The sequence below is a fragment of the Paenibacillus sp. V4I7 genome (assembly GCF_030817275.1).
Taxonomy (GTDB): Bacteria; Bacillota; Bacilli; order Paenibacillales; family NBRC-103111; genus Paenibacillus_E.
This window is the reverse complement of the sequence record NZ_JAUSZD010000002.1, coordinates 3342064-3399734: the sequence shown is the minus strand read 5'-3', so window position 1 is coordinate 3399734 and position 57671 is coordinate 3342064. Positions and strand designations below refer to the sequence as shown.

Sequence of the window (57671 nt, the reverse complement as noted above, 5' to 3'; positions counted from 1 at the left end):
CTTCTACAGGTATTACGCTATCGGCACATATTTCGCTTGGAAGCTGGCCTATTTATACCTTTGGAACGGAAGAGCAGAAGATAAAGTTTTTACGTCCGATGGCTGAAGGGAAGAAGCTTGGGGCATTTGGTCTGACAGAGATCGGCTCAAGCTCCGATGTTGGACCTATAGGAACGACAGCCATGCGAGATGGTAATCACTATGTATTAAACGGCTCCAAAAAATTCATTACGAATGCAGGTGCTGCGGAAATTTATATCGTGTTCGCTTTGACAGACCCCTCTCAAGAGCACAAAGGCTGCAGCTCATTTATCGTAGAGAAAGATACCCCCGGATTTACGGTTGGCAAAAAGGAAAGAAAATTGGGCATTCGTTCATCGCCGACGACGGAGATCCGCTTTGACAATTGCCGCATACCCACGGAAAACCTACTTGGTAATGAAGGAGAAGGGTTTAAAATCGCTATGCGAACGCTGGATGGCGCTAGGATTGGAGTCGCGGCTCAAGCGGTAGGGATCGCGCAAGGAGCACTGGATGTATCGTTAGCCTATGCCAAAGAACGCAAGCAGTTTGGAAAGCCTATTGCTCAGCAGCAGGCGATTGGTTTTAAGCTTGCGAATATGGCAACCAAAATCGAAGCGGCAAGACTGTTGACGTATCAAGCCGCTTGGCGAGAAAGTCAGGGGTTATCGTACGGCAAAGAATCTGCTTATGCCAAGCTTTTTGCTGGAGACACGGCCATGGAGGTGACTGTAGAAGCTGTTCAAATCTTCGGGGGATATGGCTATACGAAAGCCTTTCCCGTTGAGCGTTATATGCGCGATGCCAAGATCACGCAAATAAATGGAGGGACGAACGAAATCCAGCGAGTGATTATTTCTCGAAGCCTTCTGGCAGATTGAGGAAGGGAGGTGCAGCCGTGTCAACTGTGGGTTCGGAAACCAACTATCGTGCGAAGCATAAGGTGAGATTCGTAACGGCTTCAGCTTTATTTGACGGCCACGATGTGTCCATTACGATCATGCGGCGAATTCTTCAAGCCAGTGGAGCGGAGGTCATCCATCTAGGGCATAACCGATCCGTTAAGGAGATTGTGCAAGCAGCTATTCAGGAGGACGTTCAGGGAATTGCCGTATCCTCCTATCAAGGCGGTCACGTCGAGTACTTTACTTATATGATTGATTTATTGCGGGAAAAAGGGGCACCCGAGATCAAAGTCTTCGGCGGCGGCGGGGGTGTGATCCTTCCTTCGGAAATCAAAATGCTTCATGACTTTGGCGTTACTCGCCTATTTTCGCCTGATGATGGAAGGGAGCTTGGCTTGCAAGGGATGATTAACTTCATGATGAAGGAGTGTGATTTTAGTACGGTTTCTGGCTATGCTCAAGGTTACGATGTAGGCGGAGTAGAGCAAATCAAAGATCATAGGTCGATAGCCCGCTTCATTACTGCTGCCGAACTAGCTTGTGAAAGCAAGGAATCAGTATCGGAGATAGAGACATTAAGTAACATGCAGTTGAGTGGGGCCATATGCCCGGTTGTTGGCATCACAGGCACAGGCGGAGCGGGTAAAAGCTCCCTGACCGATGAAATAGTCCAGCGTTTTCTGCGTCAGTTCCCGGACAAAACGATCGCCATCCTATCGGTCGATCCAACTAAGCAGCGAAGTGGTGGCGCTTTGCTCGGAGATCGCATCCGCATGAACGCTGTTCACAATGACCGCGTGTATATGCGGAGTATGGCAACACGGGGCTCGGGTAATGAGCTGTCCCTTGCAATCGCTCCTGCCATTGCCATCTTGAAGGCGGCCGGCTTTGATCTCGTTTTGGTGGAAACCAGCGGAATTGGTCAAGGTGATCATCAGATCACCGATGTAGCCGATGTATCGCTCTATGTGATGACAAGCGAATTCGGTGCGCCTTCGCAATTAGAGAAGATTGATATGCTTGATTACGCAGACCTAATCGCGATTAATAAATTCGACCGAAGAGGTTCTGCGGATGCACTTCGGGATGTGAAGAAGCAAGTTCAGAGAAATCACGGTTTATTTGATTTAGATTTTGAAACCATGCCTGTCTATGGAACGATGGCTAGTCAATTTAACGATGCTGGCGTGGATACATTATTCCATGCACTCATCGATACCTTGAATCAAAAATGTGCTTTGCAATGGCCTGTTCAGGGCTTTTCAACTGGTCATGCTGTTGCTAAGACGCATATCGTCATTCCAACTGACCGCACACGGTATTTAGGAGAAATCGCAAATACTGTACGGGCGTATCACGCGTTTGCAGATAGGGAAGCAGAGCTGGCCACTACCTGTTATCAAATTGAAGGGGCGATAATAGCACTAAAGCAAGAGCTTGGAGTAGACGAAAGTATTTCTGTGCTGCAATCACTTAAGATGAATGTCGAGAACCGCATGCAAAAAGAAACTCGCCATCTACTCGCCCAGTGGCCGGAGCTGCAAAGAAAATACACAGGCAAAACATTAACTACCCGAGTAAGGGATAAAGAATTCGTGACAGAGCTAACAACGTCAAGCTTGTCAGGCCTGGATATCCCGAAGGTGAGCTTGCCTAAATACCGTGATGAAGGAGATCTCATTCGCTGGATGTACCGTGAGAATGTTCCGGGGGAATTTCCCTTTACAGCAGGTGTTTTTCCTTTCAAACGAACAGCGGAGGATCCTAAACGCCAGTTTGCGGGCGAAGGAACACCGGAACGCACCAATCTACGATTTCATTATTTATCTCAGAACGATCCAGCCAAACGTCTTAGCACTGCTTTTGACTCCGTTACCTTGTATGGCGAGGATCCTGATGAACGGCAGGACATTTACGGCAAGATCGGTGAGAGCGGGGTCAGTGTCTGTTCTCTAGACGACATGAAAAAGCTGTATGCCGGGTTCGATCTATGCGATCCGTTGACTTCGGTTTCAATGACGATTAACGGTCCTGCTCCAATACTTCTCGCGATGTACATGAACACGGCGATCGACTTCCAGATCGAACGCTTCTTCCGAGAGCAGGGTAGACGGCCAACGGACGTGGAGGCGAAGCAGATCCGCGGGCAGACGCTGAAATCGGTGAGGGGGACAGTACAGGCTGACATTTTGAAGGAGGATCAGGGGCAGAATACATGCATTTTTTCCACAGAGTTCGCACTGCGGATGATGGGCGATATTCAGCAATATTTTATCGATCATGAAGTCCGTAATTATTACTCGGTTTCTATTTCGGGCTATCATATTGCGGAGGCAGGGGCGAATCCGATCTCACAGCTCGCTTTTACACTAGCAAACGGATTTACATATGTTGAGTATTATTTGGCTAGAGGCATGTCGATTGATGACTTTGCACCCAATCTGTCCTTCTTTTTCAGCAATGGACTTGATCCCGAATATACCGTGATTGGACGGGTGGCCCGCCGAATATGGGCTGCCGTTATGAAGAACAAATACAACGCTAATGAACGCAGCCAAAAGCTGAAATATCATATCCAAACGTCGGGGCGTTCTCTGCACGCGCAGGAGATTGATTTTAATGATATCCGAACCACGCTGCAAGCACTGATGGCCCTTCTTGATAACTGTAACTCGCTGCATACGAATTCTTATGACGAGGCTATTACAACACCAACGGAGGAATCCGTACGTCGAGCGATGGCGATTCAATTAATCATTACAAAAGAACTTGGTTTTGTTAAAAACGAAAACATGCTGCAGGGTTCGTTTATCATCGAGGAATTGACCGATTTGGTTGAGGAGGCTGTGTTGCAGGAATTAGAACGAATCAGCGAAAGGGGCGGTGTACTCGGAGCTATGGAGTCTCAGTATCAAAGGGGTAAAATCCAAAATGAATCGATGCTGTATGAAATGAAAAAACATCATGGCGAGCTACCCATTATTGGGGTAAATACGTTCCTTCATCCTAATCCTTCCAAAGATGAAGATATGAATATCCCGTTAGCTCGCGCAACGTCGAAAGAAAAAGAGCAGCAAATTACGAATCTCAGGGAGTTTCTATCGAGGCACCTAGCAGAATCACCCAAGGCTTTGGCAAAGCTGCAGCAAATTGCGCTTGAAGGTGGCAACATTTTCGCCGAATTGATGGAAACGGTCAAGGTTGCAAGCTTGGGTCAAATTACTCACGCGCTTTATCAGGTAGGCGGGCAATATCGCAGAAATATGTAGCAGCAGGAGAGAGGAGGAATTCCAATGTCTTCTCAGCAGGTTACTAAGCATCAACAGCTCGGTTTAACCGATGAACAGGTGCTGAAGATGTATACCTTCATGCTCAAAGCGAGAAAGTTTGACGAGCGAGCAACACTTCTTCAACGGTCAGGTAAAACAGCCTTTCATATCTCTAGTGTTGGTCAAGAGGCGACCCAAGTAGCAGCGGCGTTCGCATTAAATAAGCAGCATGACTATTTTCTGCCTTATTACAGGGATTATGCCTTTGTCTTAACGGTGGGCATGACGGTACGAGAACTCATGCTGGCAGCCTTATTCAAAGCTGAGGACGTTAACGGAGGCAGGCAAATGCCTGGGCATTTTGGCTATAAAAAGCATCATATCGTTTCAGGATCAAGTCCGGTTGCCACGCAGACCCTACACGCTGTCGGCATCGCACTGACGGCTATGATGAGGAAGGAAGATCATGTCGCTTTCGTCAGCTTTGGTGAAGGGGCGAGTAACCAAGGGGATGTGCACGAAGCGTTCAATTTTGCCGGTGTATTTAAGCTGCCTGTTATCTTCTTATGCGAAAATAACCAGTATGCCATTTCCATTCCTGCACACAGACAAGTAGCCGGGCGCGTTGTTGATCGTGCCTCAGGCTATGGCTTCCCAGGTCAGCGTGTTGACGGCAATGACACTCTGGAGGTGTATCGCGCGGTCAAAGAAGCGAGGGAGCGTGCCATTCGCGGGTATGGACCGACATTGATTGAAGCGATGCTTTATCGGATCCCGCCGCATTCCACTGCGGATGACGATATGCTGTACCGAACGAAAGAAGAGGTGGAATACCATAAGGAGCAGGACGGCTTGCAGCGGTTTCGTCGTTATTTGATCGAATGCGGCGTTATGTCAGAAGAGATCGAACAAGTGCTGAATGAGAGTGTTACAAAAGAAGTGAATGAAGCAACGAAATATGCAGAAAAAGCCCCTTATCCGGCCCCTGAGGATGTATTAAGACATGTTTATGCGGAAGATGGGGGTGATGCTTAGATGCCAATCTTAACGTACTTGGAGGCCATTCGCCGTGCGATGATAGAAGAGATGGAACGCGATGAGCATGTTTTTGTGCTCGGAGAGGATATTGGGAAGGGCGGCGTTTTGAATGCGACGAAAGGCATGCGCGATCGGTTCGGTGAATTGAGAGTTCTTGACACGCCTCTCTCTGAATCTGCCATTGTGGGTGTCGCGATTGGAGCTGCTATGGTCGGTATGAGGCCGATAGCTGAGATTCAATTTGCTGATTTTATTTTCCCAGCGGCTAATCAAATCATAAGTGAGGCAGCGAAAATTCGGTATCGATCGAACAACGACTGGCATTGTCCGATCGTTATTCGCGCACCTTACGGCGCGACAGGCGGAGGCGGATTATATCACTCACAGTGTCCGGAATCCGTCTTTTTTGGCACGCCAGGACTCAAGATTGTTGCGCCGTCTACCGCATATGATGCCAAAGGTTTGCTGAAAGCAGCAGTGCGGGACGAGGATCCTGTCCTTTTTTTCGAACATAAGAAATGCTATCTTTCGATATCAGATGAAGTACCTGAAGAAGATTACACCGTCCCAATTGGCAAGGCAGCCATAAGGCGCGAGGGTACGGATATCACTGTGATTGCCTACGGTTTGTCGGTACATTATGCGATAAAAGCTGCGTTTGAGCTGGAGCAAGAAGGAATTAGTACTGAGGTATTGGATTTGCGGACGCTTCATCCACTCGATAAACCTGCCATTTATGAGGCGGCAGCCAAAACCGGTAAAATATTGATCGTACACGAAGATAATAAAACAGGTGGCATTGGTGCTGAAATATCAGCTCTAATAGCGGAACATCTGTTGTACGAGTTGGATGCACCTATTATGAGATGCTGCCCTCCCGATATTCCCCCTGTTGGCATGGCGCCAACCTTAGAGAAGTTTTACCTGCCGAATGTCGACATCGTCAAAGAAGCCATGCGCCAATTAGCGGAAATCTGAAGGAGGCTGGGTATGCAGAGTAACTCTGAGAATCCCCATGCTTGGATGATGATCGAAGTGGATGTCAGTAACCTCGTCGTCTTGCGGCAAGAGTTGAAAGACACCTTTATGCGTAGAGAGGGCCTCCCGCTTTCGCTTAGCCCGTTCGTATTGAAACCGATCGTGAATGCCTTGAAGGAGTTCCCCATGCTGAATTCAAGCTGGCAATCGGGCAGCATTCTTTTCAAAAAAGATATCAACCTATCCATAGTTGTTGCTAATGCCGACGATACCCTCGTAACACCTGTGATTTATCATGCGGATCGTAAATCCATAGCAGGAATCGCGATTGAGATGGTTGAGTTGGTCATGAGGGCGCGAAGTGGTTCCTTGCTGCCTTCCGATTTCGTTGAGGGTTCATTTACATTTAGTAACACCGGCTCGGTAGGATCCTTGCTTTCCTGTCCAATCATTCATAATCCGCAGGCGGCCATACTGACTTTTGAGTCCATCGTACGTAAGCCCGTAGTCATTCAGGAAATGATTGCGATCCGATCGATAGCCAACCTTTGCCTTTCCTATGATCACCGGATTGTAGACGGGTTGATTTGCAGCCGGTTCATGCAGCGGGTTAAGTATTATTTGGAACAATATGATCAAGAAACGATCATTTATTGAGAACGATGGGGGGGGCGGATCCATGAGGGAAAGTGTAATTGCGGGCGGTGCCCGAACGCCGTTCGCTAAGTTTGGCGGTGCCTTAAAAGATGTTCCCGCTGTCGTTCTCGGAGGAATAGTGATAAAAGAGGCGATCCTCCGATCTTCGATTGATCCGGCAACAATTAACGAAGTGCTTATGGGGATGGTGCTGCAGGGAGGTTCGGGACAAATTCCCTCTCGTCAGGCTGCCCGATGGGCTGGTCTGGACTGGAGCGTGACGACGGAGACCATTAACAAAGTGTGTGCTTCCGGGCTGAGAAGTGTGACAATGGCCGATCAAATCATACGTTCAGGAGATGCAGATATTATTGTAGCCGGCGGGATGGAAAGCATGAGCAACGCACCGTTTGCCCTGCCAAGCGCCCGGTGGGGATCAAGAATGGGGGATCAAAGCCTCGTGGATCTCATGATTCATGATGGTTTATGGTGTTCATTTCACAACGTGCATATGATCGATCATGGCAGCACGGTTGCCGCAGAGTTTGGAATTAGCCGCAAAGATCAGGATGACTGGGCTCTTCGCAGTCATATTCGTGCCGTAGAAGCGATGAATAAGGGATATTTTGCGGAGGAAATTGTCGCTGTAGCTATCGAGAGTAAACAAGGGAAGAAAGAGATTGATCAAGACGAAGGACCTCGAACAGATACAAGCCTGGATAAGCTTGCCGGGTTGCCTGCTTTAATGAAGGATGGCACCATAACGGCGGGTAACGCCCCCGGCGTTAATGACGGCGCTGCCGCCATGGTGGTTATGTCCAAAGAAAAGGCTGTTTCTCAGGGGATAAGGCCTCTGGCTAGAATTGTAGGTCACGCAGCCGTTGGGGAAAGAGCGCCATATATCGCGATCACACCGGCTCTGGCAATTCTGAAGCTGCTGCGTCAAAACAGGTTTGTCTTTGGAGCAAATCGACAGGTTTGAGGTGAATGAGGCCTTTGCGGCTGTCATGCTGATCAGTGGTAGATTACTTGGCTGGAATTCGGAGCTAGTCAACGTAAATGGCGGAGCGATTGCACTTGGTCATCCCATTGGCGCCAGTGGGGCGCGAATCATACTTACTTTGATCCATGAACTGCGGAGAATTGGCGGTGGCTATGGCATTGCCGCGATATGCAGCGGAGCAGCTCAAGGAGACGCCATTCTTTTGCATGTAGATCCATAAGTTTATGGTGGGGGTGGATAGATGAAAATACAGACTATCATGGTTGTAGGTGCGGGACAAATGGGGAGCGGAATCGTTCAAGTTGCTGCAGCTTCGGGCATGAAGGTGCTGTTGCATGATATTTCCATGGATTTTATTGACAAAGGATTAGCTTCGATAAACAAACAACTATCTAGAGGTATTGAGAAAGGAGGTCTTTCAGAAGCGAGGAAGGCTGAAATTCTAAGTCGAATACATCCTGCGGAGCAACTAGAACAAGCGGAACAGGTAGATTTTGTGATAGAAGCTATTTCAGAGAATATGGTGTTGAAAACTTCACTATTCCAAAGGCTGGATATCATTTGCCCACCGATGGCAATCTTGGCATCGAATACGTCATCGCTTCCCATTACCGAAATTGCCGCGGTGACGGGGCGTCCGTCCCATGTGATAGGCATGCATTTCATGAACCCAGTACCGGTTATGCCTTTAGTTGAAGTCATCCGTGGTTTGGAAACCTCGCAGGGAGTGTTCGAAGCTGTATACAAATTGAGTGAAAAGATGGGGAAGACCCCTGTGGAAGTGAAAGACTTCCCTGGATTTGTGTCGAATCGTATCTTGATGCCGATGATTAACGAAGCTGTTTTTACCGTTTATGAAGGAGTTGCATCTGTTGAATCGGTCGATACCGTGATGAAGCTCGGCATGAAGCATCCCATGGGACCGCTAGAGTTGGCTGATTTCATCGGGTTGGATACATGCCTATCCATCATGGAAATCCTTTATGAAGGCTTTAAGGATTCGAAATATCGTCCGTGTCCATTACTGCGGAAGTATGTGAAAGCGGGGCGTTTGGGGCGTAAATCTGGTCAGGGGTTTTATTCGTATCATGGTTTAAAATAAGGGTATCAATGGGCAGTCACTTCACACGGGCTGTCCATTTTGATTCGACCATAAGAATTTTTCAGAAACGGGGAGTTTGTGCAGGGATATTTTGGGATTTATTGAATTAAACCAAAGGAAGTTTTGAAAAAAATTAATCAACAACCGAAAGGAATAACCAATGACGATTATTGGAATTATTACAGCCATTATTTTTGCAATACTGATTTCTATTTATCTAGGGCCATTTGGGGGAATCGTTTTACTGGCTGTTACTTTTGGGCTTGTTCTAAGTACACATCAAAGAAACAAAAAAATGTATGAAGATATTCAGAGAATGAAAGAACGATTAGGCATCGTGGATCGTGACGATTTTCATATGACGAATGAGGAAATTGAAGAGGAACTTGAACTTGAAGTACGTAGTGAATCCGAACAAAGGGAACTTGAGAAGATTAATGCAGAAATTGAAGATGAACTTGAAGATTATTCGAACAAAGTAAATGAGAAAAATAAAGATATGGACGCTGATAAATGAGGAAAAATTGAGATGAGACTAAAGAAGTTCAAATATCGAGTTCAACGCGACTTAGATTATTATCTGAAAGAGCATCAGAATAAGACCAATCAAATACTGCACTATTTTGCTTTTTTATCGGCTTTTTTGGCTTGGTTATTTCTGTTTTATGATCTAAAAGCAACGCTGATTCTTGGCTTAATACATTACCTTTTATCGTGGATAGGACATTTCTATTTTGAGGGGAATAAGCCAGCATCGTTTCGGTACCCACTTATAGGTTTCTATTCTGGGTTTACATGGTTTTTTATAAAGACGATAGAGATTGTAACTGGAAAAGATATCTTGAACACATGGTTAAATGAGAAACGTGAGGATTGAGAATAATTGAAATAAAACTCGCTAAGTAAAGGGATAAAATATGAATGATGAAAAGTTTGAAGAAGATTGGGAAGTTTATCAGAGCATTTTGAGACTAACGAAAACGCTATTGAAGCAAGGAACGACACCAGCCGTGGCAAGAGAAATCGTACTGAAATCAACCGAATATAGAGTGTGGACTTCGACTTTGCGATGCTTTTCTATTTGTTGTGACGAAATCGAGTTTTATTTAGACCTGAAAGGTACGGTTGAATTTGAGCAATATGATGAAGACTTAAGATCCCTTGCCCTGGAAGAAATGCATGGTATGTTGGTCTTTTAGAGTTTTTTTCTTTATTTACTGGAAACGCGAGTGGATTGCTAAATATTGATGAACAGAAATTAAGAACACTTGAGCAAAGTACGATTAAAATTGAAGAGTTTATTACACTCTTTGAAAGTAAATATAGAATATCGGGTGATAGCTGAATGATGAACGATAGATTGTTAAGGAGCTTTTTTTTGTTTTGTAGTAATCGTCACAAATAAGGATGGAGTGTGTTGCATGTTATTTGAAATTAGAGAAGCAAAAATAGAAGAAGCAGACATTGTATTTCGTACAATGCAAAAGTCATTTATGGAATATAGTGGGAAACTGAATCCACCTTCAGGAGCACTTTCTGAGACGATTCAAAATGTTATAAACATCTTTAAAGAAGGTGGTGGAGCCGTAATAGCATGGAACGGAAGTATGGCTGTAGGCTCCGCCAGATATAGATACATGGATCATTATATGTATATTGGCAGAGTTTCGGTTCTACAAGAATATCGCGGAAGAGGAATATGTAAATCACTATTAAATATTATAGAAAACAAAGCATTGTCAAGTGGAATTCAAGAATTAAGAGTTGAAGTGCGGTTGTCAATTCCAGAAAACATAGGTATGTATAAAAGACTCAAATATGAAGTCATTGAACATAAGTTTTATCCGGAGCGGACAGATAGCTGGTATGTAATGAGTAAGAAACTATAAGTTAAGATGATAAAAATCTTGGACAAGTACAATTAGAAAGTAGTGAACATTAATGGCAGTTATAGCGTGTACAAAGAAATTATTTGATTTAAGCAAATTTCCAGTTTTACAAACACATATTTAACTAATTTAAGAAACTGTTCTAATCCAATCGAATAATCTGCGAATAGATCTCTGGAATCTTCACGCCTGGTGAGACTAAGATGATATCCGTGTGAATATGTTTCTTTTTGAATAACATTTGTAGTTTTTCCAGAGAAATTTGCTCGAAGTGGTACAGTTCCTGATTGTTCAAGTAAACATAAAGGTTGAAATGCTCTTGTAAATAAGTTAAAAATACATGCGCCTCTGTATCACTTTTGGCTAAATATTTACTGTCAAATTCAATAAATCCAAGCATATAAGGACAATTTTTAATAGATTGCAGCATCCCTTGGATAACCTTCTCTTCATGACCTTCAACATCGATTTTAAACAAGAGCTTTTCTTTTTCCAGCGGATACTGACTAAGCAAAGAGTCAAGTGTAATGCTTGGAATATCGTGTTGTTGGTAATGCTTCGATCCGTTGGGATTGCCAAGAGTTGCGGTTGAAAGTCCAGACCAGTATTTGTTAATGAAGAAAGATTGCTTCTCACTATCTTCATTAGAAGCCATAGCATAAACGGTGTTAATTTTTTTGCGGTTTGGATGTATTTTCTTAGAACGTTCAATATACGGCTGTAAATTAGGATTGGCTTCAATTCCTATCACTTTGCTGTTCTTAGGATAGGTTACAGAAAAGAGACATTCGCCATAGTTTACTCCTACGTCTACGATCAAAGTGGGTCGGAAAGAGGCAACCGCCGTTTTCCAAAACAGATTCAGCCTTGGTTGTGTCATTCCACCTGTCATATACAAAATTCTTCCGCGATTTTCAGTTGGATCGACATACAGAATACGAGATGAACCGGGAAGCACAATTCGGTCTGTGCGCCATCGTCTTATAATAGTGCGAGACAGCACATAGCGGGCAGTTGATTTCATAATTTCCCAATAACGTAAAGAAGACTCTTGTTTAATAACAGCTTCGTAAGATTGTTTATGGGGCATAATGTAGTTCCTTTCTTCTAATAGTTTTTGGATAAGAACGTGTAGTCTTTTATTTTAACAAAAAGTAATTACTTATGAGTTATGTGGATGTAAAGGGAATGTTTATTTATGTGAAATTATTTCAAAACAATTAATGAATTTAACGTGGTTCCTAATTTAGAGTGATAGCTAAGAAGAAGAGGAAAACAACAATGGATAATAGGATCAAAAAAATTAGAAATGAAGAGCGAAAATATCATGAAGCTTGTTATGATAACTACAAATTATTTGCAGAGGGATCATGGTTATCGAAACCAGTAAAAACAGTGATGGATACGCTAACTTATTTTAATTCCAATGATAATTTAACTGTATTAGATCTAGGTTGTGGAGTAGGTAGAAACAGTATTCCAATTGCTGAGTCAATGAAGGATCGCCAAGCGGGGAAAATCATTTGTGTTGATATAATTGAATCTGCACTTAAGAAATTAGAAGATTATAGTGAACAGAATGGAGCTCGTGCGTACATAGAACCAAAGCTATCAGACATTGGAGACTATATCATCGAAGAGAATCAATTTGATTATATCATTGCGGTTTCTGCCTTAGAACATGTGGAATCAGTACCCAAATTTATACAAGTCTTAGAGAGAATGGCACGAGGAACGAAAGAAAACGGGATTAATTGTGTTATTATGAGCACCAACATTCAAGAAATAGATATAGAAACAGGAGTAGAATTAGATCCATTTATGGAGCTTAATTTGACAACTGAGGATGCGAAACAATTATTATCAACGGCGTATGAAGAATGGGAAATAATTTTAACTACTGTAAAGCCTTTACAATTCAATATAGAGAGAAATGGGCGCAAAATTCTGCTTAAGAGTGACTGTTTAACGTATGTCGTTCAAAACCAATAAGAAGGAGAAGAGAGATGAATCCACCAAAACATATTGTTTCGGCAGCTGCAATTGTGATAAATGAGCAGAATGAAATATTACTTATTAAGGGACCAAGAAGAGGATGGGAAATGCCTGGAGGGCAAGTGGAGGAAGGAGAATCCTTACAAAGGGCAGCGATTAGAGAAACCAAAGAAGAATCAGGAATTGATATTGAAATAATCAGATTTTGTGGGATTTTTCAGAATGTAGAGAGCTCAATCGTAAATACATTATTTCTCGCGAAGCCAATTGGTGGAGAACTAACAATAACGAACGAAAGCTTAGAAACCAAATATTTTTCAATTGAGGAAGGGTTAAATTTAGTGACTTGGAAGAATTTTCGGCAGCGCATTGAATATTGTTTAAGATTGGATTCGCAGCCTTTTGACATAGAATTCTAGCAAAGGATTTAACGCCATAGACCAAGTTAGAACTTTATTTAAAAGATCAGTAAGCCGAGGGAGAATCCTTCGGTTTTTATTTTTTTTTAAATTCACTGAAACATTTATCACGTACGATACGTTAAGAGGTTGTAATAAGATAATCAACTAAAAGGAGAGAATTAACTATGAAAAAGATAGCGGCTTTAACTTTAACAACAGCTTTGGTTAGCAGTTTGACTTTTAGCAGTGCCTTCGCTTTTACGGATGTAGAGGAAGGACAAGCTGCAGCCATCGCTTCCCTACAAGAACGCGGGATCGTGAGCGGTATTGATAAGGATCATTTCGTTCCCAAAGGAAAGATTAGTTATGCACAAACCGTTCAAATGATTGTTAAAGGCATGAATTTGAACTTAGATACGATGCGCTTTATTAAACAACCATTAGCTTCGGACATCTTTACCAATATCCCTAATGATGCTTGGTATGCGGATGCCTTTATCAAAGCGCACTACAACGGTATGGATATTCCAAAGGATGTAAACCCGAACGCTACAATCACTCGTGAACAATTTGGAGAAATGCTTGTACGTGCTTTGGAAAAGAAGGGCGATTTCCCATTAGTGAAAATGTTTATCCCGATCAAAGATGAGGCTCAGATCACACCTGAATATCAAGGGGCGCTACAACGCTTGTTGCTTTATAAAATTGCCGAACTTGACAAGGAAGGTATGTTTAATCCCAAAGCCGAACTTAATCGTGGCCAAGCCGCAGGTTGGATCTATAATGCGATTCGCGTCCTGGAAACACATATCCAAAAACCGGCACCTGTAGAAGATGTATCCGTAACTGTGGAGAAAGTAACTGACGATGTGAACAAGGTTACCTTATCAAGAGGTCAAAAACCGAATTCAGGTTACAGTATTGCCATTCAAAATGTTCGATTTGACCAAAACGGTCAAGCAGTGATTTCGTATACGCTGCAAGATCCAAAACCAGACACAATGTATGCTGAAGTGATAACTGAGGCAAAAGCCGTAACTTACGTTTCCTCAGCCTTTAAAGCAGTAGCTGAACCAGCAGCTGTGAACTAAATTAAGCTTACTTGAGAGTGCCGCTCACCTATATGGTGGGTGGCATTTTTTGGGTTACCCCCCTAGAATGGCTGCTTTATGCGAACAAGTATGAAGATGCAGTTAAGTCAAAATCAACTAATATACACGCTACTATGGGCATTGTCTATTGAACAGCGAGAAGGAGCGAGTCATGTTAAAGAGATTAGAAGAACTGTTTGGTGTGGATTTGGGCACTTGTAATACACTTATTTATCAACAAAAAAAAGGGATTGTTCTGCAAGAGCCGTCTGTTGTCGCCATTCAAACGGATACAGGGGAAATTAAAGCTTTTGGCCAAGAAGCCTATGATATGATTGGAAGAACTCCAGCTAATGTGGAGGTCATCTATCCTTTAAAAGATGGGGTTATAGCCAATTTTGATATGACCTTAGCGATGCTGAAATATTTTATAGGCAAAATAAAAAGAGGTTATCAATGGTTTCGCAGCTTCCAAGTGCTGATCTCCGTGCCTTGTGGAATAACGAATGTACAGAAGCGTGCCGTTGAAGAAATGATTGTACATAAAGGAGCAAGAAGATCTATCACCATCGAGGAGCCATTAGCTGCAGCTATGGGCGCCGGGCTACCGGTTGCAGAACCAATTGGAAGCATGGTTCTTGATATCGGCGGAGGGACAAGTCAAGTAGCCATCATCTCTCTTGGTGGAATTGTCGTAAGTGAGTCGGTTCGCCGTGGAGGCATGTCAATTGATCAGGATATTATCGAATATGTAAAGAAAACTTATAATATGGCCATTGGAGAACGGACTGCGGAGGAAATCAAGAAGAACGTCGCTGCCGTTGTGATGCCTGTGAAAGAAGTGAAGATGGATATAAGAGGGCGTGACCTCGTGCAGGGCTTGCCAAGAACGATATCGATTTCATCGCAGGAAATTTACGAGATTATGGATGATTTTGTGAAATCGATTCTGGAATGCGTTCGACTCGCGATGGAGAAATGCCCGCCGGAACTTGCCGGTGATGTGATGGAGCAGGGCATTCTGCTATGTGGTGGAGGCGCATTGCTGGAAGGATTGGATAAGCGGCTTCAGCAGGACATAGGCGTTCCGGTTCATCTCGCTGAGCACCCGATGGAATGTATTGCTCATGGTACAGGGAAAATGATAAACTTCAATGGGGCGATTATTGAGCGGTCTGAAAAGATTGTGACACAAGATCGAGAAAGCGTCCTGTAAAGGAGGCTTTTCTATTGAAATTTAGAGCAGTATCTGATCAGACGAAAATGAATGTTATGCTTTGGAGTATTAAAAAGGAAATCATGAAAGAGAATAAGTATTTAGAATCCCTACCTTATGACCCTACGCCAATTATGGAGGTCGTGAAACACCATATCGATAGATGGGACCCCGTTAAGCTTCTAGCGATGGATTGTCCGGATGATGAGTATGATGGTGAAACGCGAACGATAACCATTTATATCACTAAACATCTAGATGATCTGGATGCACTATCCCTGGGCAAGGCGATTAATAAGATATTGGGTGATTCCTTTCGTGGTGAATTTCAAGCAGACGAACAGTCTATTGAAATAGCTTCAAGTATCATACATTCACTAAGATCAGGCGTATAGAAATGGGGTGTTGTTGTGAGCGAAATGCTTAACAAATACTGCGCCAAAATATTCGGTAAAACGGGTGTTATTACCGAGATTGGCGTCGTTAAAAAGGTTGCCAGCCGGACGGTTCACGTCGATTGGGGAACTAAAACGTGGATCTATCAGAATAAAGATTTCATCTGGGCACCGCTATCGAAAGAAGAGTTTGAAGAAAAGTATAAGAAACCTAAATTTTCTGAGGGAGCGCTTGCCCGAGCCTTGGAATTAGGTTTAAAGATTACTTATAATTAATACCCAGAAACCGCTCCTTGATCATCAAGGAGCGGTTTCTTTTGTTCATTTCAGAAATAAATTCATTTGCATGGGAACAAATATTCGGTATTATAGGGGTGGGTATAAATACCAATTATGGAGGTTGAATCATTTGGGCCGTGTTGTCTTATTTGAAATGAATAGTCAGGATCCGGAACGAGCTGCAAGTTTTTATTCATCTGTTTTTGGCTGGAAAGTTGCAGAGCCTAACTGGGGATACCACTCAGTGACAACAGGAAATGATGATAAATCTGGCATTAATGGCGGTATTTCAAAGGGACCAAGTGATTTTCCACACGGAATAAGAATTCAAATCGAAGTTGACAACATAGATGAAGCACTTACGAAATCCGTTGAGTCCGGAGCACAAGTTGTTAGAGGAAAGATGGAATTTGATGATTTTTATCTTGCTTATTTAGTGGATCCAGTAGGGAATGGGATCGGTTTAATACAGAATAAATAGTCAATAAGAGAGGGACGATTACTTTGGAAAACAAAACGATGATTAAATATCACTGTGAGACTCTTCGAAGAGAGTATCAATTAGTTGGTCAGAGTCTTACAGCCAATTTTCCAAAAGGGTTCCCAGATGCAGCACTACAAATACAAAGTCAATTTGCTGAGAGAAGACATGAGATCACAAATGCGAAGGATCAGGAAATCCTCTTTTCGCCATATATGTGCAATGGGATATTCGCTACCTATTTTGCTTGCCTTGAAGTGGATGATTTAACTGTAATACCCGAAGGGATGATTGGTTTTAAGCTCCCTGCCGTTAATTTTGCCAAAATAAATTGTACAACCAAAACAATAGGTGAAGCGTACTCGAGAATATTTGAGTGGATGAAAGAAAATGGATATCAACAGAAGTTTTTGGATCAATCTTGTCCGATCGAAATCTATTACTTTGAGGAAAATGTAGAGGAAGAAAACGTTGAAATATTAATACCTATAAAAGATTAATTAAATCAAGAGGCGTGTTCTTTAGAAAAGATCGCGTCTCTTGATATTTTTATGCCTTAGTTAAAGCAAAGGTCATTTTACTGCTGCTTGTGCCGCTGCAATGTTACCTAGAGGGAAAAAAGTGATCACACCTCCATTTTGGCTGCAATTGTCTGCTTCTAGAGACTTACCATACCTCACAGTCAAGTCTTTCACTGCTGCAATGGCATCAGCCATTCCTTTCCATGGAACCTTCCAACAAAATCCTAACTCGCTCACCTTTGGGAGCAATCGGTTCCACAGGATGAAACAATGTTTCGTCCATTCCATTAGGAACATAGATAGAATCTTGGATGGAAACCAGGCCAATCAGATATGTGGGAGTTAAGGGCTATTTTGTGTCGAGTACCGAGCCACCTAAGGCAAAGCGATAGGTTAGATGATTATTGGCAACTTCATCAATACGTACGCCACCTGTGGCCGCTGAAGCAGTATGTATGATTTTTCCATTACCCAAATAGATACCCACGTGTGTAATGTTTTCGATGGATTTATCCATCCCGGTGTATAAATTCGGATCTGTCCCTTTATAACTGACGAAAAAGAGCAAATCTCCACGCTGGGCTTGATCGATAGTTGTGTAAGCCCGATTGGAAAAAGATTGAACATAGGTCGCTTGACTTCGAGAATCTTTTGGGATATCCATCCCTAGAGAAGAAAGATAAACCCAATGCGTGAAGTCGGAGCAGTCAAATGTGGATGGGTCAGATCGATCTGAACTGAATTCGTATGGAGTTCCATAGTACATAGCCGCATGTGAGATCACATTCTCTGCATAATTACCTTCTTTGGGCTGGATAGATGGATTGGGCCAAACTTGAACGAGTCCTTGCGTTCCTCCAAGAATTTTGATAGTGCTATTCGTGGAAGAAGCGGCATCTTGCGCGCGATAACCGCGCTTTTCTAGTTCGATGTTGGCATCACCCCTTTGAAGCAATACGTCTTGATTTGTAATTTTAGGGTCCAATAGCCGCCTATCCATACCGCCTTGTTGCGTTGAGACTCCAATTTGTTGAGGGTCAAAATTCCCTTTACCGCACCCGGATAAAACAAGTATACAGCTTAATAGGGTAAGTAATTTTTTAGTATGTTTCATTATAGGCCTCCTATAGTTGATACCCATATTATGTTTAGATCGGTCACATTTAATCCGATGGGAAGAGTGATCAACTTGAGGCTTGATTATTGGTTTGCTGAGGGAGTGTTTTTCAGAAATTTAACACAAAATAGGATAAGGCAAGCTAATGATATGATTAGGAGAATGCGTTTTGAATGTAAATAAAACAAGTTTGTTAAGTGAACCGGCAAAACGAAAGTTGCTTTTCAGCACAGGTATTAGTTGGTTGTTCGACGCTATGGATGTAGGAATTATCTCGTTTATTGTTGCTGCGTTAGCAGTCGAGTGGAAATTAGGTGCACAGCAAATTGGTCTGTTGGCAGCCATTAATTCGATCGGAATGGCCGTAGGGGCTTTATTAGCAGGCTCCCTTGCAGACCGATACGGACGTCGTATGGTATTGCTCTGTACGCTTATTATATTCTCCGCTGCTAGTGGACTCTCTGCTCTTGCTACTAGCTTTGTTATCCTATGTGTCTTGCGTTTCATTACTGGAATAGGACTTGGTGGAGAACTTCCTGTCGCGTCAACTCTTGTTTCTGAGTCGTTTCCTGCTAATGAAAGGGGACGTGCTGTCGTTCTGCTAGAAAGCTTCTGGGCGTGCGGGTGGATCGTCGCGGCGCTTATTGCTTACTTCGTGATTCCTTCCTACGGCTGGCGGGCAGCCTTTGTTATCGGTGCGCTGCCGGCATTATATGCGTTATACCTCAGACGAGCGATTCAAGATTCACCTCGATTTACAGAGCTGCGCAGCCGGAAATTGTCATTCGGCGAACGTATAGCTTCCGTATGGTCATCTCAATATCGCAGATCCACGTTAACACTTTGGATTTTGTGGTTCACAGTCGTATTTTCCTATTACGGAATGTTTCTATGGCTGCCAACCGTCATGGTTCTTAAGGGTTTTGGTCTCGTGAAAAGCTTTCAATATGTATTGATCATGACGTTAGCACAGCTTCCAGGTTATTTTACCGCCGCTTTTTTCATTGAGAAATTCGGCCGCAAGTTCGTGCTTGTCACTTATTTGCTGCTGACAGCAGCAAGCGCATTATGGTTCAGTAATGCTGAAACGGAAGGGATGTTGATAGCAGCTGGTATTAGCTTATCTTTTTTTAATCTTGGTGCATGGGGAGCCATGTATGCTTACACACCTGAGTTGTATCCGACTGAAGTACGCTCTACGGGTGTTGGGCTTGCCGCTTCCTTCGGACGTATCGGCGGTATCATTGGTCCGTACCTTGTAGGTTTGCTAGTGGCGAGTGATAAAGCAATCACTTCCATTTTTATGGTATTCTTCGTAGCGATTGTCATCGGAGCCCTTGTTTTATTGTTTTTTGGCAAAGAAACAAAAAATACGGACCCCGATTATGCAGCTGATCCTACCTAGTGGATATTCCTAGACGACGGAGATGCAACAAAAAACCACGCATCAGTGCGTGGCTTCTCTGTATTATTCTCTAAATAGTTACAAATTACGTTGTCTCACGTTCAATGATTTCATCTAGTTCTGAACTGTGCTCGTTAGCTGCTGCAATGATTTCTTGATCTACCTTATTTTTTCCTTGCATGAGTTCAGCTGCCTGGGCCTGATTGTTCAACTGTTCTACCTCTTGGCCGATTCCATGCGCTCCTTGATGTCCACTGTTTGTTGTCATTGTTAAGAATGCTCCCTTGCTGTTTTTTATAAGGATACAACAAACTGTAATATGCTCGAGAATAAGGTTGTTTTATTCATTGTAGGAGATAATGAGTAAAGATGTTTTAAAATAATATCGCAATCAGGGTGGTGGATATGAACAATGATCTATATTTATAACGATTTCGGGGGAACTCATACAACAGTTTTAGCTGCAGCTTATCATCTCAAAAAGTTAGACGGTTCCCACGAGCCAACAAAAAATGAGATCCTGAATACACACAATTTCAATAAGCTAGTTTACAAAGACAGAGGGAAGTTATACTTTCATGGCAAGGATGAAGATGGCAATAAAGTATACACGATGGGCAGAGGAAGGTCTAAAATCCTAGTTCCGGGTGTATTTAATCTCATTGATATGCTAATTGAAGAAGGGGTTCTCAACGAAAAAATCATTTTATCCAACACGTCTCCAACTGTGCCTTTTGCGATGACGTGTGGTGGCATGCTTTCACGATGGTTAAAAATTGATTTCATAGGTGTGCCTTTATTGGTTAAAGGGGCAAAACAAGCATATAAAGACATTTTTAATCTCGTTCAACATACGAAACAGACCGCGAAAACGTCAACCTCCCAATTAATTATGCTTGAAAATAAAGAGTTCAAGTAAGTATTCAAGTTTGAAATGAATAAGATAACTCGAGCAGGCGCCGCGGCGACCTGCTTTTTCATTAAAACTTTGTGGCAAATCTAATGCTTACTCAGTCATAAATAACTTGACTTGGTGTTAACTCCAAGTTATAGAATCTAAGGGTAAGTCAAAGTGATCAAGATGAACATTTCGATCATCCATACTTGAAGTCTAATATATTATGGGAGGTACTCATATGAAGTTTCATCAACAGCCAATTACATTTGTTAGTCATGTACATTTAATCGTTGAAAAGCTTGAAAGGTCTTTATCATTCTACCAAGGGGTATTAGGTTTTCAACTTTTGGATCGCACAGAAACCTCAGTTTCACTGACGCTAAACGGAAAGGATGTACTGGTGACCCTAGAGCAGCCAGCAGATGTCTCACCGAAAGAACCACGTCGTTCAGGACTTTATCATTACGCGATACTTTTGCCGGACAGGAAAGAGTTAGCAAAAGTCATTCAGCACTTCATTGATATCAAATACCCGTTACAAGGAATATCCGATCATCTTGTGAGTGAGGCGCTGTACTTGGCTGACCCAGACGGGAATGGGTTGGAAATTTATGTAGACCGTCCATCTGAAAACTGGGAATGGATTGGGGAGCAAGTCAGCATGGCAACTGAACAGGTTGATTTACGCAGTCTTTTATCTGAAGCAAATGGAGAGAAGTTCACTGGTTTGCCGACTGATACCATTATGGGACATATTCATCTACATGTCTCAGACCTCGCAAAAGCAGCAGAATTTTATGTCAAAGGACTTGGATTTAAGGTTGTTTATCAAATAAGCAATCAAGCTCTCTTTATTTCCAGTGGAGGATACCATCATCATATTGGATTAAACATCTGGAACGGTAAAGGCATACAAGCGCCATCTCGTAACAGCGTTGGTCTGAAATATTATACGATCGTATTTGCTGATGAACTAACTAGGGATGGTGCAAAAAAGAATCTTGAATTGTTGGGCTATCCTGTAAACGAAAATACAGCAGTCGACCCATCAGGCAATCATATTCTGTTTGTCGCTAAGGATTAAATTAGAGACAAATTACATAAAGTAACGGGCCTCAAGTCCTTAAGAACCATCGATATAAACGCGATGGTTTTTTATGTTTTTCAAAGCTATATGGGATTGTTTTCCTGACATTTTGACATACTATGCGATATGGCATTGTGAAACGAGGGATTGTTTAACGTGCAGAACATGAAAAATGACTTACCTGCCGATATTATCGAGCTGGAACAGCTGCTTCAAGAGGCTCTAAATGACAATCCAAATTTAATTGCCAAATATGTCATGCTTGGACAGCAAACAGCCGCAATCTATTACATAGAAACACTAGTTGACCAGGATTTGCTTCAAAGGGATATTATTCAACCTTTAGTGAATTTAGTCGATGTACCTTTAGTAAATGAAACAGAGCGGTTCCCCGTTGCAGGGATTGTTGAGGCTGAAGATGTTGAGGCTGTAGTGGAGAAGTTGTTGTTTGGATGGGTGTATCTTCACTCCGACGATTCCCGTTTTAATCTTTTGCTGAATATGTACAAGCCTCCAGATCGAAGTTATTCAAAACCGGATGCCGAAAACCAAGTTCTTGGTCCGCAAATCGCTTTCACGGAAATCTTGAGGTCCAACATTGCCTTGCTTCAAATGTACCTTCCGAGTCCAAATCTTTGCCAGGAGAACCTAGAGATCGGGCAGGGAAGCAAGACGCAGCTAGCCATGTTTTATATCAAGGACCTCATAGATGATGAGCTTGTCAAACGAGTACGCGATAGGATCAATAGTTTGGAGATAGATGGTCTTATAGCTAGCGCACAGCTGGTTCAGTTAATAGAGGATAATAAATTTACGATATTTCCGCAGTTTATCTTGACCGAACGTGTGGATCGCGCGTCGTTCAGCTTATCAGAGGGGAAGATCGTCGTCTTTGTTTCTGGAAGTCCGTTCGCCATCGTATGTCCATCGACGATGATGGATTTCTTCTCCTCCCCTGAAGATCATATGGTCCGGTGGAATATGGCTACTTTCATTCGACTCTTACGGGTTGGAGCTATGGTTCTGTCATTATTATTTACACCCCTCTATGTCGCTGCCCTAACGTATCATTATGAAATCATACCTTCGGCTATGGTCGTGCCGCTGGCAGAATCCCGAACTCGAGTACCGTTTCCACCCTTGATGGAAGCCTTGTTTTTGGAGATAACGATTGAACTGCTCCGCGAAGCAGGCGCAAGACTTCCGAGCAAAATTGGCCAGACCATTGGGATCGTAGGCGGTATCGTCATCGGACAAGCCGCCGTGCAAGCAGGTTTCACAAGCAATATTCTCATCATCATCGTAGCTCTAGGAACGTTGTCCTCCTTTATAGCACCGATTTATCTGATGGGTATTACGATTCGTATCATTCGGTATCCAATCATTATCCTTGCAGGCTTCTATGGAGGAATCGGGATCATGATTAGTATTTGCTTTCTGGTGATCCACCTACTTCGTGCGACAAGTCTCGATCAACCCTATTTGTATCCCTTATATCCGTTTAGGAAAGAGGACTTGAAAGACAGTATATTGAGATTACCTTTTTCTTTCTTAAGGAGACGCTCCTCGTATACCAAAGGCGAAGATACGTACAGATTTGAAAAACAAGAGCTTTCGACAAACCACGGAGATATCGATGAATGAAGGAAGAAAGGAGGAGTTAAGGTGAAGTCGGGAAATCCTCCAAAGCGTCTGATGTTCAGTTCGTTTCTCTTATTTTTTGTTATTTTTGAAAATCAGGTAGGGGTTGGTTTGGCAGGATTTCAACGAGTTATTTTTGAAAGGGCAGGGCATGATGCATGGGTATCTATATGCATGGCTGGAGTATGGGCCCATATCACCGTATGGATTATGCTCCGAACCCTTAGGTTGAATCCGAATAAGGACCTTTATGAAATCCATAAAGATCTTTATGGTCGCTTTTTCGGGGGTCTAATCAATGCTTTGTATATGTTGTATATGCTAGCAGCGGCAATTGTGATATCACGCAATTACGTGGAATTGGTTCAGACCTGGATATTTCCGGAAATACCGACTTGGTTGCTGAGTACGTTCTTGGCTATGTTAATTACTTATGGCGTTCTTGGCGGAATTCGGATTGTAGTGGGGATCTGCTTTATGTCCTTCATTATGACCATATGGTTGATTATTGTTTTATATTTTCCTATTCGTTATGCAGAATGGTTACATCTAGCTCCGGTTATGGAGGCTAGTATTTCGGAGTTAGGGCAAGGCATGTTGAAAATGTCTTTGACCATCATCGGATTTGAAATCCTGATGTTTGTGTATCCTTTCGTTCGTAACAAGGAGCGTGCCTCTTTGCCCATCCATATGGGTCTTCTGGCAACCACAGTCTTATATGTAGTTATCATGGTGATAACGATTGTTTATTTTAGTCCTGATCAACTACTGAGAACCGTTTGGGCAACTTTTAGTCTGTTCAAGATTGTTATATTCCCGTTTCTGGAACGCTTTGAATATGTAGCTATCAGTTTGTGGATGTTGATTATACTCCCGAACTTAATGATGTACATGTGGGCAGCATCCAAAGGAATAAAGCGAATTTTTAGTTGGAAACAGAAATATGCTCTTTACGCCTTTGCTTTTATGCTTATTGTTGTATCAAGTCTTTTCAAAACGCGCTTGCAGATTAATACCATGAATGACAACTTTGGAAAAGTGTCGCTGTATATTGTGTTCGGATATCCCTGGATTCTATACGCTGCTGTCTTGATCAAACAACGCTTCCGAAGGGAAAAAGGGGTGATGTCATGAGAAAATCGGTGATCGTTCTATCCATTATCGTATTGCTCCTACCCATTTGGACAGGCTGCGTGCAGAAACGAATTTTGGAAGAATTAGGACTTGTTGTCGTTGTTGGTTATGATCCTGCTGAGAAAGATCGCATAAAGGGGACGGCGCTGCTGCATCAAATTGATCCGGCAGCTAAAGAAAAGGTCCAAGTGGTTGTTACGAATGCTAACACAAGCAAAGGTCTTCGCAATGCTCAAAACCGTGAAGTATCGAAGCGTGTCGTTAGTGGTCAACTTAGGGTCGCCATTTATAATGAGAAGCTTGCACGGAATGGGATCATAACGCTTGCCGATACGCTTTCAAGAGACTCAGTCATTTCTGATACAATTTTTCTAACAGTAAGTAGAGGAAGCGCGGATAATATCATCACGCACCGATTTCCGGAAATCAGCAATATCGGAACTTACCTTTATAAGATGATCCGTCAAAATATTCAAGGAGAACAAATCAGCTCGTGTACGCTACATGAATTTATTCACGACGTATATTCCGTAGGCAAAGATCCTGTACTCCCAGTAATTGAGCGAATTGGCGACCAAATTTTACTGAACCATACCGTTTTATTTCGGAATGATAAAATGGTAGGAGAGCTAAGTGCGGATGAGGCATTTGTGCTTAAGCTCATTCGCGATCGATATAAAGCCGGTTCATTGGAAATATCATTAGACGCGGAGCCTTTTCGCCAATTGAAGCCAAGCTTTCAGGGAAATAAAGTGGATATCGTGATCGAAAATATATCAAGCTCCAGTCAAATTAAACTGGTGGATCCTTCTATTCCGTCTTTTTCTATCCATATAAAAATGAATGTTCGAATACAAGAGGTTTCTACCGATTTGAAGCTAGGAGAAAAAAAAGTCATACGTGCTTTTGAAAGCGAGATATCTAAGGAATTTGTTAGGCGTATACAGAAGTTGATTGCAAAAACCCAAGCGGTCCAATCGGATCCGATTGGGTTTGGTGAAGTCTATCATGCAAAGGTACGACACTCCAATCTGACGGATGAGAAGTGGAGGGAGATGTATCCCAATGCCAAGGTCCATGTGGATGTCAAGACAATCATGGTTCGCTCTGGTGTGGTAGAGTAGTTGTATTGACCCTCAACCCTCCCGAGATTCCTTCAAAAGTCGCTTAGCTTCGTTCCGATCTACAACTTGAAGCTTGTTCAGTATCATAGACACGTTGTTGGCCACAGTCTTAGAACTGATATGCAAACGCGTGGCGATTTGTGCGTTGGTATCCCCTTCAGCGATACGCTCCAATATCTCCATCTCCCGCTTGGATAGCTCAGCCAAAGCAGGGTGATCCACGGTATCCACCAGCTTGGGCATCGCAAAGTAATGCATCATCCTTGCCGCGATATCTGAGCTGAATACAGCTCCGCCACTGCCCACCATGCGGATGGACTGCATGAGCTCAACTTCGTCCGCGTCCTTCAACACGTAGCCCTTAGCCCCGACGCGCATGGCGGTAAAGACCGACTGATCATCGCGGAACATCGTAAGGATTAAAACCTCGATATTCGGGAATTTCTCTTTAATCAGCCGCGTGGCCTCGATCCCGTTCAGTCCGGGCATACGAATATCCATTAAAATCAAATCAGGCTGGCATTGTTCCGCCAGCTTCAAAGCTTCATCTCCAGAGGAAGCTTCTCCAACAACCTCTAAATCTTCTGTCGTTCTAAGCAAATTTCTAACTCCGCTGCGAAATATCGGATGGTCATCTGCGATTATGATCTTCATGTTTAATCATCAATCTCCTTCAAGTTCAATTCTCTCGACATCAACTCTTACAGTGGCAGCACAGCCATAACTCTTGTGCCCCCGTTTTCAAGTCTTTCTATTGTGCAGTGTCCACCCAATTCAGTAGCCCTTTCCCGAATGGAGACAAGGCCAATGCCGCCTTTACTGCTCGAAATCCCCGACCGAGCTGGGAGGACTGTGCCATTATCTGAGATTTCCACCAGCAGCTGGTGGGAGGATGAGACGTCCAACCGGATGGTACAGGAGGTAGCTTTGGCATGTTTAATGACGTTAACAAGTGACTCGGTAACGATTCTATACACGGCCACCTCCACCGCTGCTGGCAGAGAGGGCAATGGCTGTGGCGCATGCAGCTCCACGCTCAGCGGAGCTGCTCCCGCTTCATCCGCAAGCAGCATCGCAGGCTTGGACAGCAGAGCGATCCGCTCTTGGATCGCCCCGATCAGCCCAAGCTCATCCAGCGTGGGCGGTCGTAAGTCATGGACCAAGGTGCGGATTTCATCGACCGTGGATCGAATGACTTGCCGCAAATCTGCCAGCATCTCGATGGCGGTATCGGGCTGTTTGACGACGTATTTCTGCGCCGTCGCTGCGTTTAGAGCAAGCGCAGCCAGCCTTGGCGCTAAATCGTCGTGTAAATTCTTGCGAATTTGCCGGCGCTCTTCCTCGCGGGCTAACACTAACTTCTCCCGCGATTCCTGTAAGTCATGAGCCAGCAGCTTCATGCCTAGCGTCATGTTTACATTTTCAACGATTGGTCCGGCTTGCCGTAGTAGGACATCTAGAAACTTACTGTCTTCTAAGGTAAATGTTTCCCCAGGCGATCTACTGGCAATATGGAGCATGCCCAGCTCTTCACCCCTATGAATAATAGGCATCACATGAAGATCATTGTTAGGTTCACCGGCAGAAGCAACCAAGGTGTCCTGACCACCAACGCCAATAGAAATACCAGTATAAGGGAGGCGTAGTGCATCTTTAACTGTCCTTACGACGGCATCAAGGATGTCTTCCGGGGCAATCGGCTGAATGAATTGATTGCCGAGCTCTAAAAGAACCGCATACGGGTCATCATGTCGGCCTTTCATAAGCCGATTAATTTGGCGCTGCAGCCATTCTTTTAATGGAGCGAACGCTACTGCAACTACAGCTGTGGCCAAAAGGGATACGATATAGTTATCCCGGGTTTGAAATAAACGGCTTAAATAAAGAATAGCCAGTGTGTACAGCAGTACTACACAGATGGATAAGGCTGCATAGACAAGCGTCCGATTGACGATTGGGTCAATGTTCCATAGCCTCTGCCGCAAAATCGAAACCATCAACGTAACTGGTATTGCTGTTAAGGAGAGGTTCAGAATGGCGTTCAAATAAACGTAAGTCATAGCTGAACCGTCGTTGAGACTGGGATCAAATAAAGCGCTCATCCCAACGAATCCGACGAGTCCGATGGAAACCCCAAACACCACCCATTTGGTTTGCTGCCGCTGAGCGGGTGAGGACACTTTACGGAAACGGTAAACTTGTGAATAGATGAGAATGAGCGTTGATCCCCCATACCAGAATAGTTGAAGGAATTCGGGAATATGAAGAGAATTCCATATGTTTCCTTCTAAAAAGAAATTTAATACATCAACGAACACAATCAGACCAAAGGCGGCACGAGTCCATCTCGGCACGAACATTCCGTCAGGAAAAAGAAAGAAAAATAACGACAAAGAAATCCAACCAAACATAGATACAAACATAAACCAGCTGTAGGCGAATGTTGAACCTTCAGAGGCAACCATGACCAACGAAGGGAATGACGTACCAAAAGAAACCATAGCCAGAGCTGCAAGCAGTCCCATCGGCTCCCGAAAACCTTTCCACAGTACAATAGCAGAAGTGGAGTAAAAGACAAACGTAAAGACGCAGTCAATGAGCACGAATAAGAGAGCATAGCTGTCTAAGCTTAGTCCCTGATCGGGCAAAGGCATGGCAGGGACTAGAATGCCGCATCCTTGGACAATACATGTTTGTACCAAAGCCGTATAATACTTCGGAATGCTGCCTATATACAGCGCGGCTGTTATCAAGCTGAAAACAAGCACAAACAGCTGCAAGATCAACATTCTCCAAGCTGTTTTTCGTTCATTTCGCATTTCTGGATTACTTCCTTTGACAATCTCCATCGACATGCCACAATCGCCTTCCTAATTAGAATCTTTTTTCATTTAATTATAGCTTGATCCCTGGCCTTATGAAAATGGATTAAGGATAATTTCCCATTAGCTTTCCTGCTTATTCCCGAAAAAGATTTGAAAGTTTCCCGAAAAGTCGGGAGTCTCTGCTCTGTTTTCCGTGATTTCCCACCGTGTAATCTAAATAGCATAGCAGCACAAATTCGATTTGGAGGATGAGGTAAAATGAATGAGAAGCAAGTCATCAAATGGTTAGGCATGATCTGTATCCTGGCGGGGATTACACGAATGGGAATGACGCCGGCTTCGATTATTTGGGGGACGGACAGCACACAAGAGCTGACAACGGGTTTGATCGCTTGTATTCTAATGTCAGTCGGGACGATCGTCACCTATATGGTACAATCACGTGAAACGGGAGTCTCTGGATTCATTACGACCCTGTTTATCATTGTGGGGAACATTTTAACGACTGCGATGGTATGGTCCCAATTTGCAGCAGGTGGGGCGGAAGCGGTTATGCCGGAGGGTACATTAGTTAACATTTCAAGAATGTTTGGCATGATCGGTTTCATGGGAGGCACTTTGATATTCGTGATCTTGACCTTCCGTGCTAAAGTATTTCCGCGCTGGGTTCCCGGACTGTTCTTGCTTATGATTCTCTCCATCGTCATTCCAGTCGCAGATAATAAATGGTTCGCGTTCTTCTGGGGATTGACTTATGTGGGGATGGGCTATTGCATTTGGGCAAATAAATTAAACAAATCAGCTGTGAAATCTTTGGGGCGAGCTACTTCTGATTTCGTGAATACGTAATTGGTTAGTTTGATAGCCGTAGGGCCTCCATTAGAGGACTCCGGCTTTTTTCCTGTCTTTCGGTCGACTTTTCAAGAATTGTAAGCACAAGAGGGGAGGCTTGAACTTGATGATGGTAATGGTTCAGAAGTAAAATGAAATTGTACTTATTATGACATGAATTCCTTAGTAGGAGTGTGAAAGATGCTAACTCGAACGAACGAGCAGCAGGTAAGGATCGAGCCATGGGCAGAGGCTAATCTTGCACTGTTGTATCGCATGAATGCACCAGAGATGCTGGAACACTTGGGTGGTCCGGAAACGGAGGAGCAGATCCTGGCGCGCCACAAACGCTACGTCGAGATTGGCGGCAAGGGGAATGGCCGTATGTTCAGCATCGTTCTGCTTCCAGAACTAGAAGCGGTCGGCAACATCGGGTACTGGGAACGTGTCTGGAAGGAAGAGACCGTGTACGAGATCGGTTGGGGCGTTCTGCCGACTTTCCAAGGCAGAGGCATTGCAAGCGCCGCAACCGCGGCGGCTGTTGCCAGCGCCAGGACGGAACCGAAGATCAGGTACATTCACGCATTCCCGTCAGTCGATAACCCCGCATCGAATGCCATTTGCCGGAAACTCGGTTTCAAATTCATCGCCGAGTGCAGCTTCGAATACCCTCCGGGGAGCTTCATGCGGTGCAACGATTGGAGATTGGACCTTACTGCTGTTACGTAACAACGATTCTTACTAATTGCGTTTAGCAGACCATATTGTCATCGATTTTTGGAAGAAAGATCTTATTAAGGATTCAAAGATTAATGAGTAAACATGCAATGAAGATTAAGTTTAGGGCTGTCTCCCAAGGTCAATGACCTTAGGGGCAGCTTTTTTTAGTGAATTATTTAAAATGGTTGAACGATTTCTCATACTCAGTCGTACTATAGGTGTTTCCACAAGAAAATCCAAACTATACAAAGCGGAGGTAGTTAAAATGGCTAGAACAATTGAATTTACGAAGGATGCGCTTATTCTTCATCTATCGGGATTGACTAGAGCTGCTGCGTTAAAACAACATGTTGAAATTCCGTATTCGGATATAGGGAATGTTTCAATAGATGACTTTAAGTTATCCATGTTTCAATTTAGAGTTGGTACTTCAATAGCTGACATTAGAGAAGGACGTTTCCTGATCGGAGATAGATGGTGTTTCATTTCCTATGAGAATCATAAGGATGTCATCATACTTGAATTAAAGAATCATAAATTTGGAAAAGTTGTTTTTCAAACTGAGAATCCATTGGAAATCAAAGAACGTATTTTGGAACATTTAACGAAAAAAACGATTTAGCTGAAAGATCAGCTTGACTCAGATATCTGTTAGAACTATACTGGTTACAACGAGTGGGTGATGATGAATGAAACAGATTAGCAGTCGCTTTTCGATAGCTGTTCATATCCTGTCGTTAATTGCGACTATTCCAACGGAGTGTACAGGTGATTTCATTGCTGGCAGCGTGAATACGAATCCTGTCATTATTCGCAAAATTATTGGGATGTTGAAGAAGGCAGGACTCGTTGAAGTACGTGCTGGAGTTGGCGGAACTTCGCTGTGTAAGGATACAGACCAAATTACATTACTTGATGTATACCGGGCAGTGGAAGTGATCGAGAATGGGGAGTTGTTCAATTTCCATAACCATCCCAACCCCAACTGTACGGTAGGAAGAAATATTGAATCTGCCCTCCGTGCAGAAATGCGGGACGCTCAATTCGCGATGGAACAAAGATTGTCTAACGTTTCCTTGCAACAACTCATATCTAATTTTAAATAAAAATAGCTCTTAAGTGAGCTAATTTTTATAACTTAGTTGTAACCAATGTGGTTATAACTTCGGTGATTCTAACTCATTATTAAATAATCTGATGGAGGTATTTACAAATGAAAATTCTAGTAACAGGTGCAACAGGACAATTGGGATCAAAAGTGGTGGAGGCTTTACTTGCATCCGTACCAGCTGAAAGATTAGCTGTCAGCGTAAGAGACACGGAGAAGGCAACCGATTTACGTTCTCGGGGAGTTGAAGTGCGCCATGGTGATTTTGATGATCCAGCATCTCTTGATAAAGCTTTCGCTGGCGTTGACCGCCTGCTTATCGTTTCGACGCAAGGGGATAACGAAACTCGAATTCGTCAACATTTAGCTGCTGTATCTGCGGCTGAACGCGCTGGAGTTGGTTTCATCGCGTACACTAGTGCTACAAACGCAGAGGAAAGCTCTCTCTTTCTCGTGCCCGTGCATCGTGCGACAGAGGAAGCGATTCGCAAAACGGGAATCCCGTACTCAATTCTACGTAATAACTGGTACATCGAAAACGAGATTGGAACGATACAAGGCGTATTGGCGGGTGCACCGCTCGTGACCTCGGCAGGGGCTGGCAAAGTAGGGTGGGCTTCTCGCGGCGATTATGCACAAGCGGCAGCAGCTGTGCTTGCAGGTAACGGACATGAGAATACCGTTTATGAGCTCTCAGGCACACCGATCACGCATGAGGATCTCGCAGCGGTTCTGGCTGAGGTCCTTGACCGCGAAGTTCCTATTCAGCAAGTTGACGATGAGACTTATGGTAAAATCATGGCCGGTGCAGGGGTTCCTGAACAAGTTGTTCCCATTCTTGTTGCCATCCAAAGTGCGATTAGAGATGGCGTTCTAGACATAGAGAGCAACGATCTTCAGACACTTCTTGGTCGCCCGGTTACACCACTAAGCGAGGCGGTTGAAGTTCTTGTGAGCGGATTAAAGTCATAAAACGAGCCTAAACTAGGCAATTAAGCCGCAGTCTTTTATTGACTGCGGCTTTTTGCGATTATTGGGCAAAAAACATGACTTCAGGGTGGCATAAATAGGGGGGGGGCAGTCATAAATAAGGTTATCATGTGTATAAAGGAGATTCCTATGTTCCATACAGCGATATTAGTTGTAGCTCCGAATGGTGATGACAATCATTCTGGCAGTAAGGAGGCTCCATTCTTAACCATTAATAAAGCTCAGAATGTGGTGCGTGAACGTATTAAAGACGGCATGTCTCAGGATGTAACTGTTTATCTTCGCGGTGGAACATACTTTGTAGACGCAACCTTGCAATTTGACGACCGCGATTCCGGTAGAGATGGATTTCGTGTTTCTTATCGAAATTTCCCAGGTGAAGTACCGCGATTAGTTGGGGGAAAACAGATTTCCCATTGGGAGCCTTATAAGGATAGCATTTGGAAAACAAAGGTCGGACAAGGTTGGAGCTTTCATACGCTTTATGTAGATGGAGATCGTATCCCAAAAGCTAGACTTCCAGCCAACGGTTATTTTCAAGTAGAAGGACAATCGGGTGAATCCTACCTTGAAGGGTTCAAGTTCCATTCAAACGAAATTCCTTTTGGAAGCGATCTCACGAATTCGCAGGTATTTATTTGGCCAGGAAGAGGAGAATGGAATTGGTTCTCGGAGATGAGAGAGATTGATTCGATTGACTATGATCAGCGTTTTGTGAGATTCAAATATCCTTCTATCTGGGATATTGGTGTTGGTTCACGCTATTACATACAGGGCTCACTCCATTTCCTACAGTCACCTGGGCAATTTCATCTGGATGAAACGGAGGGATGGCTCTATTACCGTCCCAAGAGTGGAAAGCCTTTACATCAAAAGATTATTGCACCGACCGTCACAAGGCTTATAGAGCTGAAAGGAGGCGATCATGAATGCCAGGTACAGCATCTCACGTTTTCGGGCTTGAATTTATCATGTACGGACTTTTTCGGTGAATATAAAATGATTCAAGAAGAGCCTGGATTAAACAATGTTGAAAGAGATGAGCACAGAGAAGGCTTAATCTATATCAATTACGCTGCGGATATCGAAATTTCCCATTGCCAGATAGGGAATTCGGGAAGCTGTGGAATTTTTATGGATCACTACGCACAAAACATCACAATGACTGGCAATCATATCGAGCATCTTGGTTATATCGGGATTTGTGCTTCTGGCTTTTCCCCTATTCAAGGATCTTTTACAACAGCAGAAGCCTCTTATACGAACAAAGGACATAGGATTACCAATAACTATATCAAACATGGAGGCGAGTTGGTGGGGCATGGCTGTGGGATCTTGTTATACCAAAGCGGGGATAATGATATCTCCCATAACACCATTGCTCATATGCCGCGCTACGGGATTTCTCTTAAAGGATTAAGACACAAAGTCATGCCCGCTACCCTCTATGGGATTCCGGTCACATGGGAGAATCACTGGGATTTTCTTCATACAAGAAATAATCACATTGCCTATAATGATATATCCAATGTGATGACAGATAGCCAGGATGGCGGATTACTTGAATCTTGGGGCGTGGGCACAGGGAATGTCATTCACAGCAATCACTTACATCATAGTGGCATTCATTTTTCCTACGGATTTGGTATTTACTTGGACGATGCGTCTGACTATTTTACAGTAACCAATAATGTACTCAGTCATCTGTATAGCACAGGAGAAGGAAAACTCTGGATGCTGATTTTCTCAAAAGGAATCGGTAACCGGATTCAAGGTAACTTGCTTGTCTCTAACCCGCATGCAATTGCTGCCATTGGGACTCAGGAGATGGCGGGGGAAGAAAATAAGGAGATCGTGGTTGATGGAAACATCGTTTATAACTCCGGGTACTTGTATTATTTCGTAAATTGGCGTAAGGATAAGTTTGCTGCTGCTGACCGTAATTTGTATTGGAAAGATGAGGGGCCATGCAAGGTTGCTGGTAAATTGCCGTTAGATCCATGCGGACAAGATCGCCTCGGTAGAAGTGAATATGATTGGGAGGCTTGGCGATCGTTATTGAATGGTAAATTTGACGGGCACACGTTAATCACGGATCCACTATTCATTCATGCTGCTGAAGGTGATTATAGGCTCCAACCGAATTCGCCTGCGTATAGGTTAGGTTGGGTGAACATTGACTTCGGGAAAATAGGACCACAGTAAAATCGCAGCATCATAGGGGGCTTGGTGCGTTTGAAAATATTTGGGTTTTACAAATCCAAAAAATATTTGCAGCGAGTTCTGATCTCTATCATGCTGTCAATGGTTATTGTGCTGATGGCCTCGACGCTTGCTAATACGTATATCTTAGAGAAATCGGTTAAAAGCATTCAGGAAGAGTCGAATCTAAAAGTGCTCACGCAATTTCAATACAACTTTTCCTATATGAACGAAGTCATTACCCATTTATCGTATTTCGTCATTAAGGACAATCTTCTAATTCCGCTTATGTTTGATGATATGCTGCCCAAAATGGATTTGATTCGCGGTTACCAAAGAATGACGAACATATTGGAAAGCTCATCCTTTTTGCATTCCATGGCCATCTATAATCACACCCAGAATGAAATTTACGGAACAACAAGCCATTTTTTGCTGGATGGCGGCGTTACGAAAAAAAAGATCAGGGATTGGCTGCTCGATCCATCGCATCAGCATCTAACGTCAAGGCTCATTCCTGTCAGCTTAGAGAAAGAAGATGGGCAGATTGATACGTTTGCCTTTATCGTCACCGATTCCTTCAAACCTTTCTCAACCCATGAATCAGCTATTATTTTCTATATAAAATCAGACTGGGTATTTGATAGCTTGAAGAAGATGAATGTCAGGAGTAATCGTGATCAGGGCGATCTTCTGATAGCGGATAGAGAAGGACGACTATACTCATCGAATACGAATAATATCTATTCCAACGAATATAACAGATTGAGTATTCAACAAATGATTACAAGCAGAAAGAGAGAATCGAAGAGTCCGTCGGGGTTTGTTATCGGTGACATTTCAGGTGAAAAAAGCATGATCACCTATATGGAGGATCCTATTCCTGATTGGACAATCCTTTATATCCAGTCCTATGAGAAATTGATGGAGGACGTCACGCAGACGCGAGTGAAATCGTTAGGTTTTTCAGGTGTGTTTCTCCTCATAGCGATAGGGTTATCCATCTGGTTGTCGTATAAGCTGTATCACCCAATTGAAGATATGCTCAAACGAATACGAGTTCATGGAGCAGGGGATAGGCTGCCCGGGTTACTCGAAGGCGACGAGTTCGATGTCATGAGCGAACGTTATTTGAAATTATCTGAGAAGCTTCATGAAATCAGCTCGGAGCAAATCGTCAAAAAATATTATATTCGTAAGTTTTTAACGGATAGTCAGATGTTCTCCCATAACGATATCTTGAACCTGATTAAAAAACATGATCTATACATTTCAGTTAAGTACGAAATTCAGGTGTGTGTGTTTCGCATCGATCATTTTCTGACTTATGACAGAAACACAACAACTTCCTCCAAGAAAATGTATAGTTTCGCCATCGTGAATATTGCACAAGAAATCATGTCAAAGGTTTATCCTAGTGAGGCAGTGGAAGTTTGGGGGGATCACGTTGTCCTCATTGTATCTATGTATGGCAGCTCAAACGATGCGGTTAGCGAGCAAATCGTTCACCTTATTAGGGAAATTCAGTTAACTATTCATCATTTTTACGGTTTATCTCTCTCCTGCGGCATAAGTGACAGGATCTCACAGCTGCCTCATTTGTCGGCAGGCTACACACAGGCTTTGACTAACAATTTGTACAAAATTATTTTTGGTTACAGGTCGATCATTACAACTGAGGACATTAAAGAAAATGTAACTAATTCGCTCGTATCCATACCCGTTACCATCGAGAGAAAGTTGTCAGAAGCATTGAAAAAAGGGCAAATGACGGAAGCGGGAATCGAGTTGGAAAAAGCCTTCTCACTCGTTAATAAATTCAATTATGACGATATACATCGGGCAGTAACTAATTTAGCTTGGGTGATCAAAAATACAGCATTAGAAATAATGGACAATCGTGTCTCCAAATTTGCAATGAACATGGATTACATACACCACATTACGCAGGAAAAAGAAACATTGGAGGAAATGTATCTCACCTTATTGTCTTTATGTGCGAAAATATGTGAAAGCCAGAGACCGGGGGCTACGGAGCGTAATGACCTTATTCTTGACACAATAAAAGAATTGATCCATCAAAAGTATTCGGACGTGAACCTTGGCCAGCAATCGATCGCATTGACTGTCAAACTATCCTCCGCCTATATTGGCAAACTGTTCAAGGAAAGCTTCAAGATGACCATCACGGAGTATATCAATGAGGTCCGTTTGAGGCGTGCACAGCTTCTGTTGGAAAGCGGCAATCATACCGTTCTAGAAATTATGGAAGAATGCGGTTATTCAAATCCAAGTTACTTTTTCCGTTTGTTCAAGGCCAAATTTGGCAGCACACCGAAGGAATATCGTATGAAAAAATCTATTTCATGATTATGCAGAACCGCCACTTCTTACACCAATAGGTGAACGGATGGCGGTTTTTTCATCTTCCCAAGTAAAAAGTTCATGAATTCAAACATTTTACACATGAATCGTACAACTTTTCGAACATCGTATTCTATATGTTCATATGTAAATCTGCCATGATAAGCCTTAGGAGGGAGGATCGCGATGAGTAAAACACACAAGGTCAAGAAACGATGGTTCATCCAAGAATTTCTACATCTACGTAAAAATCGGGAGCTGCTGCTGCTTGCGACACCTGGTATTTTGTTCGAACTCATCATTGCCTATGTGCCTATGGTTGGTTTAATATTAGCATTCAAATATTTCAGGTATGATAAGGGCATTTTTGGCAGCCAATGGGTAGGATTCAAAAATTTCGAATTTATATTTAAATCGCAAGATGCCTGGAGAATCATACGAAACACGATATTATATAACATCACCTATATCCTACTTGGAACGATTGTAGCTCTGCTCTTCGCGCTTCTACTTAACGAGGTGAGCGGCCGACTGGTCAAGATTTACCAGACAACCATGTTTCTCCCTTACTTCATATCGCTCGTACTTGTTGGTTACATTACGTATGCCTTCTTGGATCATAAGAACGGGTATCTCAATGTTTTATTTAAATGGTTTGGCTTTGAGCCGCATAAATGGTACTTCGAGTCGACACCATGGATGTTTATTTTACCACTGGTTGCTGTATGGAAGGGGGTCGGATTCTCGACTTTAATTTATTACGCCGGGATAATAGGTATCCATAGTGATTACTATGAAGCTGCAAAATTGGATGGAGCTTCACGGATACAGATGATGGCTCGTATTACGCTGCCGCTGTTGAAACCTTTAATTATCATTGTGTTTATATTAGGGCTTGGTAATATCTTCAGAGGCGATTTCGGCCTGCACTATTTTGTACCTAATAATGTAGGCGCGAATTTGGCTACGACAGATATCATTGACACTTATGTGTATCGAGCACTTTCAAAGCTGGGTGACATTAATTCCGGAGCAGCAGTGGGATTCCTTCAATCCGTGGTTGGTTTAATAACCATACTAACTGCAAATTTCATCGTACGCCGAGTTGATAAAGATAACGCGTTATTTTAGATGGAGGAGCACTATGGAAAAAGCGAATAGAAATCAACAATCGAATTGGGTGATTAACGGATTTTTCATCATCGTTTGTCTATTGATGGCGGTGCCTTTCTTCCTGGTGATTGCCGTATCCGTGACTTCGGAAAACAGCTTACTTCAAAATGGCTATCGCTTTATTCCGAAAGAACTGAGCTTGGAAGCCTTTCGGATTGTATTGAAAACGCCTGAACTTCTACTTAAGGGTTATGGCGTGACGATTGTGATCACTGTGATCGGTACGATCCTTTCACTCCTATTGACGGCAATGTCGGCGTACCCTATCTCACGTAGGGATTTCCGCTATAATCGGCCTCTAACTTTTTATATTTTTTTTACAATGCTTTTTAATGGGGGAATTATCCCTTTTTATATCTTGATGACCCAATATCTACATTTGAAAAATACCTTAATGGCATTAATTATTCCCTTGATGCTGAATCCTTTTAACATCATGATCATGAAAGGCTATTTGGATAAAATTTCGATTGAAATCATTGAGTCCGCTAAAATTGACGGTTCTGGTGAGCTCCGTATTTTCTTTCGCATCGTCTTGCCGCTTTCAACGCCAGCGCTCGCGACACTCGGATTATTCATTTCTTTTGCTTATTGGAATGATTGGTTTAATGCCTTGTTGTTCATCGACAATGAAAAGTATGTCCCTCTTCAGCTGCTGCTGGTAAGAATCTTATCTCAAATTGAGTTTTTAGCAAACTCTCCGTTAGCTGAGGCGGCAAGCAAGTTACAATTCACGAACTTCCCGACTTTATCGGTGAGGATGGCAATGGCTATTCTGGCGGGCGGTCCCATGCTGATCATCTTTCCGTTCTTCCAAAAGTATTTTGTGAAAGGGATCACGGTGGGATCTTTAAAGAGTTAGGAGAGGAGGTGAAAGGTAAGTAAGGTTCACCGTCTGTTACTTTCCTGGGGTACACAAAAATGGAGGTGTCTATTTTGAAAAATGGTAGAAAATCAAAACAAACACTGCTTGCTTTTTTCCTCCTTTGTTTCAGTCTTGTCATCGGTTGTACAAAGACCAATACGGTAATTGAATCTACGACACCAAACGCTTCACCAACCGAATCTGCAGCACCGGCTGTAACTCCGACAACAAGCAAACTACCCGATGTAAAGCTCACTTTTTATTACCCAAGCAATCCTCCGGGAAAAGATCAACAGCTGGTTAATGATGAAATCAATAAATATTTAAAAAGCAAAATAAATGCAACGGTAGATTTAAAGCCGCTCTCATTTGATGAATACGATCCTAAATTGAATACGATCATGGCTTCCGGGGAAGCATTCGACCTCGCATGGGGTTCGAAATATTGGCTATTAGGTTATCAGCCGAACATCGATAAAGGTGCCCTTCTGGAAATAACGGATGATATGATCAATAAATTTGCGCCTGAAGCTCGTAAAAACATACCAGATAAATTCTGGCCGGATATGAAAGCGGCCGACGGCAAAGTATACGGGTTCCCGGTTTACCAAATCGCAGCCAAGACGAAAAGTCTTGTGATTCAAAAACAGTACGTCGACAAATACAAATTGGATATCAACTCGATCAAAACCTATAAGGACATAGAGCCGTTCTTAAAAACCTTGAAGGAAAACGAGAAGGACGTCATACCTTTTGGAATGGCACAGAACTCATGGGGACTTTATACGGACCCAGGTTTAGTAGGGGCGGACGGTCTTGCTGTGGTTTTCAAAAAGGATGATAAAGACTATAAAAGCTTGACTAAAATCGAACAACTTCAGAATAAGAAAGAATACTACACTACTATGCACAAATGGTACCAGGCAGGTTATATCAACGAGGATGCTCCTCTTCTCAAAAATATTACGGATCTGAAGAAGAAAGGCAAAGTTGCGGTTGGTATTGAGTTTACAACGAAACCCGGCGGTGAAGCCGATGAAATGAACAACAACGGAGGGAACGAGGTTGTCTACGTGCCAATTTCGGATTCGTACTTTACCGGAATTGCTAGCGCTATGCAAGTAATAAGTAAAACATCCAAAAATCCGGAACGAGCGCTTATGTTAATCAATCTTCTCAATACAGACAAAATGTTATATAATCTGATTGCAAACGGGATTGAAGGTAAGCACTACATCAAAAAGGATGATAAATATATTGAACCCATTAAAGATTCCGGCTACGCTCCTAATGTTGACTGGGTATTTGGCAATCAATTCAATGCTTACTTGAAAGGGAAACAAACACCTGACGTATGGGAGAAAACAATCAAACTAAATGATAGCGCGATGGTTCCTGCTTCTTATGGATTTGGTGTTAATAAGGATTCAATTAAATCAGAGGAAGCGAATACTACTGCTGTGAACAACGAGTTCCAAGTCGCTCTTGAAACAGGGGCGGTGGATCCCAACGACATACTGCCTAAATACATTGACAAGTTAAAAGCTGCTGGCCAAGACAAGATTGAAGTTGAAACTACGAAACAATGGCAAGCGTTTCTTAAAGAAAAAGGATTGAAATAAGTTATGTATCATCCATTAATTCACCGCCGAATAGAACTCCGGAAGGAGTTCTTTTTGATTGAAAACGGATGGTTGAACTTCTAATTGGATGGTATAAATAGCGCGAAAGTGGTTGATGAATTTCGGATCAAGTTCCTATATAATTTCACCGAAGGCCCAATTTTACAAAGAAAAGGTGGTTATTATATGAATATGTATTTCTATTATGGGATATTTTCAATCATATTATTATTTGGTCTAGTCGTTACCTTTATGATTGGTTTTTCTCGTAAGAATCGTGAAGGCGATCAATCCTATTTCCAAAAAACAGAGGTAAAATGGGTTCGGCTTACATCTTTCTATGTGATTTCAATTGCTGCAGGATTGTTAGCCTTGCTAGCGTATATTCGTTATTCGATCGGGTAAAAATGACCACGCCTTCGCTGCACAATGCGAAGCGTGGTCATTTTAAAATTACTTGAAAACAAGTACTATTAAAGGGACGGCATTCAGAGGGGGATTTATAGAAAATGAAAAAGCTGAACAACAAGAAAATCGTCATTGCGGGTTCTAGAAAAACAGAGGAAATGAGTCTATTAATTGAGAAGCAGGGAGGTATACCTGTCATTCGTCCTTTGCAAGGCCTTTTACATTTTGATGAGTCGGCAATTGAACAAGAATTATTATTTTGCGTGAATAATAAGATGGATTGGTTTGTTCTTACGACAGGCACTGGAACAGATAGACTGCTGGGTGCTGCAGAACGGTTAGGAATTCATTCAACTTTGATTCAAAAAATGAAAGAAGCGAAGGTAGCAGCACGTGGATATAAGACGTATGCACATCTTAAGAAATTGGATATAAAACCTGAAATTGTCGATGAAGATGGAACGACACTAGGTTTAATTCGAAGTATGGACCTTTGCGATTTCGCGGGCAAAACAGTAGTTGTCCAGTTACATGGTGAACCTCAGCCCAATTTGATCCAATTCTTAGAGAATCGGGGGGCGAATGTTATTCAACTGCTGCCTTATCGGCATGTAGAACCGGAATCATCCACTTTGGATACATTGTGTCATGAGCTCTCAACGAATTCGATAGACGCTGTTTGTTTTACTACCGCGGTGCAGGTGCGATATCTGTTTGCATATGCGAAACGTCAAGGCATCGATGAGATCGTTCGAGAATCGTTCAAGACTCGAGTGAATGCAGTAGCGGTCGGCAAAGTAACGGAAGAGGCATTGAGAGAAGAAGGATTGGACCACGTCATCGTTCCTGAAAACGAACGGATGGGGGCTATGGTTATTGAATTAGTCAAGTATTATGAGAATCAATAGTTACTTTGATTCGGACCAAACGCCTTTATTATATGATAAATATTAGATAAGCCGGCATGAGCTGCTATTTTGTAGCGATAGAAAGCGGCATGAGCACAAGTTATGAGAAATGCAGGGATTTTTTGGGATTTATTGAATTTGTCTAAAGGTGGCTGAAAGATAAAGTAATTATTCGGTCTTGAGGATGGAGGTACATGCATGGGAATTGAGTGGTATGACATGATCGCCAGGAAAAATGGTGGGTATAAAAGCACTGCCATATATACAGTTGTAGGAGTTTCAGCCGAAGAGATTTTTGAACAGAGATTAACTAGCATGTTGCCAGAGTTTATGTCCGTCTTAGATGCAGGATGCGGTCACGGGGAATTTACTAAGAAGATGGGGAGAATGGGAACTGATATTACTGGCTTTGACAACTCATTAGAAATGATAAACATTGCTAAATCTAGTTTAGAGGAGGCTAATTACGATAACGTTAAATTTGTTTATTGTTCAACCAAGGGGGAACTGCCTTTTAATAATGATCAATTTAATCTGATTTACAATAGAAGAGGCCCAACTTCAATACTAAATCATAGCAGAATCTTAACAAGCAAAGGCACCATATTCGGTATCCATTCCGGTGCGCTAGAGAAAGTAAAAGAGCGATTACTCGCTAATGGATTTATAAATATTGAGATTGAAGAATTTCAGGACGCCATCTATTATTTTCCCAACGAGAGGGAATTCGCTAAGTTTTTAACAGACACACCAGGTAACCCGGATTATACAACTCCAACAATGAGCAACGAGCTTCAACAAAAGGTCAAAGAACATATAATTAATGGCAATATAGGTGTTAGAGAATACAAATATATATGGAAAGCTATCAAACCATAACTGATGAGTTAAATAAGAAGATGGCAGCTGCATCCTAAATCCTATAACACTTGTGCTCCGCGGCGAATCACATAAGATCCTTGTTCTGAAATACGAAACTGGAGGTATACCATGAAAGAAGTTATTTTTACATCGAAAGCACAAAACCCAGAGGGAATGCCATATTCTCAAGCAATTAAAGTAGGTAATACGGTTTACGTTGCTGGACAAGGACCTTTTGATCCCGAAACAGGTAGATTAGTAGGAAATACTTTAGAAGAACAAGCGAGAAGGGCATTAGAAAACCTTAAAGCAATTTTAGAAGAATCAGGTGCTGCATTGAAAGATGTGGTAAAAGTAACTGTCTTCCTTGGAGAAGGAGCAGGCTTCGATGAATTTAATTTGATTTACAAAGAGTACTTCTCAAAACCATATCCAGCTCGAACAATAGGGCCAGCAAATATGGGTTTTATGGTTCAGATTGATGCAATAGCTGTGATTGAATAATGCATTGATTTTTGGAATCGTGCAGTTATAATAACTGTTAATTAACTTTCTTAGGAAAGCTAGGAAAACAGATAAGAGAAGATATAAATAAAATCAGGAACCGCTTAATTTCTTTAACAGGAATTAAGTGGTTTTTTTTAGTATGTATTATGCCGAGTATGTCAAACATAAGAAAAAACTTTGTTGGAAGAGTAATGAGATGATTCCAAGCGTATTTATCCTTATTTTCCTGAATTCAATTCCGATTAAATGATGAATTACACAGTTGACATTGCTACGATTACGTAGTAATTTAAGAGTAGGAATTAATTACGATATCGTAGTTTATGGAAAGAAGAAAGGAATGTTCATGCAGCAGCTGTTTGAGCTTATTTTCAAAAATGGTCTTCGACCACTCAGTATGTTTCCTGATACTACCTACCTGGAATTGCAGCTCACGAATTCTGATTTTTCCACATTGCTGTTGCTGAAATTTCATGGGCAGCTGACGATGTCCCAAATGGCTGAACACTTGGGTGCGCCTCTTAGTACGGCGACCAGTATTGCCAAGCGGCTTGTGCGAAAAGGCTATATCTATAGAGAGAAATCGCAGCAAGACCAGCGAATCATTGTTAATCGATTGACGGAAGACGGAGAACTGATAGCTGAAGAGGCGCTAGGTACGATGAATGTCATGTTTGGGCGTATTGAACGTGCTCTAACTGCCGAGGAGCTTCAGCAATTCATTCATCTCTCGTTGAAAGTGGCCAAAGCTTTGCAGCAAAATGCAGATCCTGCCGGACCTTCGAAATCGACGCAGACGAGAACGATTGAAATCGATTAATTTTTTTATGCTATTACTACGAAATCGTACTATTGGAGGTGCTAAGCTTGCGCATTATTATTTACACAGGTAAAGGCGGAGTGGGAAAAACCAGTATCGCCGCAGCAACGGCTTACCGAATGGCTGCCGAAGGAAAGCGAACGATTGTTATAAGTACGGATGCTGCCCATAGCTTATCGGATTCGCTTGGTATTCCGCTGCAGCATGAACCCCTATTAATTCATGAGCGTTTATGGGCGCAAGAAATCGATAGCTTAAAGGAAACACAGCGGTATTGGGGGAGTGTTCGCAATTGGTTCTCGAACTTTATGCAGTGGGCCAACTTGGATGATATCGGATCTGAAGAGCTAATGGTGTTTCCAGGGTTTGAAGAATTATTTAGCCTCTTGAGAATTAAAGAGCATGCCGAAAGTGGACTGTATGATGCAATCATTGTGGATTGCGCACCGACCGGAGAAACACTTCGATTGCTGAGCTATCCTCAGCTACTTCGATGGTGGGTGCGGAATATATTTCCTTACGAGCGTAAAATTCTCAAGCTGGCACGCCCGATCCTGAAAGTGACCAAGGGCTTGGAACTGCCCAACGACGATGTTATGGACAGCTTCAGCCAAGTAGTCGATCAATTGGAAAAGCTGCAGCAGGTGATCGCCGATCCCGAAATTACTAGCATACGCCTTGTTGTTAATCCGGAGAAAATGGTTATTTCCGAAGCGCGGAGAGCTTTCACTAACCTCAATTTATACGGGTTTCACACCGATGCCGTCATTGTTAATAAAGTGCTTTCCGAAGAAGCATCCGAAGGTTATTTTGCACAGTGGAAACAAATTCAGAACAAGTACGAAGAAGAAATTGTCCAATGCTTTAGTCCTCTGCCGATCTTGAAAGTACCTCTAATGCCTCTTGAGGTTGTTGGGAAAGAGATGCTTGAGCGCGTTGCAGCAGCAGCTTTCCACGAACGGGAATGCGGAGCGATTCTACACAAAGGCATCATAGAGGAAGTGAAGAAAACAGAAGGAGGATATGAACTCCGCATCTCACTACCTTTTACCGAAAAGAAGCAGCTCCAATTAAATCAAAAAGGCGATGAATTGACACTGCAGGTGGGCAGCTACAGACGGATTGTTGCACTGCCGAGGGTCTTGCTGGGCCGACAGGTGGAGGCTGCACGTCTTGCAGACGGCATACTAACCATACATTTCGGTCCGAACGAAGAATCGTAAATAGGAAGGAAGAGATGGTTCATGAGCATCCGCACAAACATGCAGGATTTAGAAAATATTGCGCTCCTCTTCGAGGATATTAAAAACATCGCTGTGGCAAGACTCGTTCCAGAGGTAGCAAGAGCTCATTTTCGTCAAGCAGAAAAAGAAACATTATTAGGAGTCAAGTCTCTACTTGATGCGGCTATTGTCCGGTTGGAAGAGAATGATTCTGAGAAACCAGTGAACGACAGAAACAATTTGAAACAGATTCCTGTTGAGGATTAAAGCTCTGTTTAAGGTAGATTTTTTAATACAACGGAACTCTAAGGAGGTGCGGCATGGCCATTCAGAAGCACAGCGGATGGATGATGGAGTGGACTTCTTATATTCATAATGTCGTCGGTTTGATCCTATTTTGGAAACCGCTCAGCGAGATGGTGAAATCGGGGATATGGAATTCCGTTGATCAATCCTTCGACAGGTCGGCAGCTTTCTGGTTTTTATTTTTTGGTATTTTGTTGTGGATTATTGGACGAATGATGCGCTGGATGACCAAAGAGAAAGGTCTTGCAATTCCTCGCTTTGTGGGCTGGCATATCCTCATACTCTCTGTTGTAGGGGCTATAATAATGCCGATATCGGGCTTCTGGCTAGTCATTCCTCAAGGAATTTATATGATACGAAAGTCATAAAACGCAAAAACACTACTGACATACAGCTGTCAGTAGTGTTTTGTATACTTAAGGTACAAGATTCGAGAGGAGCTAATAATATGATACAAACAGCCGAAACTTTGAAACGAATTGAGGAACTCACGCACCAATACCTAGATGAATTACATCCTCTGAGCATAGAGCAACTGAAAATTCAGTCAAATGAGAATGAATGGTCGCTTGGACAGCTGTACCTTCATCTTATCAAAACAGCACTCTTCATGCAGATTGGCAATATTGAGAAATGCCGAAGTCAGAGCTCAGATGCAGTCGATGCTGTAGGAGAAAAAACGGAAGCGGGAGAAGCAGTCTTTAAGCTAGGCGGTTTTCCACCTGAACGTATTAGGGTTCCAGCTTCTCCTCAATATACGCCCGAGCAGCCAGTTAGTAAGCAGCAGATCATCGATGGGATGCATACGGTGCTCCAACGAATGAAAGAAATCGAGCCTTTGCTTGAGGACATATCTACGAAATGTACCTCTTTGCATCCAAGATTAGGCGCGCTAAACGCGAAAGAATGGTTTGCACTCATTGAGATGCATTATCGGCATCATCTTCTTCAGTTAGAGCGTTTGAAAGCATTCATAAACAGCACGGAAACCGTATAACATCAAAAAAGTAATAAGCTTTGAATCTGCGCACAAAAGGGGCAGCCGCTGAAACCGCGGTTTTTTTCTGTTTAATGGGATCAAGTTCTTGAGGATAAGAATAAACAGAGAGAGCCGTATTATGGCATGTCTTCTAAGTAACCAAAAAGTAAACAATGATCAATAATCACTCATTTCGTCTATCAGTATGATTGGAAAATTGAATAAGCTATAGCCTAACACTTACTAAACATATTCATGATTGAATAGTAGAGAGATAAATGCTGGTATAGAGGAGTTTGAAGAAGTATGGGAGTAGTTAATGCAGTAGAAGCAATCGTTAGTAATTTGTATGAAGAGTTTCAGAAAAGCTATGATGTCAAATGCGGTTGTCAGCATTGCAAAGAGGATATTCTTGCTTTAGTTTTAAATCGTATACCTCCCAAATATACGTCGAGTGAAAAAGGCCAGCTGTATATCAAAACCCTCTATTTAAATCCACAACTGCAATCCGATGTCATGAGAGAGCTCATGCGAGCAGCTTTAGTTGTTGAGCATAAACAAAACCATGTTGTTAATGAAGGGATATAAAAGAAAATAAAACGCTGATGACATTGACGTGTCATTAGCGTTTTTTTCATTTAATAAACAGAGCAGCAATAAGACATATCTATTTAATTAAGACAATATAGTTGAATATGACTAAATTGAGGGGGGCGTAAGATATGGGGGCAGCTGTGGTCAAAGGATGGACAACTTTGTTTGCCGGCGTTATGTTATTGGGTACCTTAGCAGGATGTAGTGGGAGTGGAAGCTCCGAGATTACGGCAACTCCAAGCGGAAATACGGCAGCGCCCAATGAGAACGTGAAGAGTACTGAGCCACCAGCCAAACAAATAACGCTTCAAATGATTGAAAGTTTAACGAGTCCGGAACGCACTAAATTGCTTCAAGATGCCATTGCTCGGTTTCAAAAGGACAATCCAAACATCAAAGTGGAGCTCATATCACCGCCATTCGATCAAGCGGACAATAAAATCAGAACCATGCTTGCCGCCAAGCAAGAACTCGACATTCTCGAGGTACGGGATCTGAACATTGCTGAGTACGTCAATAATGGTTATTTGGAACCATTGGATACCTACGCATCGAGTTGGGCGGATAGTAAAACGCTCTCTGGTACATCCAAAGTTGTAGGCTCGAATAACGGCAAACTTTACTTTATCGCGAACGCTCTTTATCAAAGACAAATGTTTTACCGGAAAGATTGGTTCGACGCCAAGGGTCTTGCTGCACCGAAGACATGGGAAGAGCTGGTCGATTCTGCCAAGAAGCTGACAGATCCGAAGCAAAATCGATACGGTTTCTCATTCCGCGGAGGTCCGGGAGCTAACGGCAACTTCGACCATATGATTTACGATTATAACGACAAAGTGATGAATATCGATGATGCGCCGTTTACGAAGGACGGCAAGACGGTGTACAGCACACCTGAAGCTAAGCAGGCATTAGAGCTGTACAAGAAGCTTTATAAAGAGGCGTCGCCGCCGGATTCGATCAACTGGGGATTCCAAGATCAGGTTCAAGCTTTTACATCTGGGGTAACCGGCATTTTACTCCAGGATCCAGACGTAATTAAGGTGCTACAGGATAAAATGGACCCCAAAACATTAGAAACGGCAGCGATGCCCCTCGGACCTAACGGTAAATCACTAGTTAGTACAGGAGCTGCTGGATGGGGCGTTACAGCGAATTCCAAAAGTAAGAACGAAGCTTGGAAATTGATATCTTATCTCTCGAGCCCGAAAGAAAATACGGAGTTTTCTAAGCAAATTGGCACAATACCGATTCATACATCGGCGACAGCCGATACGTTCTTCCAAACGGGCCCTTACAAGACACTGCTCGACATGACTTCAAAAGCAGATATTTTCGTCAACTTTACACCGCCGTTCAAATATCCTGGTAACGGGAGCTGGGGTGAGCTGAGCATGAAGGGGCAGCAATCGTATTTGCTCGACAAGAAGTCGACGGACGATACTCTGAAGGAATGGGATAAATTTTGGTTAGATCAGAAAGCGGGAATGAAAAAATAAAGGAAGTAGTTGGAAGCGGCGGCGGTCATTGCCTGCCGCTTTTTCTTACCGGGGGGTGAACACGTGAGTTCTCGGCAAAAATTCATTCTTTCCAGCTTGCTGCCCGCACTGCTGCTTGTAATGATTTTTACATACTATCCCTTCTTCAAGGGTGTGGTGATGGCTTTTCAAAATTACAAGTTGTTCAATCTGAAGCAGGTGCATTTTGTCGGCATACAAAACTTCGTCGAAGCGTTTCGAGATCAGCAATTTCTTGCAGCAATGAAAAACAGTGCCTACTGGGTGTTTTTCTCCTTAATTTTGCAATTTCTATTAGGGTTTATCCTGGCGCTGTTTCTGAATAAGAAATTTTGGGGACGAGGGGTGTACCAAGCCTTTATTTTTTATCCATGGGCTTTATCGGGATTTCTGATTGGCCTTATTTGGAAATGGCTGTTTAACTCTCAAATTGGTGTCATCAATGATCTCTTGTTGCGTCTTGGTATTATTGAAGATCGGATCGGGTTCTTGTCGGATCCGAACTGGGCCATGTCTTCCGTTATTGTCGCCAACGTGTGGTACGGGATAGCCTTTTTTACCATCATGCTGCTGGCTGCTCTGCAATCCATACCTTCGGAGCTGTACGAAGCAGCGAGTATCGATGGAGCGAACGGTTATCGAAAGCTGCTTTATGTGACGATTCCGTACATTATGCCGACCATCATCGCCACAACGCTGCTGCGGGTTATTTGGATCTTCAATGATCCTACGCTCATTTACGGCATGACGAATGGCGGACCGGGAGGGGCAACCCACATCTTGTCCTCTTTGATGCTCAATAAAATTATTTATGACGGAGACTATGGGGCTGCATCGGCAGTCGGGGTCATTATGATCGTCATGTTGTTTTTGTACACTTTGTTTTATTTGATGGTAACTAAGTCGGAGAAAGTAGGTGACTTCTAAATGAAACGAAATTACGGGTATCGGTTCATCAAAGTTGCTTTTCTTTCCGTGTACTTAGTTATTATGGTGTTTCCGTTATACTGGATCGTCATCACCTCGTTAAAGCCGCAAAAGGAAATATTCAGTTATCCCGTCCATTACTGGCCCGAGCAGTTCACACTGCAAAATTACGTGAACATTTTCAAAGTATCTAAGTTTAACGTATATATGGCCAACAGCCTTTTCGTGTCGATTTCTTCTGCTCTGATCGTAATCGTGATCGCCATATGCAGCGCTTATGTGCTCGCACGATTTCGGTTTCGAGGCCACAAGCAAATTATGCTTGCCTTCTTCGTAACGCAGATGCTCCCAGGCTTCATTGCTCTGGCTCCGCTTTACATGATGATGTCAAACTTGCATCTGCTTAATCAGCGAATTTCATTGATCCTCATGTATACGGTCATCTTGATCCCGTTCTCAACGATTATGCTGCGAGGCTTTTTCCAGCGAATTCCTGCCAACTTGGAGGAAGCAGCGATGATCGACGGCTGTTCCCAGCTGTCTGCCCTCATTCGAGTCATTATCCCGATCATGATGCCGGGCATTTCCTCGATGTTCATCTTTGCTTTCGTCCAGAACTGGAATGAGCTTTTCTTGGCCGTTATGTTTATCGATAACGAATCGTTAAAAACACTGCCGGTAGCGATGAATTCTTTTATCCTCAAATTTAATGTGGATTGGGGTTCTATGTCCGCCGGAACTGTGCTGTCCATCCTCCCAACGATACTTTTGTTTGCCCTAGCACAGCGATTTATTGTAGAAGGATTAACCCAAGGGGCGGTGAAAGGGTAGTGAACGCAAAGGAGAAGCTTTATTCCATCGTGGCGCATGATGCACACGATGATCGTCATCATGGCGCCATCAGTGTACCCATTTATCAGACGAGTTTATTTTCGTTTGATACGTACGAGCAATTCAACTTGGCAAGACTCGATGAGCAAGAAAACTTCGTGTATTCCAGAGGCAATAATCCTACGGTGAGGTACCTAGAGGACAAACTCGCTCAATTGGAGCAAGGGGAAAGAGCCAAGTGCTTTGCATCCGGAATGGCGGCGATTTCGGCAGCAATTATGTCCATAGTCAAGCAGGATGACCACGTCATTTGCACACATCAGGCGTACGGACCGACACGAGAATTTCTAGGCGTCTACCTGCGAAAGTTTGGGGTCGAAACGACCTTTGTCGATGGCAGCTCACTGGACAACTGGAAATGTGCAGTTCGGCCGAATACCAAACTGCTTTATTTGGAGAGCCCGACTAGCATGATGTTCCAGCTGCAAGATATACGAAGTTGTACGGCATTGGCTCAAAGTATAGGAGCGGAAACGATCCTCGATAACTCGTGGGCGACGCCTTGTCATCAAAATCCGCTAACAATGGGGGTTAGCCTCGTCGTCCATTCGATCACGAAGTACATTTCCGGTCATAGCGATTGCGTGGGAGGTGTTGTGGTCGGCTCCCATCGATTGATGGACTCGCTGATGTCGACGGAGTATATGTTGTTCGGCGGCATCATGACGCCACAGACAGCGGGTTTGGTTACGCGGGGGCTGCGTACGCTCCCAATACGGATGCAACGGCATGAAACGAGCGGGTTAAAGGTTGCGGAATATTTAGGCAGGCAACATTATGTCCGGAACGTTAACCATCCGGGGTTAACAAATTCCCCTCTGCATGAGCTGGCCCGTACGCAAATGTCGGGGTACAGCAGTTTGTTTTCGTTCGAATCCAATGAGCCGGTTGTCAAATTAAGAGCTTGGGCGGACCATCTGCACTATTTTCGGATTGGAGCCAGCTGGGGTGGTTTCGAAAGTTTAATCAATGTCAATGCCTTAAATAATAATGATCAGCAAAAAGGTTCGCTTGTTCGACTCTATATAGGTTCCGAAGATCCGGATGATTTAATCCGGGATATGGAAGAAGCATGGCGATGTGTCACACTGAGCCCTTCTGAGGGGGAGATATATGAGCAGAATGCGGGTATCAGCCAGGACGGATGAACGACAACCGCTATACTTGCAGATTCAAGAGCATTTTAAACAGTTGATCCAATTAGGCGCTTTGGAGGAAAATGACAAATTTCCAACGGAAAAGCAGCTGATGGAACAATTCGGTGTCAGTCGAATGACGGTTTCCAATGCGCTTACACAGCTGGCGAAAGACGGATGGATTTACCGGATTCCGGGGAGAGGAAGCTTCGTTAGTCCAGAATCCCGCACACAAGTAAATAAGAGCGTGGAGAATAAGCAACTTGACACTATGGATGTGAAGGAGCAAGATGAGCGTGCTTCCTACCGCAAAATGATCGGCTTCGTTCTACCCTTACTTGAGGATTTCTTTGCTATTCGACTATTAAAGGGAATCAACTCCGTTCTCGAGAACACCGATTATTATGTGTCGATTGTGCTTACTCACAATAGCAAGGAGCGGGAGAAGGAAGCCATTCAGGAGCTGATTAAGAATGGGGCTGTCGGACTTATTATTTTTCCAATTGATGCGGAAACATACAACGAAGAAATCCTGGTATTGAAACTTCGGAAATTTCCTTTCGTGCTCATTGATCGCTACTTGCCAGGCTTTGATACCCATTGTGTCTGTTCGGATAATTGGATGAGCGCGCAACTGGCGGTTAACCATCTGTGGGAGCTAGGACATCGGGACATCGCTATTTGCTCTGATATTCCGATCAGTACAGTGACCGTCGACGAACGGATTCGCGGGTATATGGAAGCACTGAAACAAAAAGGCTCGATGATTAACCCGGCTTTAATTGTGACAGATTTTCAAGTGACGGATACGATCCCATCAGAAAATCACCCGTTATATCATGATCTCAAAAATCGCAAAGCAACCGCATACCTTACATTAAATTTGAAGCTGGGCTTGACTGTAGCCAGTATCGTTAAAAAATTGGGAATGCATGTACCTCGCGACCTCTCAATTATAACGTACGATAATCCTTCATCAGAACTAGACGGAAACCCTACATTCACGCATATAGACCAGCATGAGCAGGAAATCGGCGCTAAATCGGCTGAACTTCTGCTTAAACTGCTGAATAACCAGGAGAGTGTGAAAGGGCCAACTAAAGTGATCGTAAAATCGGCCTTGGTGTTAGGAGAATCCACTGGAGAACTATTGGTTAAGAAATAATCATTTGTTTATAAAAGGAGGAGCTTTACTATGAATCCTATTTCTAATCCAGGAGAATTTACGAAGCTCGATCGGTTCATGTTTGAAGCATGGGGCTATCTGATTATTCCTAATGTACTCTCCGGAGATGAAGTGAAGGAATGCCTGGAAGCATCCATCCGCTTACACGAGTCAGCCGACGCAAAAGGTTGGGCACAGGTGGGAAAAGGCTATGAAACGGAATCCGCCTTGGAGCAATTGATTGATCATCCCGCTGTATTGCCTAAAGTCAGGGCGCTTTACGGAGATCGCTTCATTTAACAGTCCGCATGGTGTACCAAACAGCCTGCTTTCGGCGTAGTCGGGGGTGGCATCAGGATGGGTCTGGTGCTTACGAATTTAATAAACTCGGCTATCCGATTCCGCTGATTCAGCTTCGAGCTTCTTTCTTATTGACGGACCAATCCATTCCTAGAAAGGGGAATATGGAGATGAGCCCAGGAAGCCATAGAAGCCAAGATCAGCTTCCGGGTGCGATTAGAACAGCCAAGGATGATGTTCCGATCGGTCATGTCATCTGTGCACCGGCGGGATCGGTATTATTTTTTCATAATGCCGACTGGCATCGGACTTTCGCTCATGATGGTGATTATGACCGATATACGATGCACTATATTTATAGTCCGCCATGGGTTCGATGCTCAGATCGTTTCGAGAATAATCAAGAATTCTTAGAGCGCACAACAGCTACACGACGTTATTTAATGGGACAATTTACAAGACCGGATGCGCCAATTGGAGCTAGCTATCCTACCGAATTCGAGAAGGGTTGAAGTTGAAAAAAGGGTTGAAAGGTCGCGAATTTTGCGGCCGTTTTTTGCTTTTTAAAGCTATGTATTTGTTATGGACTTTTGCCAAATAATTGAATATGATAGAGATGTATATTGTGAAACGTTGTTTCATTCAGTGAAACAAGAGTAGTCGTTTCACTCAATAACAGTTGGCCGCTTTGTTTGTAGAAGGATATTTTTCAGATGGGAGAGGTATGAGATGAATAATCATAAAGAACGTTTTTCAAATCGCGTTGATACCTATGTGAAATTCCGCCCGAGTTATCCGAAAGAGGCTATTGATTACTTGTACGACGTCGTTGGTTTGCGCGCAAATGCCATCATTGCAGACATCGGCGCAGGGACAGGTATCTTTTCAAAGCTGCTCTTACAAAGAGGATCTCAAGTAATCGCTGTTGAACCGAATCAAGCGATGCGGGAAGCCGCTGAGCAAATGTTGAGCGGAGATGTGAATTTTCGTACCGTACCGGGCTCTGCTGAAGCGACTGGTCTACCGAATGAGTCTGTTGACTTTATCGTTTGTGCCCAAGCGTTTCACTGGTTTGATCGCACGGCCGCACAAGCCGAATTCCATCGGATTCTGAAGCCTGGCGGGAAGGTACTATTGATCTGGAATTCGCGTCTAGAACATGGCAATGCATTCAGAGAAGAGTACGACTTATTGCTTCGTACATTTGGAAGCGATTATGAAAAAGTTACTCATAAAAATATTTCGCAGGAAACGCTGGCGTCTTTCTTCAAGAACGATAGTATGCAGCTAGAACGATTCGCTATTACTCAGGTTCTCGATTTTGAAGGTTTAAAGGGGAGGTTGATGTCATCTTCCTATATTCCCGTACCTGAGCACCCCAATTTTAAGCCGATGATGACGGAACTGCAGCATATATTTGAACGGCATGAGCAGGATGGAAAAGTGTTCTTCGACTATGAAACCGAGGTATATTGGGGAGAGGTTTAGTAAATCGCGATCAACCCATACACAGGAGGACGATCAAATGTCGAATAATAAAACGGCTTGTGTAACCGGAACGGATAGAGGGATAGGTCTAGCAATTACGAAGTCATTGTTGCGAGAAGGGTATACGGTTTATGCGGGGGGTATCATGGAGCACAACGCAGAAATGGACCTATTGGCTGAGCAATTCCCTAATCAGCTGCAAGCATTTGTTTTGGATGTGGGATCAGATGAAAGCGTGATGAATGCTGCAAGTTTCATTAAGAGCAAAACCTCTAAACTGGATATCCTAATCAACAACGCGGCTATCCTTGGAGATACGGAGAAAACAGTGAAAGATGAGCTCAACTTCGAAGAGATTCAGCATGTGTACAACGTGACAGCCCTCGGCGCTATCCGGGTATCGAACGCATTAATTGAGCCTATAATGAATGGCGGTAAGCTCATTGTCAATATTTCTTCGGAAGCTGGCAGCATTGGCAATAACAGGCGTGAAGCGTGGTTCGGGTATTGTATGGCGAAAGCCGCGCTCAATATGGGGTCCACGATCATCCATAACCAGATTCGAAAAGAAGGCGGACGTATCCTTATTCTACATCCTGGTTGGGTCAAAACGTATATGAGCGGTACATGGAACGATGCGGGTACTTATACAGCGGAACAAGCGGCAGCCAATATTTTGAAACGTATGGAGGAATATAAAGATACGCTGCGCGAAATGCTGTTTATCTTGAAGCAGACACCGGAAAAGAATTGCCTTGGTAAAACGAAAGATGGGGGAGAAGATCGCATGAGTGACAAAACGAATGTACTTTTGGTTGGTGACCATACAGATGCCCCATGGCATCCATTGGAACCTGCGAAGCAGGAGCTTACCAGGATTCTTGGCGAAGATTTTCTGATTACGAGTACGGAGGACTACAACAGTTTCACGAAATTGGATCGGAAACAATTTTCGCTTTGCATATCCTATACGGATTGCTGGAACCGAGATCTGTCACCGGAACAAACTTCAGGTATAATTCAATTTGTGGCAGGTGGAGGCGGCTTGCTTGTCATCCATAATGGCATTTCGGTTCAACGAAGCTACGAGCTGATCCAGATGATCGGCGCAAAATTTACTGGCCATCCCCCCTACCAGACTCTGGATTATTACGGATCTGTGGAGAATCATCCATTACTCGAGGGTGTAGAGGACTTCAGCATGGAGGAAGAGCCGTATATGTTCGATTTTGACCCTTTCACCAAGAAAACCGTTTTTCTAGAGTACGAATTTGATGGGAACAGGTATCCAGCAGCCTGGGAACAAGCCTACGGTCTTGGGAAAGTGATCTATTTACAACCCGGACATCATGCCCCTTCATTTAAACCGGAAGCTTACAGGCGTCTAGTGCTCAACAGCGCACGTTGGTTAAGTGCTAGTACTAAATGATAAATGCCTTTTCGTAATGGCAAGCAAGTAGAAAGGAAATCGTCATGTCTATAAAACTATATTACAATTCTGCTTATGTAACCGAATGGCAAACAGAGATACACCAAACGCTTGAAAGAGAAAATGGGTATTATGTCATCCTGAAGGAGACAGCTTTCTACCCACATGGGGGCGGACAGCCCTGCGATGTTGGGCATATTAACGGGATTCCTGTGCTTGATGTGATCAATGAAGACGATGAAGTGCTGCACAAGCTGGCACGACTGCCCGATGAGAGCAAGGTGACTTGTCAGATCGATTGGGAAAGAAGATTTGACCATATGCAGCAGCATAGTGGCCAGCACCTGCTCTCTGCGGTGTGCCGCGAACTCTATCAGGCCATGACGGTAAGCTTTCATTTGGGTAACGATTATGCCACGATCGATGTGGAGCAGCCAGAACTGACGTTGAACCAGCTTGCTTCAATTGAGAATGAAGTAAACCGGCAAATTTACCTGAACAACAGCATTGTTAGTTATTTTATAACCGAAGAAGAAGTAGCTCAACTGCAGTTAGTTAAACAGCCCAAAGTGACGGATCATATTCGAATTGTCGAGATAAAAGGCGTAGAATACAACGCTTGCGGTGGGACACATGTCTCATCAACGGGCGAAATTGGCATGATTAAGCTGCTGAAAGCAGAAAAACAAAAGGGAAACACTCGGATTTACTTCTTGTGCGGATACCGCGCCTTGAAAGAGTTTAATGAAAGCCAGCGGATTTTGGGTGTCTTGTCATCCAAATTCAACACCGGTAAAGACGAGATTATCGACCGGATTGAGAAGTGGGAAATTGAACAGAAGCAGCTTCAGGCTGAACTGGTTGCTCTCAAAGAAAGAAACAATGCTTATGTAGCGCAGGAGCTGTTATCAAGCCGCGAAGGCAACTTGATAGCAAGTGTGTTTGAGGACAAGACACTTAAAGATTTGCAAAGTCTGGCGGTGAAGCTAGCTTCAGAAAGTGATACTCCCGTATTGCTCGCTACAGTTGCGGAGAACAAAGTTATTCTTGCTAACAACAGTAGTTCTCCACTTTCGTGCGGTGCTTTCTTCAAAGAATATGTAGGGAAATACAATGGGAAAGGCGGAGGTAGCGATATCATCGCGCAGGCGGGGTTCCAGACCTGGGAGGAAGCCTTTACTTTCTATGAGTTCACAAGACAGCAGGTTACTGAGAATTTAAGGGCGGAGATGTAGAATACATTGCTTTCGAACTAGTTGAATGACGATTTTCTATGATCCGGTGTATTTCCTGATTAAGTTCGACAAATTTGTTGTATGCACTTACAATCTATAATGTGTCTAACTCCCTATATTCTTATATAATAATTAGGCATATAATAGATTTACAGTATATAGAAGTCTACCCACGATAATGGCAAAACCGTTTAAAGGCGGTGACGCAAAGCTAGAGGGGCTAAGGGAAACTATGCCAGCCAGCTATCACATGAGGGTAGGCTTTTTCTGTCCCAAAAAACATCCTTGGGTACTGTTAGCAGGATGGTTTCGATCTTCTCACTTTTCTTTTTGTAGAACTTTTGTTAGATACTAGGCCACCCGGATCTCCCTTTCGTCAGGAAGGAGGAGGGTAAAGGTGAAACCAGATGAAATGATAAAGTTGATTCTACAATTTGGGAGTTTCCTCTTGGCATTGTTAACTTTTATAGCGTTAATCATTGTTAGAATACACTAAAAAACCTACCCCTTCGCCGCTAAAACGATCAGGTAGGTGTGTATGAACCATTAGCCCCAGGAGGTCCCAAAAGCCAATGTATCTAAAAAACAGGAGTGTTGGTAGCACTCTTGTTTTTTTTAGCAAATTACAACGATATGTTAAAAATGTTCTCC

General features: G+C 43.2%; 60 protein-coding genes, 1 pseudogene and 1 riboswitch (1 of these 62 running past the window's edge). Of the genes and pseudogenes, 56 read left to right on the top strand and 5 right to left on the bottom strand.

Annotated features, from left to right (window positions below; genetic code table 11):
* The 11 genes and pseudogenes from QFZ80_RS16795 to QFZ80_RS16745 all read left to right on the top strand — a co-directional run.
* Positions 1–902, top strand: the 3' portion of a protein-coding gene (locus tag QFZ80_RS16795) for an acyl-CoA dehydrogenase (protein ID WP_307545226.1). 241 nt of this gene lie to the left of the window's left edge; the window shows 902 of its 1143 coding nt (coding positions 242–1143); its start codon lies beyond the left edge, outside the window; it ends in the stop codon at positions 900–902.
* Between the two features lie 26 nt (positions 903–928).
* The gene (gene icmF, locus QFZ80_RS16790) at positions 929–4195 is read left to right on the top strand and encodes a fused isobutyryl-CoA mutase/GTPase IcmF (RefSeq protein WP_307555448.1); all 3267 of its coding nucleotides are present in this window, start codon (positions 929–931) and stop codon (positions 4193–4195) included.
* Positions 4196–4219: 24 nt separating this feature from the next.
* Positions 4220–5230, top strand: coding sequence for a thiamine pyrophosphate-dependent dehydrogenase E1 component subunit alpha (locus QFZ80_RS16785; RefSeq protein WP_307545228.1), 1011 nt, complete (start codon positions 4220–4222; stop codon positions 5228–5230).
* Positions 5231–6211, top strand: a complete 981-nt coding sequence (locus tag QFZ80_RS16780) for an alpha-ketoacid dehydrogenase subunit beta (RefSeq protein WP_307545230.1) — start codon at positions 5231–5233, stop codon at positions 6209–6211.
* Positions 6212–6223: 12 nt separating this feature from the next.
* Complete coding sequence (locus QFZ80_RS16775; protein WP_307545232.1) at positions 6224–6868, top strand: 2-oxo acid dehydrogenase subunit E2; 645 nt, start codon at positions 6224–6226, stop codon at positions 6866–6868.
* Between the two features lie 22 nt (positions 6869–6890).
* Positions 6891–8070, top strand: a pseudogene (locus QFZ80_RS16770) (acetyl-CoA C-acetyltransferase).
* Between the two features lie 21 nt (positions 8071–8091).
* Entirely contained in the window at positions 8092–8952 is an 861-nt protein-coding gene (locus tag QFZ80_RS16765; protein ID WP_307560094.1) for a 3-hydroxybutyryl-CoA dehydrogenase, read from the top strand.
* A 160-nt stretch (positions 8953–9112) separates the two neighbouring features.
* The gene (locus QFZ80_RS16760; protein ID WP_307560092.1) at positions 9113–9469 is read left to right on the top strand and encodes a hypothetical protein; all 357 of its coding nucleotides are present in this window, start codon (positions 9113–9115) and stop codon (positions 9467–9469) included.
* 12 nt (positions 9470–9481) lie between these two features.
* Positions 9482–9829: a DUF962 domain-containing protein gene (locus tag QFZ80_RS16755; RefSeq protein WP_307560090.1), complete on the top strand. Its 348-nt coding sequence runs from the start codon at positions 9482–9484 to the stop codon at positions 9827–9829.
* Between the two features lie 40 nt (positions 9830–9869).
* Positions 9870–10151: a hypothetical protein gene (locus tag QFZ80_RS16750; RefSeq protein WP_307560088.1), complete on the top strand. Its 282-nt coding sequence runs from the start codon at positions 9870–9872 to the stop codon at positions 10149–10151.
* 222 nt (positions 10152–10373) lie between these two features.
* Positions 10374–10841 carry a GNAT family N-acetyltransferase gene (locus QFZ80_RS16745; RefSeq protein ID WP_307560085.1) on the top strand — a complete coding sequence of 156 codons (468 nt, stop codon included), beginning with the start codon at positions 10374–10376 and terminating at the stop codon, positions 10839–10841.
* 142 nt (positions 10842–10983) lie between these two features.
* Here the strand turns inward: QFZ80_RS16745 and QFZ80_RS16740 are convergent, their stop codons facing one another.
* Positions 10984–11931 (bottom strand): FkbM family methyltransferase, encoded by a 948-nt coding sequence (locus QFZ80_RS16740; protein ID WP_307560083.1) that lies wholly within the window; start codon positions 11929–11931, stop codon positions 10984–10986.
* Between the two features lie 191 nt (positions 11932–12122).
* On the opposite strand from QFZ80_RS16740, the gene QFZ80_RS16735 reads away from it, so the two are divergent.
* The 8 genes from QFZ80_RS16735 (at position 12123) to QFZ80_RS16700 (ending at position 17199) form a co-directional block, all read left to right on the top strand.
* Complete coding sequence (locus QFZ80_RS16735) at positions 12123–12833, top strand: class I SAM-dependent methyltransferase (RefSeq protein ID WP_307545248.1); 711 nt, start codon at positions 12123–12125, stop codon at positions 12831–12833.
* 14 nt (positions 12834–12847) lie between these two features.
* Positions 12848–13255, top strand: coding sequence for an NUDIX hydrolase (locus QFZ80_RS16730; protein WP_307545250.1), 408 nt, complete (start codon positions 12848–12850; stop codon positions 13253–13255).
* A gap of 167 nt (positions 13256–13422) precedes the next feature.
* Positions 13423–14328, top strand: a complete 906-nt coding sequence (locus QFZ80_RS16725; RefSeq protein ID WP_307560081.1) for an S-layer homology domain-containing protein — start codon at positions 13423–13425, stop codon at positions 14326–14328.
* A gap of 172 nt (positions 14329–14500) precedes the next feature.
* Complete coding sequence (gene mreB, locus QFZ80_RS16720; RefSeq protein ID WP_307560079.1) at positions 14501–15544, top strand: rod shape-determining protein; 1044 nt, start codon at positions 14501–14503, stop codon at positions 15542–15544.
* A gap of 14 nt (positions 15545–15558) precedes the next feature.
* A complete protein-coding gene (locus QFZ80_RS16715; protein WP_307560076.1) occupies positions 15559–15939 on the top strand; it encodes a hypothetical protein in 381 nt (126 codons plus the stop codon).
* A 15-nt stretch (positions 15940–15954) separates the two neighbouring features.
* Complete coding sequence (locus QFZ80_RS16710) at positions 15955–16215, top strand: hypothetical protein (protein ID WP_307560074.1); 261 nt, start codon at positions 15955–15957, stop codon at positions 16213–16215.
* Positions 16216–16348: 133 nt separating this feature from the next.
* Positions 16349–16699 carry a VOC family protein gene (locus QFZ80_RS16705; RefSeq protein WP_307560072.1) on the top strand — a complete coding sequence of 117 codons (351 nt, stop codon included), beginning with the start codon at positions 16349–16351 and terminating at the stop codon, positions 16697–16699.
* A gap of 23 nt (positions 16700–16722) precedes the next feature.
* Entirely contained in the window at positions 16723–17199 is a 477-nt protein-coding gene (locus QFZ80_RS16700) for a GyrI-like domain-containing protein (RefSeq protein WP_307560069.1), read from the top strand.
* A 370-nt stretch (positions 17200–17569) separates the two neighbouring features.
* Here QFZ80_RS16700 and QFZ80_RS16695 read toward each other — a convergent pair whose 3' ends face one another.
* Positions 17570–18334 carry a C40 family peptidase gene (locus QFZ80_RS16695; RefSeq protein ID WP_307545266.1) on the bottom strand — a complete coding sequence of 255 codons (765 nt, stop codon included), beginning with the start codon at positions 18332–18334 and terminating at the stop codon, positions 17570–17572.
* 172 nt (positions 18335–18506) lie between these two features.
* Between QFZ80_RS16695 and QFZ80_RS16690 the strand changes: the two genes are divergently transcribed.
* Positions 18507–19742, top strand: coding sequence for an MFS transporter (locus QFZ80_RS16690; RefSeq protein WP_307545268.1), 1236 nt, complete (start codon positions 18507–18509; stop codon positions 19740–19742).
* A gap of 85 nt (positions 19743–19827) precedes the next feature.
* On the opposite strand, the gene QFZ80_RS16685 is transcribed toward QFZ80_RS16690, so the two are convergent.
* The gene (locus QFZ80_RS16685) at positions 19828–20010 is read right to left on the bottom strand and encodes a hypothetical protein (protein ID WP_307545270.1); all 183 of its coding nucleotides are present in this window, start codon (positions 20008–20010) and stop codon (positions 19828–19830) included.
* Between the two features lie 144 nt (positions 20011–20154).
* Between QFZ80_RS16685 and QFZ80_RS16680 the strand changes: the two genes are divergently transcribed.
* The 5 genes from QFZ80_RS16680 to QFZ80_RS16660 all read left to right on the top strand — a co-directional run bounded on the left by QFZ80_RS16680 (position 20155) and on the right by QFZ80_RS16660 (position 25626).
* Entirely contained in the window at positions 20155–20661 is a 507-nt protein-coding gene (locus tag QFZ80_RS16680; RefSeq protein WP_307560067.1) for a DUF3189 family protein, read from the top strand.
* Positions 20662–20878: 217 nt separating this feature from the next.
* Positions 20879–21724, top strand: a complete 846-nt coding sequence (locus QFZ80_RS16675; RefSeq protein WP_307545274.1) for a VOC family protein — start codon at positions 20879–20881, stop codon at positions 21722–21724.
* 168 nt (positions 21725–21892) lie between these two features.
* Positions 21893–23371, top strand: a complete 1479-nt coding sequence (locus QFZ80_RS16670) for a spore germination protein (protein WP_307564141.1) — start codon at positions 21893–21895, stop codon at positions 23369–23371.
* 21 nt (positions 23372–23392) lie between these two features.
* The gene (locus QFZ80_RS16665; RefSeq protein WP_307560064.1) at positions 23393–24502 is read left to right on the top strand and encodes a GerAB/ArcD/ProY family transporter; all 1110 of its coding nucleotides are present in this window, start codon (positions 23393–23395) and stop codon (positions 24500–24502) included.
* A complete protein-coding gene (locus tag QFZ80_RS16660) occupies positions 24499–25626 on the top strand; it encodes a Ger(x)C family spore germination protein (RefSeq protein WP_307560062.1) in 1128 nt (375 codons plus the stop codon). Before QFZ80_RS16665 ends, QFZ80_RS16660 begins: the two co-directional genes overlap by 4 nt.
* A gap of 12 nt (positions 25627–25638) precedes the next feature.
* Here the strand turns inward: QFZ80_RS16660 and QFZ80_RS16655 are convergent, their stop codons facing one another.
* Positions 25639–26280 carry a response regulator transcription factor gene (locus QFZ80_RS16655; RefSeq protein ID WP_307560060.1) on the bottom strand — a complete coding sequence of 214 codons (642 nt, stop codon included), beginning with the start codon at positions 26278–26280 and terminating at the stop codon, positions 25639–25641.
* A 47-nt stretch (positions 26281–26327) separates the two neighbouring features.
* Positions 26328–28481 (bottom strand): GAF domain-containing sensor histidine kinase, encoded by a 2154-nt coding sequence (locus QFZ80_RS16650; protein ID WP_307560057.1) that lies wholly within the window; start codon positions 28479–28481, stop codon positions 26328–26330.
* 228 nt (positions 28482–28709) lie between these two features.
* Between QFZ80_RS16650 and QFZ80_RS16645 the strand changes: the two genes are divergently transcribed.
* The 31 genes from QFZ80_RS16645 to QFZ80_RS39085 all read left to right on the top strand — a co-directional run bounded on the left by QFZ80_RS16645 (position 28710) and on the right by QFZ80_RS39085 (position 57516).
* Complete coding sequence (locus QFZ80_RS16645; RefSeq protein WP_307545283.1) at positions 28710–29300, top strand: hypothetical protein; 591 nt, start codon at positions 28710–28712, stop codon at positions 29298–29300.
* Positions 29301–29483: 183 nt separating this feature from the next.
* On the top strand, positions 29484–30011 hold the full coding sequence (locus tag QFZ80_RS16640) for a GNAT family N-acetyltransferase (protein WP_307560055.1): 528 nt from the start codon (positions 29484–29486) through the stop codon (positions 30009–30011).
* 256 nt (positions 30012–30267) lie between these two features.
* A complete protein-coding gene (locus tag QFZ80_RS16635; RefSeq protein ID WP_307545287.1) occupies positions 30268–30624 on the top strand; it encodes a hypothetical protein in 357 nt (118 codons plus the stop codon).
* Positions 30625–30691: 67 nt separating this feature from the next.
* Positions 30692–31108, top strand: coding sequence for an Rrf2 family transcriptional regulator (locus tag QFZ80_RS16630; RefSeq protein ID WP_307560053.1), 417 nt, complete (start codon positions 30692–30694; stop codon positions 31106–31108).
* 107 nt (positions 31109–31215) lie between these two features.
* A complete protein-coding gene (locus tag QFZ80_RS16625) occupies positions 31216–32082 on the top strand; it encodes an SDR family oxidoreductase (RefSeq protein WP_307560052.1) in 867 nt (288 codons plus the stop codon).
* Between the two features lie 147 nt (positions 32083–32229).
* The gene (locus QFZ80_RS16620) at positions 32230–34305 is read left to right on the top strand and encodes a right-handed parallel beta-helix repeat-containing protein (RefSeq protein ID WP_307560049.1); all 2076 of its coding nucleotides are present in this window, start codon (positions 32230–32232) and stop codon (positions 34303–34305) included.
* A 30-nt stretch (positions 34306–34335) separates the two neighbouring features.
* Positions 34336–36672 (top strand): helix-turn-helix domain-containing protein, encoded by a 2337-nt coding sequence (locus QFZ80_RS16615; protein ID WP_307560047.1) that lies wholly within the window; start codon positions 34336–34338, stop codon positions 36670–36672.
* Between the two features lie 180 nt (positions 36673–36852).
* Complete coding sequence (locus QFZ80_RS16610; protein ID WP_307560045.1) at positions 36853–37797, top strand: ABC transporter permease; 945 nt, start codon at positions 36853–36855, stop codon at positions 37795–37797.
* 13 nt (positions 37798–37810) lie between these two features.
* Positions 37811–38701 carry a carbohydrate ABC transporter permease gene (locus tag QFZ80_RS16605; RefSeq protein WP_307560043.1) on the top strand — a complete coding sequence of 297 codons (891 nt, stop codon included), beginning with the start codon at positions 37811–37813 and terminating at the stop codon, positions 38699–38701.
* A 74-nt stretch (positions 38702–38775) separates the two neighbouring features.
* The gene (locus tag QFZ80_RS16600; protein WP_307560041.1) at positions 38776–40326 is read left to right on the top strand and encodes an ABC transporter substrate-binding protein; all 1551 of its coding nucleotides are present in this window, start codon (positions 38776–38778) and stop codon (positions 40324–40326) included.
* Positions 40327–40512: 186 nt separating this feature from the next.
* The gene (locus tag QFZ80_RS16595) at positions 40513–40731 is read left to right on the top strand and encodes a hypothetical protein (protein ID WP_307560039.1); all 219 of its coding nucleotides are present in this window, start codon (positions 40513–40515) and stop codon (positions 40729–40731) included.
* 104 nt (positions 40732–40835) lie between these two features.
* Positions 40836–41642, top strand: a complete 807-nt coding sequence (locus QFZ80_RS16590; RefSeq protein WP_307560037.1) for a uroporphyrinogen-III synthase — start codon at positions 40836–40838, stop codon at positions 41640–41642.
* Positions 41643–41840: 198 nt separating this feature from the next.
* A complete protein-coding gene (locus QFZ80_RS16585) occupies positions 41841–42521 on the top strand; it encodes a class I SAM-dependent methyltransferase (RefSeq protein ID WP_307560035.1) in 681 nt (226 codons plus the stop codon).
* Between the two features lie 111 nt (positions 42522–42632).
* Positions 42633–43007: a Rid family detoxifying hydrolase gene (locus tag QFZ80_RS16580; RefSeq protein ID WP_307560033.1), complete on the top strand. Its 375-nt coding sequence runs from the start codon at positions 42633–42635 to the stop codon at positions 43005–43007.
* Positions 43008–43356: 349 nt separating this feature from the next.
* Positions 43357–43830, top strand: coding sequence for a MarR family winged helix-turn-helix transcriptional regulator (locus QFZ80_RS16575; protein WP_307545315.1), 474 nt, complete (start codon positions 43357–43359; stop codon positions 43828–43830).
* Positions 43831–43877: 47 nt separating this feature from the next.
* On the top strand, positions 43878–45053 hold the full coding sequence (locus tag QFZ80_RS16570) for an ArsA family ATPase (protein WP_307560031.1): 1176 nt from the start codon (positions 43878–43880) through the stop codon (positions 45051–45053).
* Between the two features lie 21 nt (positions 45054–45074).
* Positions 45075–45320, top strand: coding sequence for a hypothetical protein (locus QFZ80_RS16565; protein ID WP_307560029.1), 246 nt, complete (start codon positions 45075–45077; stop codon positions 45318–45320).
* Positions 45321–45373: 53 nt separating this feature from the next.
* Entirely contained in the window at positions 45374–45727 is a 354-nt protein-coding gene (locus QFZ80_RS16560; RefSeq protein WP_307545324.1) for a DUF6463 family protein, read from the top strand.
* A gap of 83 nt (positions 45728–45810) precedes the next feature.
* Positions 45811–46356, top strand: coding sequence for a DinB family protein (locus QFZ80_RS16555; RefSeq protein WP_307555452.1), 546 nt, complete (start codon positions 45811–45813; stop codon positions 46354–46356).
* 288 nt (positions 46357–46644) lie between these two features.
* The gene (locus QFZ80_RS16550; protein WP_307545326.1) at positions 46645–46926 is read left to right on the top strand and encodes a late competence development ComFB family protein; all 282 of its coding nucleotides are present in this window, start codon (positions 46645–46647) and stop codon (positions 46924–46926) included.
* 134 nt (positions 46927–47060) lie between these two features.
* Positions 47061–48431, top strand: a complete 1371-nt coding sequence (locus QFZ80_RS16545) for an ABC transporter substrate-binding protein (RefSeq protein ID WP_307545328.1) — start codon at positions 47061–47063, stop codon at positions 48429–48431.
* 63 nt (positions 48432–48494) lie between these two features.
* Positions 48495–49376 (top strand): carbohydrate ABC transporter permease, encoded by an 882-nt coding sequence (locus tag QFZ80_RS16540; RefSeq protein ID WP_307545330.1) that lies wholly within the window; start codon positions 48495–48497, stop codon positions 49374–49376.
* Positions 49377–50207 carry a carbohydrate ABC transporter permease gene (locus QFZ80_RS16535; protein WP_307545332.1) on the top strand — a complete coding sequence of 277 codons (831 nt, stop codon included), beginning with the start codon at positions 49377–49379 and terminating at the stop codon, positions 50205–50207.
* Positions 50207–51415 (top strand): trans-sulfuration enzyme family protein, encoded by a 1209-nt coding sequence (locus QFZ80_RS16530; protein ID WP_307560027.1) that lies wholly within the window; start codon positions 50207–50209, stop codon positions 51413–51415. Before QFZ80_RS16535 ends, QFZ80_RS16530 begins: the two co-directional genes overlap by 1 nt.
* Complete coding sequence (locus tag QFZ80_RS16525; RefSeq protein ID WP_307560025.1) at positions 51381–52568, top strand: GntR family transcriptional regulator; 1188 nt, start codon at positions 51381–51383, stop codon at positions 52566–52568. The genes QFZ80_RS16530 and QFZ80_RS16525 overlap by 35 nt, the downstream gene beginning before the upstream one ends.
* Before the next feature lie 30 nt (positions 52569–52598).
* A complete protein-coding gene (locus QFZ80_RS16520; protein ID WP_307560023.1) occupies positions 52599–52868 on the top strand; it encodes a phytanoyl-CoA dioxygenase family protein in 270 nt (89 codons plus the stop codon).
* 170 nt (positions 52869–53038) lie between these two features.
* Positions 53039–53380: a phytanoyl-CoA dioxygenase family protein gene (locus QFZ80_RS16515; protein WP_307560021.1), complete on the top strand. Its 342-nt coding sequence runs from the start codon at positions 53039–53041 to the stop codon at positions 53378–53380.
* A gap of 217 nt (positions 53381–53597) precedes the next feature.
* Positions 53598–54356: a class I SAM-dependent methyltransferase gene (locus tag QFZ80_RS16510; protein WP_307560019.1), complete on the top strand. Its 759-nt coding sequence runs from the start codon at positions 53598–53600 to the stop codon at positions 54354–54356.
* A gap of 37 nt (positions 54357–54393) precedes the next feature.
* Positions 54394–55785 carry an SDR family NAD(P)-dependent oxidoreductase gene (locus QFZ80_RS16505; RefSeq protein WP_307560017.1) on the top strand — a complete coding sequence of 464 codons (1392 nt, stop codon included), beginning with the start codon at positions 54394–54396 and terminating at the stop codon, positions 55783–55785.
* Between the two features lie 44 nt (positions 55786–55829).
* The gene (locus QFZ80_RS16500) at positions 55830–57020 is read left to right on the top strand and encodes an alanyl-tRNA editing protein (RefSeq protein ID WP_307560015.1); all 1191 of its coding nucleotides are present in this window, start codon (positions 55830–55832) and stop codon (positions 57018–57020) included.
* Positions 57021–57190: 170 nt separating this feature from the next.
* Positions 57191–57271: riboswitch (cyclic di-GMP riboswitch) on the top strand.
* A 161-nt stretch (positions 57272–57432) separates the two neighbouring features.
* Entirely contained in the window at positions 57433–57516 is an 84-nt protein-coding gene (locus tag QFZ80_RS39085; RefSeq protein ID WP_367618672.1) for a putative holin-like toxin, read from the top strand.
* Positions 57517–57671 lie beyond the last annotated feature (155 nt).

Excerpts from the sequence above, each read along its gene's own strand:
- QFZ80_RS16735 (WP_307545248.1), top strand. The coding sequence starts at position 12,123 with ATGGATAATAGGATCAAAAAAATTAGAAATGAAGAGCGAAAATATCAT.
- QFZ80_RS16645 (WP_307545283.1), top strand. The coding sequence starts at position 28,710 with ATGAATGAGAAGCAAGTCATCAAATGGTTAGGCATGATCTGTATCCTG.
- QFZ80_RS16620 (WP_307560049.1), top strand. The coding sequence starts at position 32,230 with ATGTTCCATACAGCGATATTAGTTGTAGCTCCGAATGGTGATGACAAT.
- QFZ80_RS16725 (WP_307560081.1), top strand. The coding sequence starts at position 13,423 with ATGAAAAAGATAGCGGCTTTAACTTTAACAACAGCTTTGGTTAGCAGT.
- QFZ80_RS16660 (WP_307560062.1), top strand. The coding sequence starts at position 24,499 with ATGAGAAAATCGGTGATCGTTCTATCCATTATCGTATTGCTCCTACCC.
- QFZ80_RS16560 (WP_307545324.1), top strand. The coding sequence starts at position 45,374 with ATGGCCATTCAGAAGCACAGCGGATGGATGATGGAGTGGACTTCTTAT.
- QFZ80_RS16655 (WP_307560060.1), bottom strand. The coding sequence starts at position 26,280 with ATGAAGATCATAATCGCAGATGACCATCCGATATTTCGCAGCGGAGTT.
- QFZ80_RS16500 (WP_307560015.1), top strand. The coding sequence starts at position 55,830 with ATGTCTATAAAACTATATTACAATTCTGCTTATGTAACCGAATGGCAA.
- QFZ80_RS16550 (WP_307545326.1), top strand. The coding sequence starts at position 46,645 with ATGGGAGTAGTTAATGCAGTAGAAGCAATCGTTAGTAATTTGTATGAA.
- QFZ80_RS16565 (WP_307560029.1), top strand. The coding sequence starts at position 45,075 with ATGAGCATCCGCACAAACATGCAGGATTTAGAAAATATTGCGCTCCTC.
- QFZ80_RS16755 (WP_307560090.1), top strand. The coding sequence starts at position 9,482 with ATGAGACTAAAGAAGTTCAAATATCGAGTTCAACGCGACTTAGATTAT.
- QFZ80_RS16775 (WP_307545232.1), top strand. The coding sequence starts at position 6,224 with ATGCAGAGTAACTCTGAGAATCCCCATGCTTGGATGATGATCGAAGTG.
- QFZ80_RS16630 (WP_307560053.1), top strand. The coding sequence starts at position 30,692 with ATGAAACAGATTAGCAGTCGCTTTTCGATAGCTGTTCATATCCTGTCG.
- QFZ80_RS16510 (WP_307560019.1), top strand. The coding sequence starts at position 53,598 with ATGAATAATCATAAAGAACGTTTTTCAAATCGCGTTGATACCTATGTG.
- QFZ80_RS16580 (WP_307560033.1), top strand. The coding sequence starts at position 42,633 with ATGAAAGAAGTTATTTTTACATCGAAAGCACAAAACCCAGAGGGAATG.
- QFZ80_RS16675 (WP_307545274.1), top strand. The coding sequence starts at position 20,879 with ATGAAGTTTCATCAACAGCCAATTACATTTGTTAGTCATGTACATTTA.
- QFZ80_RS16605 (WP_307560043.1), top strand. The coding sequence starts at position 37,811 with ATGGAAAAAGCGAATAGAAATCAACAATCGAATTGGGTGATTAACGGA.
- QFZ80_RS16750 (WP_307560088.1), top strand. The coding sequence starts at position 9,870 with ATGAATGATGAAAAGTTTGAAGAAGATTGGGAAGTTTATCAGAGCATT.
- QFZ80_RS16640 (WP_307560055.1), top strand. The coding sequence starts at position 29,484 with ATGCTAACTCGAACGAACGAGCAGCAGGTAAGGATCGAGCCATGGGCA.
- QFZ80_RS39085 (WP_367618672.1), top strand. The coding sequence starts at position 57,433 with ATGATAAAGTTGATTCTACAATTTGGGAGTTTCCTCTTGGCATTGTTA.
- QFZ80_RS16740 (WP_307560083.1), bottom strand. The coding sequence starts at position 11,931 with ATGCCCCATAAACAATCTTACGAAGCTGTTATTAAACAAGAGTCTTCT.
- QFZ80_RS16785 (WP_307545228.1), top strand. The coding sequence starts at position 4,220 with ATGTCTTCTCAGCAGGTTACTAAGCATCAACAGCTCGGTTTAACCGAT.
- QFZ80_RS16505 (WP_307560017.1), top strand. The coding sequence starts at position 54,394 with ATGTCGAATAATAAAACGGCTTGTGTAACCGGAACGGATAGAGGGATA.
- QFZ80_RS16625 (WP_307560052.1), top strand. The coding sequence starts at position 31,216 with ATGAAAATTCTAGTAACAGGTGCAACAGGACAATTGGGATCAAAAGTG.
- QFZ80_RS16585 (WP_307560035.1), top strand. The coding sequence starts at position 41,841 with ATGGGAATTGAGTGGTATGACATGATCGCCAGGAAAAATGGTGGGTAT.
- QFZ80_RS16745 (WP_307560085.1), top strand. The coding sequence starts at position 10,374 with ATGTTATTTGAAATTAGAGAAGCAAAAATAGAAGAAGCAGACATTGTA.
- QFZ80_RS16695 (WP_307545266.1), bottom strand. The coding sequence starts at position 18,334 with ATGAAACATACTAAAAAATTACTTACCCTATTAAGCTGTATACTTGTT.
- QFZ80_RS16635 (WP_307545287.1), top strand. The coding sequence starts at position 30,268 with ATGGCTAGAACAATTGAATTTACGAAGGATGCGCTTATTCTTCATCTA.
- QFZ80_RS16780 (WP_307545230.1), top strand. The coding sequence starts at position 5,231 with ATGCCAATCTTAACGTACTTGGAGGCCATTCGCCGTGCGATGATAGAA.
- QFZ80_RS16730 (WP_307545250.1), top strand. The coding sequence starts at position 12,848 with ATGAATCCACCAAAACATATTGTTTCGGCAGCTGCAATTGTGATAAAT.
- QFZ80_RS16650 (WP_307560057.1), bottom strand. The coding sequence starts at position 28,481 with ATGTCGATGGAGATTGTCAAAGGAAGTAATCCAGAAATGCGAAATGAA.
- mreB (WP_307560079.1), top strand. The coding sequence starts at position 14,501 with ATGTTAAAGAGATTAGAAGAACTGTTTGGTGTGGATTTGGGCACTTGT.
- QFZ80_RS16545 (WP_307545328.1), top strand. The coding sequence starts at position 47,061 with ATGGGGGCAGCTGTGGTCAAAGGATGGACAACTTTGTTTGCCGGCGTT.
- QFZ80_RS16515 (WP_307560021.1), top strand. The coding sequence starts at position 53,039 with ATGAGCCCAGGAAGCCATAGAAGCCAAGATCAGCTTCCGGGTGCGATT.
- QFZ80_RS16535 (WP_307545332.1), top strand. The coding sequence starts at position 49,377 with ATGAAACGAAATTACGGGTATCGGTTCATCAAAGTTGCTTTTCTTTCC.
- QFZ80_RS16765 (WP_307560094.1), top strand. The coding sequence starts at position 8,092 with ATGAAAATACAGACTATCATGGTTGTAGGTGCGGGACAAATGGGGAGC.
- QFZ80_RS16610 (WP_307560045.1), top strand. The coding sequence starts at position 36,853 with ATGAGTAAAACACACAAGGTCAAGAAACGATGGTTCATCCAAGAATTT.
- QFZ80_RS16685 (WP_307545270.1), bottom strand. The coding sequence starts at position 20,010 with ATGACAACAAACAGTGGACATCAAGGAGCGCATGGAATCGGCCAAGAG.
- QFZ80_RS16590 (WP_307560037.1), top strand. The coding sequence starts at position 40,836 with ATGAAAAAGCTGAACAACAAGAAAATCGTCATTGCGGGTTCTAGAAAA.
- QFZ80_RS16670 (WP_307564141.1), top strand. The coding sequence starts at position 21,893 with ATGAAAAATGACTTACCTGCCGATATTATCGAGCTGGAACAGCTGCTT.
- QFZ80_RS16680 (WP_307560067.1), top strand. The coding sequence starts at position 20,155 with ATGATCTATATTTATAACGATTTCGGGGGAACTCATACAACAGTTTTA.
- QFZ80_RS16595 (WP_307560039.1), top strand. The coding sequence starts at position 40,513 with ATGAATATGTATTTCTATTATGGGATATTTTCAATCATATTATTATTT.
- QFZ80_RS16760 (WP_307560092.1), top strand. The coding sequence starts at position 9,113 with ATGACGATTATTGGAATTATTACAGCCATTATTTTTGCAATACTGATT.
- QFZ80_RS16520 (WP_307560023.1), top strand. The coding sequence starts at position 52,599 with ATGAATCCTATTTCTAATCCAGGAGAATTTACGAAGCTCGATCGGTTC.
- QFZ80_RS16575 (WP_307545315.1), top strand. The coding sequence starts at position 43,357 with ATGCAGCAGCTGTTTGAGCTTATTTTCAAAAATGGTCTTCGACCACTC.
- QFZ80_RS16525 (WP_307560025.1), top strand. The coding sequence starts at position 51,381 with ATGAGCAGAATGCGGGTATCAGCCAGGACGGATGAACGACAACCGCTA.